Source organism: Alistipes senegalensis JC50 (genome assembly GCF_025145645.1).
GTDB lineage: Bacteria > Bacteroidota > Bacteroidia > Bacteroidales > Rikenellaceae > Alistipes > Alistipes senegalensis.
The window spans coordinates 1,902,562-1,960,232 of the sequence record NZ_CP102252.1; the positions used below are offsets into that span (position 1 = coordinate 1,902,562).

Annotated in this window: 43 protein-coding genes (2 of these 43 only partly in view); 30 read left to right on the forward strand and 13 right to left on the reverse strand. The window is 57.5% G+C overall.

The window, feature by feature from the left end; translation table 11 throughout:
- The 4 genes from recO to NQ519_RS07445 form a co-directional block, all read left to right on the forward strand.
- Positions 1 to 236, forward strand: the 3' end of a protein-coding gene (recO, locus tag NQ519_RS07430) for a DNA repair protein RecO (protein WP_019151797.1). The gene continues 490 nt to the left of window position 1, outside the view; only the last 236 of its 726 coding nucleotides appear in the window; its start codon lies off the left edge, out of view; its stop codon occupies positions 234 to 236.
- 35 nt (positions 237 to 271) lie between these two features.
- Positions 272 to 646, forward strand: a complete 375-nt coding sequence (locus tag NQ519_RS07435; protein ID WP_019151796.1) for a hypothetical protein — start codon at positions 272 to 274, stop codon at positions 644 to 646.
- 120 nt (positions 647 to 766) lie between these two features.
- Positions 767 to 1,822 (forward strand): porin, encoded by a 1,056-nt coding sequence (locus tag NQ519_RS07440; RefSeq protein WP_019151795.1) that lies wholly within the window; start codon positions 767 to 769, stop codon positions 1,820 to 1,822.
- Positions 1,823 to 1,833: 11 nt separating this feature from the next.
- A complete protein-coding gene (locus tag NQ519_RS07445; RefSeq protein WP_019151794.1) occupies positions 1,834 to 3,111 on the forward strand; it encodes a YeiH family protein in 1,278 nt (425 codons plus the stop codon).
- Between the two features lie 170 nt (positions 3,112 to 3,281).
- Here NQ519_RS07445 and NQ519_RS07450 read toward each other — a convergent pair whose 3' ends face one another.
- The 5 genes from NQ519_RS07450 to tgt are packed head-to-tail and all read right to left on the reverse strand — an operon-like array spanning position 3,282 to position 9,361.
- A complete protein-coding gene (locus tag NQ519_RS07450; protein ID WP_019151793.1) occupies positions 3,282 to 5,060 on the reverse strand; it encodes a YgiQ family radical SAM protein in 1,779 nt (592 codons plus the stop codon).
- A 14-nt stretch (positions 5,061 to 5,074) separates the two neighbouring features.
- Positions 5,075 to 6,157 carry an RluA family pseudouridine synthase gene (locus NQ519_RS07455; RefSeq protein WP_019151792.1) on the reverse strand — a complete coding sequence of 361 codons (1,083 nt, stop codon included), beginning with the start codon at positions 6,155 to 6,157 and terminating at the stop codon, positions 5,075 to 5,077.
- Positions 6,157 to 7,113, reverse strand: coding sequence for a PASTA domain-containing protein (locus NQ519_RS07460; RefSeq protein ID WP_019151791.1), 957 nt, complete (start codon positions 7,111 to 7,113; stop codon positions 6,157 to 6,159). The genes NQ519_RS07455 and NQ519_RS07460 overlap by 1 nt, the downstream gene beginning before the upstream one ends.
- 10 nt (positions 7,114 to 7,123) lie before the next feature.
- Positions 7,124 to 8,227, reverse strand: coding sequence for an LptF/LptG family permease (locus tag NQ519_RS07465; protein WP_019151790.1), 1,104 nt, complete (start codon positions 8,225 to 8,227; stop codon positions 7,124 to 7,126).
- A gap of 3 nt (positions 8,228 to 8,230) precedes the next feature.
- Positions 8,231 to 9,361, reverse strand: coding sequence for a tRNA guanosine(34) transglycosylase Tgt (tgt, locus tag NQ519_RS07470; RefSeq protein WP_019151789.1), 1,131 nt, complete (start codon positions 9,359 to 9,361; stop codon positions 8,231 to 8,233).
- A 59-nt stretch (positions 9,362 to 9,420) separates the two neighbouring features.
- Between tgt and NQ519_RS07475 the strand changes: the two genes are divergently transcribed.
- The 3 genes from NQ519_RS07475 to rsmG are packed head-to-tail and all read left to right on the forward strand — an operon-like array spanning position 9,421 to position 11,757.
- A complete protein-coding gene (locus NQ519_RS07475) occupies positions 9,421 to 10,575 on the forward strand; it encodes a glycosyltransferase family 2 protein (RefSeq protein ID WP_019151788.1) in 1,155 nt (384 codons plus the stop codon).
- On the forward strand, positions 10,566 to 11,129 hold the full coding sequence (locus NQ519_RS07480) for an RNA polymerase sigma factor (RefSeq protein WP_019151787.1): 564 nt from the start codon (positions 10,566 to 10,568) through the stop codon (positions 11,127 to 11,129). Before NQ519_RS07475 ends, NQ519_RS07480 begins: the two co-directional genes overlap by 10 nt.
- A gap of 4 nt (positions 11,130 to 11,133) precedes the next feature.
- On the forward strand, positions 11,134 to 11,757 hold the full coding sequence (rsmG, locus tag NQ519_RS07485; RefSeq protein WP_019151786.1) for a 16S rRNA (guanine(527)-N(7))-methyltransferase RsmG: 624 nt from the start codon (positions 11,134 to 11,136) through the stop codon (positions 11,755 to 11,757).
- A gap of 16 nt (positions 11,758 to 11,773) precedes the next feature.
- Here the strand turns inward: rsmG and NQ519_RS07490 are convergent, their stop codons facing one another.
- Both NQ519_RS07490 and rlmN read right to left on the reverse strand, forming a co-directional pair.
- Positions 11,774 to 12,193: a thioredoxin fold domain-containing protein gene (locus NQ519_RS07490; RefSeq protein WP_019151785.1), complete on the reverse strand. Its 420-nt coding sequence runs from the start codon at positions 12,191 to 12,193 to the stop codon at positions 11,774 to 11,776.
- Positions 12,194 to 12,270: 77 nt separating this feature from the next.
- On the reverse strand, positions 12,271 to 13,293 hold the full coding sequence (rlmN, locus tag NQ519_RS07495; RefSeq protein ID WP_019151784.1) for a 23S rRNA (adenine(2503)-C(2))-methyltransferase RlmN: 1,023 nt from the start codon (positions 13,291 to 13,293) through the stop codon (positions 12,271 to 12,273).
- A gap of 159 nt (positions 13,294 to 13,452) precedes the next feature.
- Between rlmN and NQ519_RS07500 the strand changes: the two genes are divergently transcribed.
- The 6 genes from NQ519_RS07500 to NQ519_RS07525 all read left to right on the forward strand — a co-directional run bounded on the left by NQ519_RS07500 (position 13,453) and on the right by NQ519_RS07525 (position 21,667).
- Positions 13,453 to 14,136, forward strand: a complete 684-nt coding sequence (locus NQ519_RS07500; protein WP_019151783.1) for an energy transducer TonB — start codon at positions 13,453 to 13,455, stop codon at positions 14,134 to 14,136.
- Between the two features lie 138 nt (positions 14,137 to 14,274).
- The gene (gene hflX, locus NQ519_RS07505) at positions 14,275 to 15,495 is read left to right on the forward strand and encodes a GTPase HflX (RefSeq protein WP_019151782.1); all 1,221 of its coding nucleotides are present in this window, start codon (positions 14,275 to 14,277) and stop codon (positions 15,493 to 15,495) included.
- Between the two features lie 22 nt (positions 15,496 to 15,517).
- Complete coding sequence (upp, locus tag NQ519_RS07510) at positions 15,518 to 16,174, forward strand: uracil phosphoribosyltransferase (protein WP_019151781.1); 657 nt, start codon at positions 15,518 to 15,520, stop codon at positions 16,172 to 16,174.
- A gap of 364 nt (positions 16,175 to 16,538) precedes the next feature.
- The gene (locus NQ519_RS07515) at positions 16,539 to 16,670 is read left to right on the forward strand and encodes a hypothetical protein (RefSeq protein WP_019151780.1); all 132 of its coding nucleotides are present in this window, start codon (positions 16,539 to 16,541) and stop codon (positions 16,668 to 16,670) included.
- 307 nt (positions 16,671 to 16,977) lie between these two features.
- Complete coding sequence (locus NQ519_RS07520) at positions 16,978 to 20,139, forward strand: SusC/RagA family TonB-linked outer membrane protein (protein ID WP_147513270.1); 3,162 nt, start codon at positions 16,978 to 16,980, stop codon at positions 20,137 to 20,139.
- Positions 20,140 to 20,170: 31 nt separating this feature from the next.
- Positions 20,171 to 21,667: a RagB/SusD family nutrient uptake outer membrane protein gene (locus NQ519_RS07525; protein WP_019151778.1), complete on the forward strand. Its 1,497-nt coding sequence runs from the start codon at positions 20,171 to 20,173 to the stop codon at positions 21,665 to 21,667.
- A 475-nt stretch (positions 21,668 to 22,142) separates the two neighbouring features.
- Here the strand turns inward: NQ519_RS07525 and NQ519_RS07530 are convergent, their stop codons facing one another.
- From NQ519_RS07530 to NQ519_RS07545, 4 genes are all read right to left on the reverse strand, one after another.
- Positions 22,143 to 23,474 carry a hypothetical protein gene (locus tag NQ519_RS07530; protein WP_019151777.1) on the reverse strand — a complete coding sequence of 444 codons (1,332 nt, stop codon included), beginning with the start codon at positions 23,472 to 23,474 and terminating at the stop codon, positions 22,143 to 22,145.
- An 80-nt stretch (positions 23,475 to 23,554) separates the two neighbouring features.
- Positions 23,555 to 24,772: a sialidase family protein gene (locus NQ519_RS07535; RefSeq protein WP_227900984.1), complete on the reverse strand. Its 1,218-nt coding sequence runs from the start codon at positions 24,770 to 24,772 to the stop codon at positions 23,555 to 23,557.
- Between the two features lie 36 nt (positions 24,773 to 24,808).
- The gene (locus NQ519_RS07540; RefSeq protein ID WP_019151775.1) at positions 24,809 to 25,972 is read right to left on the reverse strand and encodes a sialidase family protein; all 1,164 of its coding nucleotides are present in this window, start codon (positions 25,970 to 25,972) and stop codon (positions 24,809 to 24,811) included.
- Between the two features lie 7 nt (positions 25,973 to 25,979).
- Positions 25,980 to 26,918, reverse strand: coding sequence for a dihydrodipicolinate synthase family protein (locus NQ519_RS07545; protein WP_019151774.1), 939 nt, complete (start codon positions 26,916 to 26,918; stop codon positions 25,980 to 25,982).
- 281 nt (positions 26,919 to 27,199) lie between these two features.
- Between NQ519_RS07545 and NQ519_RS07550 the strand changes: the two genes are divergently transcribed.
- From NQ519_RS07550 to NQ519_RS07575, 6 genes are all read left to right on the forward strand, one after another.
- The gene (locus NQ519_RS07550; protein ID WP_019151773.1) at positions 27,200 to 27,925 is read left to right on the forward strand and encodes a FadR/GntR family transcriptional regulator; all 726 of its coding nucleotides are present in this window, start codon (positions 27,200 to 27,202) and stop codon (positions 27,923 to 27,925) included.
- Between the two features lie 172 nt (positions 27,926 to 28,097).
- Positions 28,098 to 30,554, forward strand: a complete 2,457-nt coding sequence (locus NQ519_RS07555) for a sodium:solute symporter family protein (RefSeq protein WP_147513235.1) — start codon at positions 28,098 to 28,100, stop codon at positions 30,552 to 30,554.
- The gene (locus NQ519_RS07560) at positions 30,554 to 31,450 is read left to right on the forward strand and encodes a glycyl-radical enzyme activating protein (protein WP_044118780.1); all 897 of its coding nucleotides are present in this window, start codon (positions 30,554 to 30,556) and stop codon (positions 31,448 to 31,450) included. The genes NQ519_RS07555 and NQ519_RS07560 overlap by 1 nt, the downstream gene beginning before the upstream one ends.
- Positions 31,447 to 33,606, forward strand: coding sequence for a pyruvate formate lyase family protein (locus tag NQ519_RS07565; RefSeq protein ID WP_019151770.1), 2,160 nt, complete (start codon positions 31,447 to 31,449; stop codon positions 33,604 to 33,606). The genes NQ519_RS07560 and NQ519_RS07565 overlap by 4 nt, the downstream gene beginning before the upstream one ends.
- A gap of 14 nt (positions 33,607 to 33,620) precedes the next feature.
- A complete protein-coding gene (locus tag NQ519_RS07570) occupies positions 33,621 to 35,096 on the forward strand; it encodes a sulfatase (RefSeq protein WP_019151769.1) in 1,476 nt (491 codons plus the stop codon).
- 31 nt (positions 35,097 to 35,127) lie between these two features.
- Positions 35,128 to 36,198 carry an SGNH/GDSL hydrolase family protein gene (locus tag NQ519_RS07575; protein ID WP_026076733.1) on the forward strand — a complete coding sequence of 357 codons (1,071 nt, stop codon included), beginning with the start codon at positions 35,128 to 35,130 and terminating at the stop codon, positions 36,196 to 36,198.
- 175 nt (positions 36,199 to 36,373) lie between these two features.
- Here NQ519_RS07575 and NQ519_RS07580 read toward each other — a convergent pair whose 3' ends face one another.
- Both NQ519_RS07580 and NQ519_RS07585 read right to left on the reverse strand, forming a co-directional pair.
- Positions 36,374 to 37,090 carry a FadR/GntR family transcriptional regulator gene (locus NQ519_RS07580; RefSeq protein ID WP_019151767.1) on the reverse strand — a complete coding sequence of 239 codons (717 nt, stop codon included), beginning with the start codon at positions 37,088 to 37,090 and terminating at the stop codon, positions 36,374 to 36,376.
- A 206-nt stretch (positions 37,091 to 37,296) separates the two neighbouring features.
- Positions 37,297 to 38,205 carry a dihydrodipicolinate synthase family protein gene (locus NQ519_RS07585; RefSeq protein ID WP_019151766.1) on the reverse strand — a complete coding sequence of 303 codons (909 nt, stop codon included), beginning with the start codon at positions 38,203 to 38,205 and terminating at the stop codon, positions 37,297 to 37,299.
- Positions 38,206 to 38,865: 660 nt separating this feature from the next.
- Here NQ519_RS07585 and NQ519_RS07590 point away from each other — a divergent pair.
- The 11 genes from NQ519_RS07590 to NQ519_RS07640 all read left to right on the forward strand — a co-directional run.
- Positions 38,866 to 41,940 (forward strand): SusC/RagA family TonB-linked outer membrane protein, encoded by a 3,075-nt coding sequence (locus tag NQ519_RS07590; RefSeq protein ID WP_026076732.1) that lies wholly within the window; start codon positions 38,866 to 38,868, stop codon positions 41,938 to 41,940.
- Between the two features lie 13 nt (positions 41,941 to 41,953).
- Positions 41,954 to 43,801: a RagB/SusD family nutrient uptake outer membrane protein gene (locus NQ519_RS07595; protein ID WP_019151764.1), complete on the forward strand. Its 1,848-nt coding sequence runs from the start codon at positions 41,954 to 41,956 to the stop codon at positions 43,799 to 43,801.
- A 48-nt stretch (positions 43,802 to 43,849) separates the two neighbouring features.
- A complete protein-coding gene (locus tag NQ519_RS07600; RefSeq protein WP_083871145.1) occupies positions 43,850 to 45,550 on the forward strand; it encodes a DUF1735 domain-containing protein in 1,701 nt (566 codons plus the stop codon).
- An 81-nt stretch (positions 45,551 to 45,631) separates the two neighbouring features.
- Positions 45,632 to 47,008, forward strand: coding sequence for a hypothetical protein (locus tag NQ519_RS07605; protein ID WP_020693878.1), 1,377 nt, complete (start codon positions 45,632 to 45,634; stop codon positions 47,006 to 47,008).
- Positions 47,009 to 47,028: 20 nt separating this feature from the next.
- A complete protein-coding gene (locus NQ519_RS07610) occupies positions 47,029 to 48,393 on the forward strand; it encodes a M60 family metallopeptidase (protein WP_026076731.1) in 1,365 nt (454 codons plus the stop codon).
- Between the two features lie 61 nt (positions 48,394 to 48,454).
- Positions 48,455 to 49,762: a M60 family metallopeptidase gene (locus NQ519_RS07615; protein ID WP_083871142.1), complete on the forward strand. Its 1,308-nt coding sequence runs from the start codon at positions 48,455 to 48,457 to the stop codon at positions 49,760 to 49,762.
- A gap of 5 nt (positions 49,763 to 49,767) precedes the next feature.
- On the forward strand, positions 49,768 to 50,796 hold the full coding sequence (locus NQ519_RS07620; RefSeq protein ID WP_227900983.1) for a hypothetical protein: 1,029 nt from the start codon (positions 49,768 to 49,770) through the stop codon (positions 50,794 to 50,796).
- A 40-nt stretch (positions 50,797 to 50,836) separates the two neighbouring features.
- Complete coding sequence (locus NQ519_RS07625) at positions 50,837 to 52,876, forward strand: hypothetical protein (RefSeq protein WP_044118778.1); 2,040 nt, start codon at positions 50,837 to 50,839, stop codon at positions 52,874 to 52,876.
- Positions 52,877 to 52,890: 14 nt separating this feature from the next.
- On the forward strand, positions 52,891 to 54,870 hold the full coding sequence (locus NQ519_RS07630) for a glycoside hydrolase family 97 protein (protein ID WP_019151756.1): 1,980 nt from the start codon (positions 52,891 to 52,893) through the stop codon (positions 54,868 to 54,870).
- 23 nt (positions 54,871 to 54,893) lie between these two features.
- Complete coding sequence (locus NQ519_RS07635; protein ID WP_019151755.1) at positions 54,894 to 56,615, forward strand: right-handed parallel beta-helix repeat-containing protein; 1,722 nt, start codon at positions 54,894 to 54,896, stop codon at positions 56,613 to 56,615.
- Between the two features lie 156 nt (positions 56,616 to 56,771).
- Positions 56,772 to 57,671, forward strand: the 5' portion of a protein-coding gene (locus NQ519_RS07640) for an alpha-1,3-galactosidase-related protein (protein WP_019151754.1). Its footprint extends 690 nt past the window's final position; 900 of the gene's 1,590 nt are visible here — the first part of the coding sequence; the start codon lies at positions 56,772 to 56,774; the stop codon falls past the right edge of the window.

Genomic DNA, 57,671 nt, shown 5'->3' on the forward strand with positions numbered 1-57,671 from the left:
ACATCCGCGAAGGATTGTACACCCCCGTGCGGCCCGCACACCCGGGGGTGATGACGCAGGAGTGCGCCGCGCTGCTCGATACGATGCTGCGCTGCGACGTGAGGCGTCTGGGCGAAGTGGCGTTGAACCGCAAACGGCGGTCGGACTTTTTGAGTGCGATGTTGTCCTATTTCGGCTATCATCTCGACGCCATCAGCGCCGTGCAGTCGGCGCGCATACTACGGGAGGTGTTTTAACGTTATTGATAGAGAGAAGATAAAAGGGGAAAACTATGAGAAAGATGTTGCTTGCGGCCGTTGCGCTCGCCGTTGCGGTGGCCGCCTCCGCCCAGGAGCCGAAATTCGATTTCAAACGCGATACGACCCGCACGTCGGGCTTCGCGCTTCCCGATTCGCTGGCGCACATGTCGCCGTGGAAACCCGATTATAAGACGATGGCGCCGGTGAAGACCAAACCCACGGTGTCGATGACTTCGGTGGTGGTGATCCAGAAGGAGAACCTGCCTTCGCGCATCACCGTCATCGACAACAACACCCTGCGTCTGGGGCCGCATTTCACCCTTTCTAACGGACAGGCGTGGAACTGGAGTCCCTATCCCGACGCCTATCTCGACGCGCGTACGCTTTCGTTCCCCATGCCGCGGTAGTGCCGCATCGGGAGCCGTTTAAGGGAGGGGCCGGAGCGATCCGGCCCTTTTTAGGTATTTTCGCGTATTGACCGGCAGCGATGAAATTCCGAATTTTGTCCCGAATTCGAATCGTTGCTTATGAGAAAGATTTTTACGGGATTGTTTTTCCTGCTTTTCCTCGGGGCCCGGGCTCAGGAGCCTGCCGCCGAGCCCTCCGTTGCGGAACTTTCGGCCGAGGTCGAGGCTCTGAAGGCCAAAACCTCGACATGGGACAGGATATTGGCCCGCCTGCCCGAGATTTCGGGATACGTGCAGACGGGTTACGAGTGGTCGGAGAGCTCTTCGACCTTTTTCATCAAGCGCGTCCGCCTGAACCTGACGGGCGCCATCGCTCCGAAACTCGACTACCGGGTGCAGATCGAGTTCGCGTCGCCGAAGATCGTCGATGCCTACGTGCGTTACCGGCCTTTCGACCAGCTGAATTTCCAGCTCGGTGAGTTCAAGCTCCCCTTTTCGGTCGAGAACACCGAGTATCCGCCTCTCAAATACGAGTTTATCGAGTACCCGCTTTCCCTGCGGCGGCTGATGGGCTTCGACGACATCTGCGGACTTTCGGCCACGGGGCGCGACATGGGCGCCATGCTCTGCGGGAGCTTCTTCAAACGCAAGGATTTCAGCATCCTGAGCTATAATTTCGGCGTCTTCAACGGTGAAGGGCTCAACATCAAGGACAAGAACAAATCGAAGGACATCGTGGCGCGGCTGACGCTGCGCCCCGTCGCGGGGTTGCAGATCGCCGGGTCCTATTATTGGGGCGAATACGGCGCCGACTACCTCAAGCGGGTCCGTTACGGTGCGGGCGCCTGCTACGACCGCGGCCCTCTGGTGGTGCGTGCCGAGTACATTTGCGGCACGACGGGGCTCTCCGGGGGCTCCGGCGAGCTGGACAGCGACGGTTGGTACGCCGTGGGCGGCTGGCGCGCGACACGGACGCTGATGCCCGTCGTGCGTTACGACACCTTCCGTGAAAATACTTCCGCAAGCGACTCCCGCCTGACCAACTATACGGCGGGTCTCCTGTGGCAGCCCGTGAAATTCCTCCGCTGCCAGCTCAACTACACTTACGAGGACTATGCGTCGCGCGCCGCGTCGAACCGCAACGTCGTGTCGCTGATGTTCACCGGGATATTTTAATTGAAATCGCTATGAAAAAACTCATCGAACAACTTCGCGTCGAGGACTGGGTGGTGGTCTGGGTCTCGATTCCGTTGCTGCTGCTTGCGGCGCTCGTCCCCGCCGACCTGCCGAGCGTCCCCTCGACCCTCGTGGGCGAGGTGGCCTGGTACAATATCCTTTACCTGTTCGCCATCGTGCTGGCAGTGCTCTATGTCGGCTGCCTGCTGTTGCGGCGCCCTCTCAAGGGGCTGTTGCCGTCGCTGGTCGTCGTCTTCGCCGTTTCGTTGCTGGCGCAGGTCGTGGCCAAGATTCCGGCCGTGTCCTACTACGGCTTCGAATCGGTCTTTTTCTCGGTGCTGTTCGGCCTCCTGATCCGCAACGTGTGGCGCGTTCCCGCGTGGATGAAGCCCGCCATTCAGGGCGAGTTCTTCATCAAGATCGGCGTGGTGTGCCTCGGCGCCACGATTCTTTTCAGCGACGTGATGAAGTCGGGCGTCTTCGGGCTCGTGCAGGCATGCCTCGTGGTGGCCGTCGTGTGGTTCTTCGCCTTCTGGCTCTCGCGCCGCATGAAGGTTGACGAACGTTCGGCGATGATCCTTTCGAGCGGCGTCTCGATCTGCGGCGTTTCGGCCTGCATCACGGCGGCGCGCGTGGCGGGCGGCGACGACAAGAAGCTCTCCTACATCGTTTCGCTGGTGTTGATCGTCGTAGTTCCGATGATCTACCTCATGCCGTGGCTGGCGAATCTGATCCTGCCGCACCTGTTCGCTCCCGAGGTGGCCGAGGAGGTCGCCGGGGCGTGGATCGGCGGTACGATCGACACCACGTCGGGCGTCGCCGCATCGAGCATGATCGTCGGCGAGGTCGCCAACCAGCATGCCGTGATCATCAAGGCGGCTCAGAACGTGCTGATCGGCGTCGTGGCGTTCTTCATCGCGCTCTACCTCTCGACCCGCGGCGAGAAGGGCGGTCAGGCCCCGTCGCTGGGCATCGTCTGGGAGAAGTTCCCCAAATTCATCATCGGTTTCGTCGCCGCGTCGCTCGTATTCAGCCTCTGCCAGTCGAACGGTCTTTTCGTTCCCGGCGCCAAGGGCAAGCTCCTCGAACCGGGCGTTGCGAAGATGTTCTCCTCGGTCTTCTTCTCGCTGGCGTTCGTCTGCATCGGCCTCGATACGCGTCTCAAAGACATCATTTCGAAGGAGAACCGCAACGTCCTCCGGGCGTTCCTCGCGGCGCAGACCTTCAACATCGTCGTGACGTTCGTGATCGCCTGCCTGCTCTTCGGACTGCTCAAACCGGCCCTTTAGCGCTTTAAGAAAGCGCGTTTAGAGGCGGTGGCGGGTGCTCTCGTTTCCGAAGCGGGTCTGCGCTGCCGGCCCTTTAAGAAAGGGCTTTTAGGGGCGATGGCGGACCGGGCCTTTTCCGATGCGGTTCTGCGCTATTTCCGTTATGATCATAAAAAAGGCTGACGTTTTCGTCAGCCTTTTTTCGTGTATTTCCGCTCCGGGCGGGCTCCCGGGCCTCCTTTCCGGAACGGTCGCTGTCCCGGGCGTCCCTTTCCGCCGAAGAAATAGGATTTCTGACGCCGCTTCTCCTCCTGCGAACGGGCTACGTAGACCTTTTCGTGCGTATAGGGATTCTCCCCCGTGTAGAACATCACCGACGAGAGGGTCATCGGTGTGGGCGTCAGGTCCTGCACTTGTTCGAGGTTGAAATGCAGTTTCCCCAACACCTTCTTCGACAGCGCCTTCATCTCCCGTTCGGTGCATCCCGGGTGCGAGGAGATGAAGTAGGGGATCAGCTGATAGGGCAACTTCTCCCGGTTGCAAATGCGGTGGAAATCCGCGTTGAGCTGTTCGAACAGCGCGAACGGCGGTTTGCGCATCAGCTTCAATACGTTCTCCTCGGTGTGTTCGGGCGCCACTTTGAGCCGGCCCGAGGTGTGGTATTTGAGCACCGTCTCCAGATAGGGCGACCGGTCGAACAGGTCGTAACGGATGCCGCTGCCGATAAAGGCTTTCTTGACGCCTTTGACGGCGCGGATTTTCTCATACAGGGCCAGCAGCGGCCGGTGGTCGTTGTCGAGGTTGGGGCACGGCTTCGGGTGGAGGCACGACGCGCGGCGGCACTTGCCGCACAGTTCGCGGTCGCGGCCGCCCATGCGGTACATGTTGGCCGAGGGGGCCCCGACATCGGAGAGATACCCCTTGAACCCCGGCATTTTCGTGATTTTCTCCACCTCGGCCAGTATCGAACGTTCGCTGCGCGAGTTGATGAACTTGCCCTGATGGGCCGAGATGGTGCAGAACGAGCAGCCTCCGAAACAGCCGCGGTGGATGTTCACCGAGTGTTTGATCATCTCCCACGCCGGGATGTCGCCCTTGCCCGCGTAGCGCGGATGCGGGGCCCGTTCGTAGGGGAGGTCGAACGAGTGGTCCAGCTCCTCGGTCGAGAGCGTCGCGTTGGCGGGGGTGACGACGACGCAGCGGCCACCGACGGCCTCCACAAGCGTCGCTTCGGGATTCATCAGGTTGCTCTGGGTCTCGATGACGGTGAAATTCTCTCCGAAGGCGGCCTTGTCGCGCACGCACTCCTCGTAGCTGTTGAGACGGATCGTCGTCGCGGGGTCCAGCCGCGAGACATAGCTTTCGTCGGAGAGGAAGGCCACTTGCCGGATTTTGCGCAGCAGTTTGGCGTTGTAGCCGTTGCGCATCGCCCGGGCCACCTCCTGCACGACCCGTTCGCCCATACCGTAGATCAGCAGGTCGGCGCCCGAATCGGCCAGGACGGAGGGTTTCAGCGCATCGCTCCAGTAGTCGTAGTGGGTCAGGCGGCGCAGCGAGGCTTCGATGCCTCCGACGACCACCGGGACGTGCGGATAGAGGCGTTTGAGTATTTGCGAGTAGACCGTCACGGCATGGTCGGGGCGGAATCCCGCTTTGCCGCCGGGGGTGTAGGCATCGTCGTGGCGCAGCCGCAGGTTGGCCGTATAGTGGTTGACCATCGAGTCCATCGCCCCGCCCGAAACTCCGAAGAAGAGCCGCGGAACGCCCAGTTTGGTGAAGTCGCGCAGGTCGTCGCGCCAGTTAGGTTGGGGAACGATCGCCACGCGATACCCTTCGGCTTCGAGCAGACGCCCCACGACGGCCGCGCCGAACGCCGGGTGGTCGATATAGGCATCGCCCGAGAAGAGGATCACATCGAGCTGGTCCCATCCGCGTTCGCGGACCTCCTTGATGGTCGTCGGCAGAAACATGGTTTCGCAATTGATTATTGTTCGGCGGTTTCCGCCGCCGAACAATAGGCGTCCCATTTCGCCAGCAGCGACTGGAAATCGGCCGGAAGCGGGCTTTCGAACAGCACGTTTTCGTGCGTCGCGGGGTGTTCGAAGCCCAGCAGACGGGCGTGCAGCGCATGGCGCGGCATCACGGCGAAACAGTTGTCGATGAACTGGCGGTATTTGGCGAATGTCGTGCCCTTGAGTATGCGGTCGCCGCCGTAGCGTTCGTCGTTGAAGAGCGGATGGCCGATCCACGCCATGTGGACACGGATCTGGTGCGTGCGCCCCGTCTCCAGACGGCATTCCACGAGGGTCACGTATCCGTAGCGTTTCAGCACCTTCCAGTGCGTCACGGCGTGTTTTCCGTCCGAGCCGTCGGCAAAGACATACATTTTCTGCCGCTCCCTGGGGCTGCGGCCGATATTGCCCGTGATGGTCCCCTCGTCCTCCTCGAAATTGCCCCACACGAGGGCCACATAGCGGCGTTGGATCGTGTGGTCGAAGAACTGCTTGGCCAGCCGCGCATGGGTCTGTTCGTCCTTGGCGATCACCAGCAGCCCCGAGGTGTTCTTGTCGATGCGGTGCACCAGCCCCGCGCGGTTCTGCTCCTCGGCCGGGATTCCCTGTTCGTTGAGGTGGTGCATCAGCGCGTTGACCAGCGTGCCGTCGTAGTTGCCCACGCCCGGATGGACGACCATCCCGGCGGGCTTGTCCACCAGCAGCAGCCATTCGTCCTCATAGGGAATGTCGAGCGGGATGTTCTCGGCCCGGAGCTCCACCTCGCGCCGCGGATAGGGCATCACGATCTGAATGCGGTCCAGCGGCTTGACCTTGTAGCTCGACTTCGCCGCCTTGCCGTTGACGAGGATGTTGCCGCTGTCGGCCGCTGCCTGAATGCGGTTGCGCGAGCAGTGTTCCATCCTCACGGTCAGAAACTTGTCCAGCCGCATGGGCGTCTGCCCCTTGTCGGCCGTGACCGCAAAGTGCTCGTAGAGGCCCGCCTCCTCTTCGTCCTCTCCGTCCGCCGGAATCACCTCCGGGTCCAGCTCTTCGATCGGTCGTTCGTCGGTCATCAGTCGAAAAATCCCTCGTTATCGTTGCCTGCGGGTTGTTCCTCGGCTGGTTCCGCAGCCTCTTCCAGCGCCGACTGCGCGAGCGAGTCGGCGAGTTGTTGTTCGGCCATCCGGCGCTCTTCGGCTGCGGCCTGCGCCTGCTTTTCGGCCTCGGCCCGGTGTTTGTCCACCTTGGCTCCGTCGAGCGTCAGCCGCAGGTCTACTTTCGAACCCAGCCCGGCGTTGCGTTCGGCGCCCGGAATCTGGACGTAAACCCGCGTGTCCTTCTGGTTGAGGAGATTGACCCCCTCGTCGAAATCCACGCGCCCGACATTGAGCCCCAGTTCCCAGAGACGGCCTTTGGCCTGCATCAGGGGCAGCCCCACCAGCCGCGGCACGACCGTCGTTCCATGGCCTCCCTCGACACCCACGTATAGCGTTACGCCGGAACCCATTTCGGCCTCCATGCGGGTCGTCGGGGTGACCTGTTTCTTGTCGCAGTACTCTTCCAGCACGTAGTTGGTGGCGATGTCGGGGCGGTAGACCAGTTCGGCGATCTCCAGTCCGGCGATCTCCAGCATGTTTTTGGCCTGCCGCAGCGAGCGTCCGGCCACATAGGGTACGGGGACCATCTTCTGACGGAAGGAGTTGATCGTGATGTAGACCGTGCGCCCGGGCTTCACCTCTACGCCTCCTTCGGGGAGTTGGTCGAGGATGATGCCGCCCTCGTAGGCGGGGACGAACAGCGAGTCGTTGATGTGCAGCCGCAGATCGTGCTTGCGGGCGATCCGTTGGGCGTCGTGCAGCGCGACGCCCGAGAAATCGGGCACGGTGCGCCGCGATCCGTGGCGGGTGCCGGCCTTCATCAGCAGGTGGGCTGCGACGGCCATTGCGAGGATCAGGGCGGCGATCAGCGTGAGGTTCCAGAGCAGCGGGTTCTGCCGGAGCCGGGAGAGGTAATCGGGACGTTTCTCCATGAGTCGGGGGTTATTTCGGCGCCTTCCGGTAGAGGTAGACGGCAATGAACAGATAGATGATGTTGGGCAGCCAGACGGCCAGTCCGGGCGGGAGGGTTCCGCTCTTGGCGAACTCTTCGAAGAAGCGGTTGAAGAGGATGTACGAGAAGCAGAGACCCGTTCCGATGCCGATGTGCAGTCCGGTTCCGCCGCGCACCTTGCGCGAGGAGAGCGAGACGCCGATCAGCGTCAGGATGAAGGTCGAGAGCGGATAGGCGTAGCGGGCGTGTCGTTCGACCTCGATGATGTTGATCGCGTCGGAGCCCTTGGCGCGCTGCTGGTCGAGGAAATCGTTGAGCTCCGTGATGTTCATGGTCTGGATCAGGTCGTTGATCTCGCCCAGTTCCGCGACATCGAGGTTGATGAGCGTGTCGAGGTTGCGGAACTGTTCGAAGGTCTCCATGCCCAGCGAGTCGAATTCGCGTTTGGTATAGCGCGGTGCGGTCCAGCGTTTGGTCTCGGGGTTGAATTTCACGTCGGAGGCTTCGAGCGAATGGGTCATCGTGCCGCTGTAATAGCGTTCCAGGGCGAAGAACGACGCCTGGCGGGCTCCGTCGTTGTAGCCGCGGATGTAGGCGAATATTCCGGGTTCGATCTGGCGGTAGATGTGGCGGTTGAACTTGGTGTTCTGCTTGCGCTTGATGTACTGTTGTTCGAAACTGACGATGTGGCGCTGCGAGATGGGAATCAGCCAGAGATTGAGCGTCAGCGACAGCGAGGCGATGATGAACGCCCCGAGGAAATAGGGCCACATCAGCCTTCGGAACGACATGCCGCCCGAGAGCATGGCCACGATCTCGGTCTGATAGGCCATCTTCGAGGTGAAGAAGATGCAGGCGATGAAGGTGAACAGGCCGCTGAACTGGTTGATGAAGTAGGGGATGAAGTTGAGGTAGTACTCCAGAATGACCGATTTCAGGGGCGCGTGCAGCTCCGTGAAGTCGTCGATCTTCTCCACATAGTCGAAGACCACCACGATGACGATGATCATGGCGATCGAGAAGAAGTAGGTCGTGAGGAACTTCCCCAGTATGTAACGGTCCAAGATCTTGAACCCCGGAAAACGCATTTTCATCGGTCAGAGCCTTTTTTGCAGTTTGGCGACCATCCCTTCCTTCCACGCCGCGAAATCCCCGGCGAGGATGTGTTCGCGGGCCGCCCCGACCAGCCGCAGGTAGAAGGCGATGTTGTGCAGCGAGGCGATCTGCGCCGCGAGCATCTCGCCGCAGACCGTCAGGTGGTGGAGATAGGCTTTCGAGTAGAGCGTGTCTACGAACGCCGTTCCCGCGGGGTCTATCGGCGAGAAGTCGTCCTCCCACTTCTTGTTGCGGATGTTGATGACCCCTTCGGCCGTGAACAGCTGTCCGTTGCGGCCGTTGCGCGTCGGCATCACGCAGTCGAACATATCGACGCCGCGGGCGATTCCTTCGAGGATGTTCACCGGCGTGCCGACTCCCATCAGATAGCGGGGGCGGTCCTCCGGCAGGATGGCATCGACCACTTCGATCATCTCGTACATCACCTCGGTCGGTTCTCCGACGGCCAGTCCGCCGATGGCATAGCCGTCCGCGTCGTATCGCTTCACGTTCTCGGCGGCTCGGGCCCGCAGGTCGGGATAGGTGCATCCCTGTACGATGGGGAACAGCGCCTGATAGTGTCCGTATTTCGGCGCGGTGCGGTGGTATTGGTTGAAGCATCTGTCGAGCCACCGCTCCGTGAGGTCCAGCGACTTGGCGGCGTATTCGCGTGGGGCGTCGCCCGGGGGGCATTCGTCGAAGGCCATCATGATGTCGGCGCCGATCGTCCGCTCGGTGTCGATCACGCTCTCGGGCGTGAAGAGGTGCTTCGAGCCGTCGATATGCGAACGGAAATGGCATCCCTCCTCTTTCAGCTTGCGGCACGCCGCGAGCGAGAAGACCTGAAATCCGCCGCTGTCGGTGAGCATCGGGCCCTCCCAGGTCGAGAAGCGGTGTACGCCGCCGGCCTTCTCGATGATCTCCATGCCGGGACGCAGGTAGAGGTGGTAGGTGTTGGCCAGAATGATCTGGGCCCGCGCCTCGTCGCGCACGTCGCGGTGGAAGATGCCTTTGACCGTGGCCGCCGTGCCTACGGGCATGAAGATCGGGGTGCGGATCGTGCCGTGGTCGGTCTCGAGTTCGCCCGCACGGGCGCGGGACGACGGGTCTTTATGTTGCAGGGTAAATTTCATACTCAACTATTCGGCAAAAATACACAAAATATTTCTATCTTTGCGCATATTTCGCCAATATGCAGTTCTTCGATGATTTTCTGGCATGCTACGGCTGGGAAGGGGCGGCCCTCGCGGGGTCGATGCTCCTTCTGTTGTGCGTGCAGTTCCATTACTATATTTTCGCCTACGGCCGCATTCCCGGTTACAAGAACAGCCGGCGGGCTGCGGAGCTGGATTCCGAGCCGCCCGTGTCGGTGGTCGTGCCGCTCTTTTCCGAGGACTATTCGTTCGTCGAGGAGCGCCTGCCGCTGATCCTGGCCCAGAACTACCCCGATTTCGAGGTGGTGATCGTCTACGTGGGCCACGACGCGGATTTTTACGAGGACCTCGCGCGGCTCAAACAGTCGTTTCCGCAGATCGCCACGACGAAGATCCAGCTCGACCCGCGTTTCCCGATTTCGCGCAAGATGGCGCTCAACGTGGGCATCAAGTCGGCGCATTACGAGTGCATGGTCTTCACCTCGACCGACGCCGTGCCGCAGACCGACCGCTGGCTGTCGTTGATGGCCAAGGGTTTCATGCGCGGGGAGATCGTCGTGGGGTATTGCGGCGTGGAGCGCAGGAAGGGATTTGCGAACTACATGATGCGCACCTGGCGGATGATGCACTCCGCCAACTGGATCGCCCGGGCCGTGCGGCGCCGCGCCTACCGGGGTACGCTGCACAACTACGGCTTCACCAAACGCATCTACTTCGGCGCCAACGGATTCAGCCATCTCAACATGAACATCGGCGAAGACGACCTGTTCATGCAGCAGGTTATGACCCGCGACAACGTGAGCGTCATCCTCTCGCCGCGCGCCACGCTGCGCGAAAAGACATGGGGCGGCATGGGTTGGTGGATGAGCCAGTTGCGTTATTACGGTTCGGCCTTCCGCTTTTACCCGCAGGCGGTGCGCACCTACGTCGGCTGGGAGCTCTGGTCGCGGGTGCTCTTCTTCGCCACGGCGGCCTGCGCCCTGGCGGTGATGCCCCTGGAATATAAGATCGCGGCGCTGGCGTTGGTGATCGTCCGTTACGTCGTCGTGGCTCTCGAAGTGCGGCGCGTCGCCCGGCGGCTGGGCGAGTCCGGAATCATGGGCCGCTATTTCATCTACGACCTGTTGAGCCCGCTGTGGGCCGCGGCGCTGTGGGTCATGCTGCTCCGCCGTGACGACCGCGTATGGAGATAGCCGACTATATCGTAGCCGAGGACCGGGAGTTGGTCGATCGGGTGCTCGAAGGGGACAATACCGCTTTCGAGTACCTCTTCAACCGTTACCGCGACGCGATCCACCGTCTGTTCGTGCAGCGGTTGGGCGGTGCGAACGACGCCGACGATCTGTTGCAGGAGACCTTTATCAAGGTCTATATCAACATTCACCGTTACAGCGCCGATTACACCTTCGGACAGTGGGTCTACACCATCGCCCGCAACACCTTCATCGACTTCGTGCGGCGGCGTCAGGACGACCTGTCGATCGACGACCGCTTCTATGCCCCTGCGTCGAGCGCCCCGACCCCCGAGGAGAGCGTCATCAACCTCCAGCAGCGGTCGCAGATCGAGCAGTACCTCGACCGGCTGGCGCCCCGTTACAGGCAGCTGATCCTGATGCGCTTCTTCGAGGAGTACTCCTACGAGGAGATCGCCGCGAAGCTGGCCCTGCCGCTGGGGACGGTCAAAACCCAGATACACCGCGCCCGGGAGCAGATGTGCCGGCTGATCGCCGCGGGCGAAAACAAATGATCCGATGGAGACGATTCTCAAATATTTTCCGGACCTTACCGATGTGCAGCGCGAGCGGTTCGCGGCTCTGTACGGCCTTTACGCCGACTGGAACGCGAAGATCAACGTCGTTTCGCGCAAGGATTTCGACCAGCTCTACCTGCGCCACGTGCTGCACTCGCTGGCCATCGCCAAGGTCTGTACGTTCGGCGACGGCGCACGCATCCTCGACGTGGGGTGCGGCGGGGGATTCCCTTCGGTGCCGCTGGCGATTCTCTTTCCCGGGGTGCGTTTCACCGCTGCGGACTCCATCCGCAAGAAGATAACCGTGGTCGAGGGCGTCGCGTCGAGCCTCGGGTTGGAGAACCTCACGCCCCGCTGCGTGCGGGTCGAGACCTTGAAAGAGCGTTTCGACTACGTCGTTTCGCGGGCCGTGACGGCCATGCCGGAGTTCGTGAAATGGGTCTGGCCCCTGATCGAACGCGGGGAGCGGGGTTCGCTGCCGAACGGCATCCTCTACCTCAAAGGCGGGGACCTGGCCGAGGAGCTCGCCTTGACGGGCAAACGGTGGTATATCTACGACATTCCGCGCTTCTTCGAAGAGGATTTTTTCGAGACCAAAAAGGTGGTCTATACTCCCAAGAAATAGGACGCCCTGCGGCTTCCTATTTTTTTTGTGCCTGCCGGGCGACGATCGTGCGGAGATTGTCCATGAAGGTCTCGGCATCTGCGGCGCCCGTGATGCGGCCCAGCAGTTCGCCTTCGGTGTCGAACACGAGGTAGAGCGGGATCGAGCCGCTGCCGTATTTCTTCATCAGTTCGCGGCCCGTGGGCTTGTCTGTGCTGTATTTGGCGGCCACGAACCGCTGGTCCATGAATTCGCCCACGTCCTTGCGCGAGAACACCTCCCGTTCCATCATCCGGCACGGGGGACACCAGTCGGCATAGAGGTCTATGAAAACCAGTTTGCCTTGCCGGACGGCCATTTCGCGCACGGCGTCGGTCGATTTGGTTTCGAATTTCACCTGGGCCTGCACGGCGCCCGCACAGAGCGAGAGCATCAACAGAAAAATCAGTTTTTTCATACTGTCGTTTTTTCGCATATCGCTGCAAATTTTGCTCCGCAGGCAATTTTTAATTCTTAATTTTTCATTTTTAATCGTTATTGAGCGCCTTTGGCGCTCAATAACCCGCATGCGGCCTGAATGTCCTCGCCCCGCGAGGCCCGGATCGTGGTCTGAATGCCCCGGGCCGTCAGCGCATCGCGGAAACGGATCATCGCCGCATCGTCCGGCGAGAAGTAGGGCGAATCGGGAATCTTGTGAAACCGGATCAGGTTGATGCGGCATTTGATGCCGTTCAGCAGCCGCGTCAGCTCCCGGATGTGGCGCGGCGAGTCGTTCAGCCCGCTCATCACGATGTATTCGAACGACACCCGCCGCTGGTGGGTGAAGTCGTATTCGCGCAGGATGGCGGCGACTTCGGCGACGGGCCACGCCCGTTCGACGGGCATGATCTCCGCACGCTCCTCGTGGAAGGGGTTGTGGAGGCTCACCGCGAGATGAACCTTCGTGGCGTCGAGGAACCGCCGCAACTCGGGCACGACGCCCGCCGTGGAGAGGGTGATGCGCGTCGGCGACCAGCCGAAACCCCATTCTGCGGTGAGGATTTCGAGGGCCCGCAGCACTTCGCCGGTGTTGTCGAGCGGCTCTCCCATGCCCATGAAAACGATGTTGGTGAGTTTGTCGCGTTCGGGCAGCGAGACGATCTGGTTGAGGATCTCTGCCGCCGTGAGCGACCGTTGGAGCCCCTGCCGCCCCGTGGCGCAGAATTTACACCCCATGCGGCACCCGGCCTGCGACGAGACGCAGAGCGTGGCCCGTTCTCCGTCGGGGATGTAGGCCGATTCGACGGCGTGGCCGCCCGGGATGCAGAACAGGTATTTTTTCGTTCCGTCGGCCGACTCCGTGACCCGCTCCGGGGCGTTGAACGCCGGGGCAAACCGTTCGGCGAGCCGCTGGCGGTGCACCGCGGCGATGTCGGTCATCAGCAGCGGGTCTTCCGTGTGGCGGACGTAGAGCCAGCGGGCGATCTGCCGCGCGGCGAAACGCGGCATGCCCATCCCGCCGCACAGGGCGGCGAGTTCTTCGGGCGTTTTGCCGTACAATGTTTCGCGGTCAGCCATTTTTTTGTCGTTTTCGAAGCGCTTTTACCCCACAAAAGTAGGCAAAAAACGAAGATTTTTGCACCCGGCCGTGCATTTTTGAATTTTTATCCATATATTTGTGGTGCATAGCGTGTCCATGCGCGCTTATACCCGAACAATTAAAAATTTTTATAATAGATGGAAATCAAGAAATCACCCAAAGCGGACCTTCAAAACAAGCGGGGTCTTCTGCTCGAAATCGGTCTTATCGTCGCGCTCTGCCTTGTGATCGCGGCGTTCGCCTATACGCCGAAGGAGCACCGAATTGAAAAAGTTGATTTGCAGACGGCTATCGTCGAGGAGGAGATCACCGAGATCACCCGCCAGGACCAGAAGCCGCCCGAGGCTCCCCGGAAGGTGGAGCTGAAGGTGATCACCGACCTGTTGCAGGTCGTGACCAACGACACGAAGATCACCACCGAGGTCGATTTCGCCGAGTTCGACGAGAATACCGAGGTGATCCAGCAGGTTGAGGTGGCCGAGGAGGTTGTCGAGGACGACCAGCCGTTCCTGATCGCCGAGACCATGCCTTCGTTCCAGGGCGGTGACCTCAATACGTTCCGCAACTGGGTGCAGCAGAACGTGAAGTTCCCGCAGATCGCCCTCGAAAACGGCATCCAGGGCCGCGTGGTTCTGTCGTTCGTGATCGAGAAGGACGGCCGTCTGACCAACATCCAGGTGTTGCAGACTCCCGACCGTTCGCTCTCCGAGGAGGCTATCCGCGTGCTGAGCAAGTCTCCGAAGTGGAGCCCCGGCAAGCAGCGCAACCAGGTGGTGCGTGTCAAGTACACCCTCCCGGTAGACTTCCGCGTACAGAACTGATCCCATTCTGCCGGTCGATTTCCGCATGGCAGCATTGAGACGTATGGCTCAACTTTTTGAGGGTATCCTGCTTTCGGGCGGATACCCTTATTCGTAGCATCGTGTTTGCAACATGAACGTTTGATGGCAAAGACAATTTTGGAAGAGAACAAGAACAATCCCGCGGCTGACGCTTCCCTTTCGACCGACGGCCGCGAGCGCGCCGTGCTGGTCTCCGTCATCCGGGACAATCAGGACCCGCGGCAGGCCGAGGAGTTCCTCGACGAACTGGAATTTCTGGCCGAGACGGCCGACATCCGCTCGGTGAAGCGCTTCACCCAGCGCCTGCCACAGCCCTCGTCGCGCATCTATGTCGGGCCGGGCAAATTGGAGGAGATCGCCGGATATTGCAAGGAGAACGGGATCGACGTGGTGATCTTCGACGACGAGTTGTCCCCTTCGCAGACGCGCAACATCGAGAAGGAGATGCCCTGCCGCCTGCTGGACCGCACGCGCCTGATCCTCGACATCTTCATGTCCCGGGCCCAGACGGCCTATGCCAAGACGCAGGTGCAGCTGGCCAATTACGAATACCTGCTGCCCCGGTTGTCGGGTATGTGGACCCACCTCGAACGCCAGCGGGGCGGCACGGGAACCCGCGGCGGCGCCGGCGAGCGCGAGATCGAGACCGACCGGCGCATCATCCGCAACCGTATCGCCAAACTGAAAGAGGACTTGAAAAAGATCGACCGCCAGATGGCCGTGCAGCGTTCGAACCGCGGTGCGATGGTCCGCGTGGCGCTGGTGGGTTATACCAACGTGGGGAAATCGACGCTGATGAACCTCATCTCCAAGAGCGAGGTCTTCGCCGAGAACAAGCTCTTCGCCACGCTGGACACCACGGTCCGCAAGGTGGTGTTCGACAATTTACCTTTCCTGCTCTCTGATACCGTAGGGTTTATTAGAAAACTTCCCACCGAGTTGATCGAGTCGTTCAAATCGACGTTGGACGAGGTCCGCGAAGCCGATCTGCTGGTGCACGTGGTGGACATCTCGCACCCGCAGTTCGAGGAGCAGATCGACGTGGTGAAACAGACCTTGCAGGAGATCGGCGCGGGCGACAAGCCCGTCTACCTGGTCTTCAACAAGGTCGATGCCTATACGTATGTCGAAAAGGACGAGGACGACCTGACGCCTCCGACGCGCGAGAACCGTTCGCTGGACGAGTTGAAGCAGAGTTGGATCGCACGGGCCAACACGCCCTGCATCTTCCTTTCGGCGCGGACGAAGGCCAACCTCGAAAAATTCCGTTCGGACCTCTACGGCATGGTGCGCGAGATCCATGCCGGGCGTTATCCGTTCAACAATTTCCTCTATTGACAACCAAATCTACACCCGATTTATGACGTTGCATATCCTTTCCGAGCAGAACACGGTTCTCAACAAATTCATCGCTCAGATCCGTGACAAGCGGATTCAGAAGGACTCGATGCGTTTCCGCCGCAACATGGAGCGCATCGGCGAGATCACGGCCTACGAGATTTCGAAGGCGCTCAACTACAAACCGTGTGTCGTCGAGACGCCGTTGGGCGAAGCCACCGTCGAGATGATCGACGACCAGCTCGTCGTGGCGACGATCCTCCGCGCGGGGCTTCCCTACCATCAGGGGTTCCTGAATTACTTCGACGACGCTCAGAACGCCTTCGTGTCGGCTTATCGCAAGAGTACCAAGGACGGCAAGTTCACCGTGAAGGTCGAGTACATCTCGTGCGGCAGTCTGGAGGGCAAGACGCTGTTGCTGGTCGATCCGATGCTGGCCACGGGGTCGTCGCTCGTGCTGACCTACAACGCCTTGTGCGAGAAGGGCGGCACTCCCGCCTATACCCACGTCGCGGCGGTCGTCGCCAGCGAGCAGGGTCTCGACTATGCGATGAAGAACATGCCGCGCAAAACCACGACCATCTGGACGGCGGTCGTTGACGAGGAGCTGACTTCTCGGTCCTACATCGTTCCCGGCATCGGTGACGCCGGAGACCTGGCCTACGGCGAAAAAATATAGTTTTTCGATTTTATAGAGTTGCTTTCGCATATCCCTCGCCGCGGGGCGAACATTCAAGTATAATAGGGTAATTCCAGACGAGGTTACGGTTTTTGGATCGTAACCTCGTCTGTTTTGCTGTGTCTTGCATAGAAATGTGCTGGCCATCGTGTAACGACTTGGTCATTCGGGTCGTTACATTGTTATTCCACTCTTCAGGTTTTGCAAGGGCCTTCCACTCTGAATGAGCATTCGACATCATGTTTTCGTCGGTCGAGTCGTGCACTTCAGGCCAATGGAAGAGCGGGGAGACCTGTATGTGTCGCTTATCGCGCTAAAATGATTAAGGATATGCAATAGAGCGTCGCTAATTATATTATACGCCTTGGTTAAGATCAACTCGTTCGTCGTCTGCGTGGAGTACGAGGATGTAATCGCGGCGTTGACGGTAGTGCTGGAGATCGTGGTGGGTACGGAACCGTCTCCAACCTCAAGGTTGCAGGTTTATATAAGGTAAGCCGATCGGATTTTTAACGTATTCGTCTCGTCATTGTGAATGCGGTGGGTGTGTGGACCGTCCGTTGTCTGATAGACGGGCGTTGCGAACCGTAGAAACAAATAAATATTATATAAAATAATATAAAAAGGCGATTAATGTCTTTTTTCTCAAAAAATATTGTTATATTGCGTCATTAAATAATACTTAATAAATCTTGACAGTATACCGAATTCATTATTAACCTAACTATTAATCTAAAACTTAAAGTATGCTTGAAGCTTTCTCAATGAACAGAAACAGAAGCAGAGCCGGCCTCATGGCGCGCATGCTGCTTTCCGTACTGGGAATTTTCCTGTGTGCAGGTGCTTTAGCGCAGAATGTAGCCCTGAAGGGTGTGGTAAAGGACAATACGGGTGAAAAATTGACGGGCGTGTCGATTATTGTCGAGAATACCTCGACAGGTACGACGACCAACAGCGACGGCGAATATTCGATCGAAGCTCCGAAGGGATCAACGCTCGTGTTTTTCTTCCTCGGTTTTGAATCCCAGCGTGTCGAGGTGGGCAGCAGGACCGTCGTGGATGTCGTTATGACGCAGGCCGCGGTGGGTATGGATGAAGTGGTCGTGGTGGGTTACGGTACGCAGTCGCGCCGTACGATCACTTCGGCTGTGACCAAAATCGACGGTAATCTGGTGAAAGGTACACCGGTCAATACACTCGGCGAGGCGCTGAAAGGCAAGATCGCCGGTGCGCGTGTTTACAGTAGCAACAATACGCCGGGCGCCGACCCCGTGATCCGCATCCGCGGCGGCTCGTCGATCGACGGCAATAACGACCCGCTGATTTTGGTGGATGGCGTGGAACGTGCTTTTTCGGGAATCAACCCCAACGATATCGAGTCGATGGAGGTGCTCAAGGATGCTGCCTCGACGGCCGTTTACGGTTCGCGTGGTTCGAACGGCGTAGTGCTGATTACGACTAAGTCGGGCAAGCGCAATACGGGTCCCCGCGTGACATTCGACGCCAATGTCGGTTTCCAGCAGGCAGAACGTCGTTTCGACTTGCTCGGCGCCGAGGATTATATCCGTATCGTGCGTACCTCGATTGCTGAAGGCACGAGTCCCATGAACAACTTTACTTCCGGATTCTCGGCAAGTTCGATCAACGATGCCAATTCAGTCTACTCGACCCGCTGGCTCGAAGAGGGCGAAGCTCTGCCGGCGGGCTACAAGAAGATGCGTGACCCGCTGGACAATACCAAGTGGTTGATTTTCCAGGATAACGACTGGCAGGACGTACTCTTCCGCGACAATTGGTGGCAGAATTACTACGTGGGTATCGACGGCGGTACGGAGAAGACCTCTTATGCGGCCAGCGTGGGCTATACCAAGGACGATGGCGTGGCACTGGGCACGGGTTACGACCGTCTCAACGCACGTATCAGCTTGAATTCCAATGTTACGAAACGTCTTCGGGTGCGTGCTACGGTCGATTATTCGGATGCCCGGAGCGAAGAGTTCGATAACCAGATGAATGCTATCTCGCGCGCCCTCTCGGCTGCGCCGACCATGAAGCGTTACATGGCGGACGGTGTGACACCGGCGTACGGTTACAACGCTACGTCGCTGAATCCCGAATATTATGCCTATATCTATGACTTCGACAACCGCAATAAGCGGCTTTCGATCGTCGGCGGATTGGATTGGGAGATCATCGACGGACTGAAAGCTACGGTGGACGCTTCGACCTACAACCATGTGACTCGCAAGAGTTCGTTCCGTAAACGCGGCTATTTCTCGAATTTGACTCCGACTACGGAGAGCTTCAACGAGTTGACGCGCACTAAACTGGACGCTTATGTGAATTATTCCCGCACCTTCGCCGGGAAGCATAGTTTTTCGGCCATGGCCGGTTATTCCTATTCGCGTGATAAAACCAATGCATTCGCTGCTTCCGCTGAGGGCGGAGGGTCGGATTTGACGCCTACGCTGACGGCGCAGCCCGACCGTACATCGAGTACGAGCAGCTTTTCCGAAATCGTGATGCTCAGCTATTTCGGTCGTATCAATTACGACTATAAGAAAAAATATATGCTTACCGCGACGTTCCGCGCCGACGGATCGTCAAAGTTCCTCAAAGGCAATCAGTGGGGGTATTTTCCGGCCATGTCCGCCGGCTGGATGATCTCGGAAGAGAACTTCATGGAGTCTACCCGCCGGGTTGTGGACGACCTGAAACTTCGCGTGAGCTACGGTCAGACCGGTAACAACTACATTTCGGTCAATGACGCGCGCGGCAAGTACAACGTGAACTTCTACAACGGTAATCCGGGACTCCACCCCGCCGTGATGCCGAATCAGGATTTGCAGTGGGAGGTGACTACGCAGCTGGATGCCGGTTTCGACTTGTCGATGTTCGGCAGCCGTTTGATGGTGACAGCCGACTATTTTAATCGTCTGACCGACAATCTGATCTATTCGAAAGATATGCCCAATACGACCGGTTTTTCGAGCGTGAAGACGAATATCGGCAAGGTGCGCTTCTATGGTTTCGACCTTGAGATCAGCAGCCGCAATATCGTGAAGAAGAATTTTTCGTGGGAGTCGAAATTCACGTGGAGCTACGTGAAGAACAAGGTGGTGAAGCTGCCTGACAACGGCCTGCCGCAGAATCGTGTGGATGGTATTCGCGTGGGTAACACCAACGAGTATTTCGGCGGTATCGCTGAGGGCGAGCCGCTCTATCAGGTGGTGGCCTTCAAGATGAAGCATATCATCCGTACGCCTGAACAACTTGCCGCGGCGCTCTACGACAGCTATTCGAAAGGTTACAATCCTGATGATGGCACGACCGTGAAGGGCCGTAAGAATATGGGCGACTACGAATGGGTTAACCGTCCCGGTACGACCAAGGCCGTGGTGAACGGTGAGGAGGTGGAGCAGATTAATTCCGAGGACAAGTTTGTGATTGGTTACAGTGTGCCTCACTCGACGGGCGGTCTCAGCAATACGTTCCGTTACAAGGGCCTTTCACTAAACGTTTACCTCGACTGGGCTATCGGGCACACCATCCGCCATGCACAGATGGCCCGTCAGTTCATCAATACCTTTACGGGGAATACGGCCTTGAACGCCGGCGTGCTCGACACGTGGTCGCCTCAGAATCCGGATGCCAAGTACGCTCGCTTCTATTCGGGCGGTGAGAGTGTTTCGGCCAATTTCAAGAACGACTCCGATGTCTTTGCGTTCAAGGGCGACTACCTCTGTGTCCGAGAGCTGAGTCTTGCGTGGGACCTGCCCAAGAAGTTCGTTTCGAAGTTGGGCATGCAGGGCGCTTCCATCACTTTGGCAGGAAACAACCTGCACTATTTTACCGCAGTCCCGGGCGTATCGCCTGAGGTGGGTACGATGAGTACGAACGCCGCAGGCTATAACAACTATCCTCCGATCCGTCGTATTTCGCTCGGAATCAAGGTGATTTTCTAAATATTGCAGAAATTAAGTTAAATATACGATTATGAAAAAGATATTCGGAATATTGTGCCTGATTACCCTCTCGCTGGCCGGAGTCTCCTGTCACGGCGATCTGGACATCGCGCAGAAGGGGCAGGTTACGGGCGGCGATGCGTGGGGCAGCCAGTCCAATGCGTTGGCCAACATGTACGGCATGATGAGTACTTTCCGCGCGGCATTCGCCACGGACTATATGTATTGGGGTGAGTACCGCACACAGATCTGGGGCAAGGGAAACGAAACGCAGCCTTCGCGTGATTTCGTATATACCAACAACATCGCTTCGACGCATGCCCAGGCGGACTGGACGAGTCTCTATACGACGATCAATCATGCTAACCTGATTCTCAAATACGTGCCGGGAATCGGCTTTACGGACGAGGGGCAGAAGAATCAGATCTTGGGTGCCGCCCATTTCGTTCGCGCTTTCTGCTACTATTGGATCGGCCGTGTCTGGGGCGACGCTCCGGTGCTGACGGCCGGTTTCGAGTCGGACGGGCAGGAGGGGCTGTTCCCTTCGCGCGATCCTGCGGACGATGTATTCCGGCAGGTCGGTGACGACATCGTGGCGGCAGTGGATTACCTTAAGAATGCTTCGGTATCGAGTGCTGACATTCCGACGCTCGCTGCTGCGTATACCATGCAGACGGACTATTACTTGTGGATGGCGAAGGTGCGCAAGGACGCTACGGCACTCGCCGATGCCCGGACGGCATGCGACAATGCATTGGCTGCTGCTGCGGCTTCCGGCAAGCAGCTTCTCGGTAAATTCGCCGACATATTCTCGGTGACCAACAAGCTCAATTCCGAAGTGCTCTTCGCTTGGAGCATGAAAAAGGACGAAAAAGAGGGTGGTTTCCAGTCCGACTGGCTCTGCGCCATTCAGTATGTTTCGGAGAAATACGTCGAGAATCCCGTGAAGGTGGGCAGCCATCAGCAGTGGGCGATGTTCACCGAGGCTTTTCGAGAGGTGATCGACGAGACGACCGTGAACGGCGTCAGCGTGGAGGATTCCCGTGCGCGCGTGAGCTACGATTTTTTCCTCGACGTGGAGAAGAACAACACGACGCATCGCTGGATCAACAAATATGCCGGTACGTGGACCGAGGGAGCGCGGATTTTCGATTCGGACATCATCGTTTACCGTTATGCGGATTTGCTGATGTTCGATGCCGAGATCAAGAACGACCAGAACCAGAAGGATGCTGCGGTCGATGCGATCAACCAAGTAGCGCAGCGCGCTTACGGCCGCACCAATTTCTATCCTAAGACACTTTCGAAAGAGGAGGTCGATGCCGTGCTTCTGCGTGAACGCGAGAAGGAGTTTTGCGCCGAAGGCAAACTTTGGTGGGATTTTATTCGTCTCGGTGTGGTCTTCAACGAGGTGCCGAGTCTTGTCGGCCGGGAGAACGAGAAGAACATTCTGCTGTGGCCGATCAGCAATACGGCGATGAACAAGAACCCGAACCTGATTCAGACCGAGATAGGTACGATCGAGTAAATGTCTGTAAATAGTTCGGAACGGAGTCGGCACAACCGGCTCCGTTTTTTTGTGTTTTGGGGTTTCAGGGCATTGGGATGTCGAAAGTATTCGGGATCTCAGGGAGAGTCGGAGCGGCGATACAGACGAATGTTTGTCGGCGTCGGAAGACGGGGATTTGTGAAGTTTGTCGGGTGATTGCGGGTACTCTGGGTGGGGAATTGTCGGAAATTGTCGAAGGGACGGATTGTCTGGTGCATTGGGGCGGGTTGTTCGGGAGAGGGGCGCGGAGCAGGTTAGAGAAGGCTTGCTTGGCGGTGTCTTTGGGGTGGCAGGTTATCGGCTGTCCGGGAATCGGTGAAGCCAAGCGGGCTGGCTCTTGTCGGAGAAGTCGAGGTCGGAGAGCGGGTGTATGAAAGGCGGGAAAGGGGTGGTAATATAAAGAAGAACGGGGATTTCATACGAAATCCCCGTTCTCTCGGCTGATGCTGATTATCTAAAGAACCTCTTTGATTACGAAGTTGTCAACCATAAAGCGGGCAGGTTTATCGGGTTCGTTGGGCGTGCCGATTACGATCTGCGTATTGGCATCGGCTCCGTAAACCGTGACTGAAAGGTTGTTCCATCGGTCTACCGGCCAGCCGCCTTCGAGGCCGCTGGGGTTGTCGAGAAGCACTTCGCTCACGGCTTCGCCCTCTTTGAAGGAGCCTGCGCCGGACAGCGTGATCTTTAGTTTCAGGGCATTTTTGCTGTCAGGAATGCTCCATGCGCCGCCGCTCACGGTGTGCAGCGGATTGGCGTCGAAAGTAAAGAGAATCGTCGAGTTGGCTGCCAAACCGGCGATTTTCGGTGTGCCGAGGGCGCCGCTGCGTTTGGTCGTGCCGAACTTGATGATGCCCGTGCGGAAGAATATAAAGCGGGCAGTGCCGGTAGGCTGGAATGTTCCGGGTGTCAGGTAGCCTTTCGAATCGCGGATGGCGATGTGCTCCTGATTGGTGAGGTTGGTCCATTGTTGCTCGCGCTGTGCGGCGGAGTTTGCGGCGGGCGGATCGACGCTCGCATACCACGGCATGATCTCGGCCAGCTGCCCGTCGATCATCTGTTCACCCCAATCGGCCCTGACCCAGCTGAAGTCATCCCAAAAAAGCACTGGCAGTACGTCGATTTCGCCCGTGTTGGGCATGTCGCGCTTGATCACGAAGTCGGCCGTCGTGGCAGTCATCTCCGGCAGGGAGTCGTCGAACCGGCAAGTGATGCGGTAAAGACCTGAGAGCAGTTCGCCCGTCCATTTGCCGTCGGTATTGGTGGTATAGGTGCCTATGTGAGTCGCAGCGCCGGCGGCTACGGAGTAGAGTTTGAACTCCTTTTGTGCCCAGACGCTGCCCGTTTTGGCGTTCCGGACCGTGACGACGGATTGATGTGGGTAGATATCGGGATTCGGGTCCTTGAGGTGCATCGTCGATTTGAGCAGGTGGTTGGCGATCTCGAACTTATGGGTGACATCCTTCTTTCCGCCTGGTTCGAAAGCCGCTTCGGCGACGTAATAACCCGAACGTACGTTCATTGAAATCACGCCGTTGGCGTCGGTGGCGTAATCCGTCGAAGAGTGTACGACGTCGCCCGCCTTGTTGGTGCGTTTGATCGTGACGGATTCATCGGCGCGTGGCTGGCCGGTGGTGTCGTCCACGACCGTCAGGATGTACTCGAAGAGCGTGGGATTTTCGGGTTCGCTTTCGTCGATGGGCGGTTTCGAATCCTCGCATCCCGCGAGCAGCGTTGTCCCGAAGAGGAACAGGACCGGCATGAAGAGTTTCAAGATGGTTTTCATAATGTGTTTAAGGTTATAGTTGATGATCGTTTCAGGTTCTACGTGATTTTGAGCCTATTTTTCTTTTGATAGATTTATTATTAGAGCGCTGCGACGATCTCTGCAAATTCGAAGCTGCGGAAATAGATGCCTTTGCTGTTGTTGTGTCCGTGTTCGAACAGCACGCCTACCTTCTTGTTTGCCAATACGGTGAGGTCGGAATAGGCGGAGTAGAAGTCGTTTTCCGGAACGTATTTGAAAGTGCGTGACCAAGAACGGCCGTCGTTGCTGCTGAACTTGATGCTGCCATTGCGGCGGCTCGATTCGTGATTGGGATTTGAGAAAAGCAGATTGGCCTTGCCTGCCGAATTGATCGAATAGCGCAGGATACTGCCCTGACAACCGTTGTTGTTGGGTTCGATCAGCGTGGTTACCTGCGACGGTTCGTAGGTGAGTCCTCCATCGCGGCTGACGGCCTGCCAGCGGTAACCCAGCGAATTAGGTTCGTAATTGCGCATGTTGGTCATCAGACTGCCGTCGCCCAGTTCGACAACAGTGCTTTCGTTGCCGTAGGGGTGGTCGGTGACGGCTCCCAAATGCCATGTCTCGCCCTGATCGTCGGAATAGATCAGGTGGGCGTGGCGTTCGCTTTTGGGGTTGGTGCCGGGTTTGTTGTGGTTGCAAGGGACGACGATGCGGCCTTTGTTCGGCGCGAGCGTCTTGACAATGGCGTGGCAGGGTCCCGTCGCATACCATGTGTAGCCTGCGATGGAGATCTGGTCGTGAATATCCTCAGGGATGCTCCATGTTTTGCCGTCGTCGTCCGAATAGGTTTTCATCACCCGGCGCGGATGACCGCTGCTGCCCGAACCGTTGGCACTGCCGGGCGTACGTTCATTCCAGCAGAACAGCAGCAGGATGCGGCCGTTGTCGAGTACGACGGGAGCGGGGTTTTGGCAGCGATTCTCGCCGTCGTCGTAGACCTTGATCGGGGAGCTCCATGTTTTGCCGTTATCCTTGGAGCGTTTTACCAGCAGGTCGATGTTGCCGTCGTCTGCCGTGCCGTCCACGCGGCCTTCGGTGAAAGCCAGCACGGTGCCGGCTTTCGATACGACAATGGCCGGAATGCGGAACGCTGCATAACTGTTCTCGCCCGGTGCGTATACCTGCGAGGTGGCGTTGGCTTCGGGCTGAGGTTCGCCGCCAGTACCTTCGTTGTTGCCTGGATTGCTTGGCTCGTCACCGCTGCTGCTGCATGCCGCAGCAAGAAACAGCACGGCAAATATCCAATATCCGAGTCGTTTTTTTATTTTTTTCATGGTTGTCGTTTTTATGGCTTGAGTCGGAAAACCGTCCTATTTGAACAGCTTCGCGGGAAGGATGGTGAACTCGATGCGCTCGTAGCAGGAGTCCACGCCGGTTTCGTACATTATGCCCAGATCGCCGTTCGGAAACACGACCATGTCGGAGTAGGCGGCTGCGATGTCGCTGAGCTGGTAGGCCGTCTGCCAGTTTTTGCCGCTGTCCCGGCTGATCTTTACGGTCATGTTCTTGCGCTTGGTCGGGTGGTTGGGATTTGAGAAGAGCAGCGTTTCGGTCAGTTTACCCTTGGGGGCGTAGTTGATGATACTGCCATTGCAGACGGGTTCGGTCAGTGCGCGGTCGTAATATTGGGGTTCGAGCGTAAGCCCCTGATCATGGCTGAGGGCTACCAGACGGCAGGAACCGTTGTCCGCACGGTTCTTGTGGCGGGGCCCCCGCATGTTGAGCATCAGGTCGCCGTTTTTGAGTTCCGTGACGGTGCTTTCGTTTCCGTCGCGCTCTCCTTCTCCGCCGATGGCCCACGTCTGGCCGTGGTCGTCGGAGTAGATCAGGTGCGAATAGGAGCCCGAACTTTTGCTGTCTTTGAAGAGTCCGTGGTTGCAGGAGACTACGATGCGGCCCTTGTGCTTGCCCTTTTGAAGCTGGATGGCGTGACAGGGGCCTGTGGCGTACCACGTCCAGTCTTTGCGTTTGACGGATGGGGTGATCTCGCGGGGAGAGGACCAAGTCAGTCCGTCGTTGTCGGAGTAAAGCACGAAAACGCGGCGGGTGTCCTTGGCCGTGCGGGCGTGGATGTCTTTTTCGTGGTCCGTACCGTCATTCCATGTGGAGAGCAGCAGGATGCGGCCCGTTTCACGGTCTACGATCGGTGCGGGGTTGCCGCAGACGTTGCCCGCATCATCCCATACGGTGATGATGTCGCTCCATGTGCGGCCGCCGTCGGTCGAGCGGCGCAGTACGAGGTCGATGTCGCCCGTGTCGCTACGGCTGTGCTTGCGGGCTTCGGCGAAGGCCAGCACGGTTCCCTTCTTGGTCCGGATCGTCGCCGGAATGCGGTAGGTGTCGAAGCCATTGTCGCCCTTCTTGTAGATCGTCGTCGTGTGGACGGGTTTCGCATTTTGCGGAGTTGTTTGCTGTCCTGAGGCGTATGGGGCGGCAAGGAGCAGCATGGCTGTGATGATGTTGGTCAGTTTCATGGTATTTTTATAGGTTGAGAAATTCGGGAATGATTTGCCGGGCCTGCTGCCGAACCTCTTCGACATGGGAGTCGGGAATCGAGTCGTAGGGCCACCGCAGTGTGCTGCCTACGTTGGCCCATCCGCCGACGAGAGCCATGAAGCGGTCGCAGGCGTGGTTGGGGTATTTCATCCGGACGATGAACGGCGTGATGCACCGCTCCATGAATTGCTGAATTCGGCCTTCCAGTTCAAGCGCGGCCGCCATGTCGGTAAGCATCAGTTCGTACCAGCGTTGCGCCGCAAAGGGGTTGAGGCAAGCGACGTTGGAATAAGCACCTGCGGCTCCGAGTCTGACGCCGGTAGCCAAGTGGTGGCCGGGGACGAAAACGGCCAGCCCTGTAGTGTGGGATGCGACTTGTTCGTACCACTCCGGCGAGGAGTTCTTGTCGTTGGTTTTCACGCCGATCAGACCGGGAACGTGACGCTTGAGCATCGCCCATTCGGCGGGTGTCAGTTCGCGTTTGGCGTGCGGCGGGTTGTAGAGTACGAGGGGGATTCCGTCCGCTTCTTCAGCCATTGTCGTGAGGAACCGAACGGCTTCGCGGTCATTGACGGGGAACCAGTCGGGGAGGATGACCTGTATGGCTCCGGGTTTCAGATCGCGGACGAGCTCCAGGCGCGCGAGCGACTCCTGAGCGCAGGGATGACTGGCGCCGATTTGGAATGCCGTGCCTGCCGCTTCGCATTTCTCGGCCAGTAACTGGCTGATGCGTATGAATTCGTCGCGGTTCTGGCTATAAAACTCGCCGGCCGTGCCATTGGAGTAGATGCCGTTGGGTTTCGAGGCGATCAAAATGTCTATTTCGTCGCTTTGCCGGGAGAAGTCGATCTTTCCCTGCTTGTCGGTGGCGAGCAGCAGCGTCGCCCAGTTGCCGCGCAGCGTGTCGTGTGATAGAGGTTTCATAGTCGGAAATTTCGGTTGTCATTCGTAGTGCCGAGCGGTCTGTCGGGACTCAGCGGTTGCGGCTTCCCTGGGGATTTTTCGGCTATTGGTAGGACAAATATACTGAATGCTTTTTAATATGCAATACATAATCGGCCTATTTTTACGGGAATTTATGAAAAATCGGATTTTATACACCATAAAATAATAATAAATGCAAAAAGGATGATTTGTTATTTGTATTATATAATATTTATTGTTATGTTTGCATAGCTTAAACTTATTTAACTTGACAGAACCTCATGAAAGACGATGTTTCTCTGGTTGAACAGACACAACGGGATATACTCGAATATATCTCCAAAAACAATTCGAATGCGCAGCTGCCTAAAGAACAGGAATTCGTAGGCCTGCTGGGTGTGAGCCGCGTCGTCGTGCGCGAAGCGCTGAGCCGCCTGCGCGCGCTCGGTATTATCGAAACCAAGCGTAAGAAAGGAACGGTGGTCGTGGTGCCCGAGATATTTGGCGGGCTCAAGGCGATTGTCATGTCGGGGCTGCTCGACCGCGATACGCTGCGTGACCTTTATCAGCTTCGTCTGATGCTGGAAATCGGCATGGCCGATTTCGTCTTCCGGAACAAAAACGAAGAGATAATCCGGAAACTGGAGGAGATCGTCGCTTGCGAGGTGGAGCTCGAAAGACAGCTGATCCGCACCGAAGACGACGACGAGGCGCGCGAGATCGCTGAAAAATTGCGCGATGTGGATATTCGGTTCCATAGCACGCTTTTCGAGACGACGGCGAACAAGAGCCTGATGGATTTTCAATACCTGCTGCGGCACCTCTTTTCGTTGTATGCTCCCCGTGTGAAGAAAGATTTCCATTCGCATACGATCGTTACCCATGTGGGGCTTTTCAACCTGTTGCGCAACGGTACGGCCGACGCTTTCCGCATGGCGATGCGCTTGCATTTGAAAACACAGTTCGAAAATATGGAAGTCCTTGTAGATAAAGCCGTGACCAAATAAAACTAACCCAGAATACGAAACTTTACATGAACCGGATTACAAAACTTTGTTTATTGTTGTCGGCACTGCTGGTCGGTAGTTTGTGCTTCCCGGCAGCGGCATCCGATTTTACGGTGCGTACTGTCGGGACTTTACCCCCCCCTCCATTCCAGACGGTGCTAAAAATCCCGGCGTGGCGGGCGCTTTCATCGGCGGGATCGGCGACCGGATCGTTTTGGCCGGCGGCTCGAACTTCGCTCAGGGCGCGCCCTGGAACGGCGATGCGAAGCAATTCGAAGATGCGATTTACTTGCTTACTCCCTCCGGAGGTACTTATAAATGCGAATTGGTTGCCGATGCGAAATTGCCCGCAGGCATTGCCCACGGTTGTGCCGCGGTGGCTGGCCGTAGCCTCTACTGTTTTGGTGGGCTGACTGCCGAAGGGGAGTCGCGCGCGGTCTATGTGCTGACGCTTGCCGGAAATTCGGTGTGTGTCGCTGCGGCGGGAGTGTTGCCGGAGGATTTCCGACCTGCGGCTGCGCTGGCTTATAAGGATGAGATTTACATTCATGGTGTGAAAGACGGTGCCAACGCTTTCTGGCGGTTCTCGCCCGTGAGCGGGAAATGGACCGAACTCGCGGCGTGTCCCGGTGCGGTTCGTTCGGCAGGTCCTGCTTTTGTGGACCAGCACAACGGACGCGAAAATGCCATGTACTTGATCGGCGGTCGTCACGAAAAGGGCGGGGAATTGCAGTTGTATTCCGACGTTTGGGAGTATTTGCCGGTGCATGACAGGTGGCAGGCCAAGGGTGACGTGACGATCGGCGGCAAGCCGGTGGTGGTGATGTATGCCGCTGCGGTGCCTTACGGATCGGGTCATGTGCTGGTGTTCGGCGGTGACGACGGCCGGGAGTTGCAGCACCGTGCTGCGCTTGAACGGGCGATCGGCGGGGCGGCGACGTCTCAGGAAGCGGATAGTCTGCGCGGACAGCTGCGTGAAGCGTTCATGGGGCATGAAGGGTTTTCGAAAGAATTGCTGGCTTATCACGCCATTACCAATACATGGGTGTCGCTCGGTGAGGCTCAAACGGGCTTTCCGGCCGTATCGACGGCTGTGATTGCGGGCGGCGGAATCGTTATTCCGTCGGGCGAGATACGTCCCGGCGTGCGTACGCCCGACGTACAGATCGTGACGATTCACGAGCCGGTGGAGTTCGGCTGGGGCAACTATTCCGTAATTATTGCCTATCTGCTGGTTATGATGGGTATCGGCGTCTATTTCGTCCGCAAGAACAATACGACTGACCAGTTCTTCAAGGGCGGAGCGAAAATACCTTGGTGGGCGGCTGGTATCAGCATCTTTGCGACGGCACTTAGTGCGATCACTTTCATCTCGATCCCTGCGAAGGCCTACGGCGCCGACTGGGGCATGTTCATGTTCAACATGACCATCCTGATGATCGTGCCGATCGTCATCCACTACTATCTGCCTTTCTTTCGTAAACTCAACGTGGCTTCGGCCTATCAGTATCTGGAGCAGCGGTTCAGTTCGTCGGTACGCTATCTGGCTTCGGTGTTCTTTTGTTTCTTCATGTTTGCCCGAATAGCTATCGTGCTCTTCCTGCCGTCGCTGGCGCTGAATGCGGTGACTGGAATTGACGTTTATGTCTGCATCTTGCTGATGGGGCTGGTGACCATCGCTTATTGTACGATGGGAGGCATCGAAGCAGTTGTCTGGGCCGATGTTGTGCAGAGTGTGATTCTCGTAGGCGGTGCGCTTGTGTCGCTTGTATTCCTGATCAGTGGCATAGAGGGCGGATTCTCAGGCATGATCGATGTTGCCATGACCGACGACAAGTTCAATATTCTGAACTTCGCTTTCGACTTGACGCAGCCGGTCTTTTGGGTGACGTTGGTGGGTGGTCTGGCTAATCAGCTGTTGGCCTACACAAGCGATCAATCGGTGATCCAGCGCTACATTACGGTCAAGGATACGGCCGGAACGAAAAAGGGGTTGTGGCTCAACGGATTCCTGAGTATCCCGATTGCCGTGATCTTCTTCATGATCGGTACGGCGCTTTATGTTTTCTTCAAGCAGCAGCCCGAATTGCTAAGCATTGGGATGTCCAATACGGACTCGATTTTCCCGCATTTCATCATGTGCCGTCTGCCGGTAGGTATTGCGGGGCTGCTGATTGCTGCGATCTTCTCGGCAGCTATGTCCACCCTTTCGGCTAATATCAACTCTACAGCGACGGTGCTGACAGAGGATTTCTACCGCCGCTTCCGAAAAGGTGCGACGGACAAACAGGCGATGGGCTTCGCTCGATTGTCGGGTATCGTCGTGGGTGGCTTGGGGTTGCTGATGGCCATCCTGCTCGCTACGTTCGACATTGCGTCGTTGTGGGATCAGTTCAACTTTTTTCTTGGCCTGCTGACCAGCGGTTTGGGCGGCTTGTTCATGATGGGTATCTTCACCGAGCGGATCGGCACGCGGAGCGCCTTTGCTGGATTTATCGGCAGTATCGTCATACTGCTGATCATCAATAGCTATTCGACTGTTTCGTTCCTGCTCTACGGATTTATCGGGTTGGCTTCGTGTTTCCTGATCGGTTATCTTTCAAGTTTTGTTTTCGGGCGCGGCAAATAATGGAAGGAACGATCACGACTATTCAGCGGATGTCCGTACACGATGGTACAGGTATTCGTTCCACACTCTTTTTGAAGGGGTGCGGTATGCGTTGCCGCTGGTGTCATAATCCGGAGACGTGGAGTGGCGGCGTGCAGTTGCAGCAGACGGCTGGGCGGTGTATCGGGTGCGGTTCGTGTCTGGAAGTGTGCTCATCGTCGGCTCTTAGCCTGACGGTGGAGGGTATCCGGATCGATCGCAGGAGCTGTACGGTTTGCGGCGATTGTGTCGGGGCTTGTCCTTCTGGGGCGTTGTCACTGGTCGGGGAGCGTATTGAAGCGCGCGAAGCTCTGCGGCGCGTGGCGCACGACTTGCCTTTCTTCCGACAGACGGGTGGTGGCGTGACGGTTTCAGGCGGTGAGCCGCTGTTGCAACCGGAATTCGTGGCTGAGTTTTTTGCCTTGTGCCGGGAAGCGGGGATTTCGACGGCTGTCGAGAGCAATTTGCAGGTCGAATGGAAATGTGTGGAACAGTTGCTTCCGTTGGTAGACGAGTGGATGTGCGATTTCAAAATCTTTGATGGGGTGCTTCACCGCGAGATGACCGGTGTCGGTAATGAGCGAGTGCGGGAGAATCTTGACCGACTGATCGGGAGCGGTGCGAAAGTGGTCGTCCGCACGCCGGTCATACCCGGAGTGAACGACAACGAGACTGAGATCGGAAATATCTGCCGCATGCTGCTGCCCTTCGAGGATCGGCTGCTGGGGTACGAATTGCTGCGTTTTCATACGCTAGGATTCGACAAATTTGCGGCGTGCGGTATGAAAAATCCTTTGGCTGGGGCGCGCGAACTTTCGAAAGAGCGATTCGAGACACTACGGAGTTTTGCAAAATCAATACTTAAGATAACGAAATGATGCTTATGGAAGCGCATGCGAATTACGACGGCGAACTTGCTCGGCTGAAAACGAGAAAGTTGCAGCAGACCCGGGAAAAGATTGAAAAAGAGGGCATTCTGGATGAGGATGACTACGGCAGGATCGTTCCGCAGGAAGGGGTGTGGCAGATTATTCCGAACCATGCGGACGGTTCATTCTACGGGTTCGATGCATGGACCGAGAATTTTTGCAGCCTGATGGATGTCCATCAGGTCTACGTCGATCCCGACGATGCGCTGGCGGGACGCTGGTGTTACTTCATGTCGAAGATGCGCCCTAACAAGTGGAATCCGGACTATCCCTACGATCATCTGCACGAGCGGATCGAACGTTATGACATCATACACGGTATCGGCGACGACGCTCACTTTGCTCCCGATTACGAGATGGGGCTTCGGTTGGGCTGGGGCGGATTGCTCGATAAGATCGCCCGCTATCGGGCGGATAACGGCGCACCGGAACAACAGCACTTCTACGACCTGCACGAGCGGGCGATCCGGAGCATTCAGGGGTGGATACGCCGCCATATCGACGAAGCCCGGCGGCTGGCTGCCGAAGAGCGCGACGAACGCCGCCGGCAAAACCTGTTGGAAATGGCCCGGACCAATGAAAACATCGTCGAGAGGGCGCCGCAGACTTTGCGGGAAGCCTGTCAGTGGATCGTGTGGTTCCATTTGGCGTCGCGGACTTACAATCGGGACGGTGCCGGTGGACAGATCGACGCCCTGCTGCGGCCGTTTTACGAGCGGGATATTGCGGAGGGGCGCATCACCGACGCCGAGGCAGTCTACTATCTGGCCTGCTTGCTGATAAACGACCCTGTCTATTGGCAGCTGGGAGGACCCGATGCCGACGGGAAGGATCAGACTTCGGCGATCTCGTTTCTGATTCTGGACGCGGCCTGCAAGGTCGATTCATCACTCAATATCACGATCCGCGTGCATGACGGTCTTGATCCGAAGTTGTTGCGTTATGGTGTCGAGTGTTTGGTGAAGTATCGCAACGGTTGGCCTCGTTTTTCGGGTGATAAGGCGTTGGTGGCCGGATTCATGCGCAACGGATTCGACGAACGGCTTGCGCGCCGGCGTATCGCCGTGGGGTGCAACTGGATGTCGCTGCCGGGACTGGAGTATACGATGAATGACTTGGTGAAAGTGAATCTGGCCAAAGTTTTTGAAGTGGCTTACGGCGAGTTGAAGGGAGATATCGGGCGGACTACGGAGAGGTTGTGGTATTCGTTCGCGTCGCATCTTCGGGAAGCGGTGCGGACGGCGGCCGAGGGAATTCGCCATCACCTGAAATATCAGAAATTCAACGAGCCGGAGTTGTTGTTGAACCTGTTGAGCCACGGCCCGATCGAGAAAGGCTGCGATGTCTCGGACGGCGGTGCGGAATATTACAACCTTGCGATTGACGGCGCCGGACTGGCCGTGGTGGCCGATTCGTTCGCCGCGCTGGAACAACGTATCGAGCGGGAAGACAGGCTGACGTGGCAGGAGATGGACCGGCTGCTCGACAGCGACTTCCAGTGTGAGGAGGGGCTGAAATACCGGACGTTGCTCGGTCGCAGCCAGCGTTACGGGCAGGCCGATTCGTTGGGCCGCAAGTGGGCGCTTGCCGTCCGCGACGAGTTCACGGCGGCTGTGCGGGGCGAGACCTCAGCCGATGGGCGTTACAAGTTCATTCCCGGCTTTTTTTCTTGGGCCAACACCGTTGGGTTCGGACTCCATGTGGGGGCGACTCCTAACGGCCGGCGGGCAGGAACGCCCATTTCGCACGGTGCTAACCCTTGTGCGGGTTTCGCGGTGGACGATGCGTCGCTTTCGCTGGCGACGGCTGTAGCCGAGATACAGCCCGGTTACGGAAATACAGCGCCGATGCAGTGGGAGCTTGATCCGTCTTTGGCCGGCGCGGGGTGTGTCGCATTGATCGAAGGGATCATCAAGGCGCATTTCGAGATGGGCGGCACGCTCATCAACGCCAATATTATGGACCGCGAGACGATTCTCGCAGCGCATGCTGATCCGTCGAAGTATCCCGATCTGGTGGTGCGTGTAACGGGATTTACGGCCTATTTCGCCATGCTGTCGCCCGAATTCCGGCAGCTGGTGGTGGACCGCGTACTGGAAAACTGAATTTCGGAACGATTATGAAGCGGAAATACGGTTTGCTGGGCTTGCTGTTCGTATCGGGAGCCGACGTTGCAGCACGGAACAAGGTGTGTCCCAAAAACGTGTTGTTCATCGCCGTGGATGATATGAAGCCTGTATTGGGCTGTTACGGCGATTCGGTGGTGCGGACGCCTCATATCGACGCGTTGGCGGCTGACGGGACAGTTTTCCGGCGTGCTTACTGCCAGCAGGCAGTAAGTGGCCCGACACGCGCGTCGCTGCTGACAGGGTTGCGACCCGAAGAGGTGGGTGTGACAGAACTCAATACATGGATGCGTGCTAAGCATCCGGATGTGGTGACTTTGCCGCAGGCTTTCCGCGAGGTGGGCTATGAAACGCAGGGTGTGGGTAAAATTTTCCATGGCACGAAAAACAGTCTGGACGAACGTTCGTGGAGCGAACGTCCGTCGTTGTACGAGTATTCGCGTAACGAGGAGTATCAGCTGGCGATCAATAAAACGGGAAAGAAAGCGCGGGCCGTGGAGTTTGCGGATGTGCCGGACAGTCTCTATTTCGACGTGAAGATCCGTAACGAGGCGCTCGTCCGGCTCGAAGAACTGAGCCGTTCGGACAAGCCGTTTTTCCTTGCTGTGGGTTTTTTGAAGCCTCATCTGCCCTTTTGCGCTCCCGAAAGATACCGGGAACTCTATGCCGGCCGGGATTTCGCTTTGGCGGACACACTTCGGGCGCGTCCCGAAAATGCGCCTGAGATCGCCTACCACAACAGCGAGGAATTGCGCGGATATACCGACATTCCGGACCTTATGCCGCTTTCTGCGGAACAGGAGGCGGAACTGCGCCGAGCCTATTACGCCTGCGTTTCGTTTACCGACGACAATATCGGGGCGATCTTGGATCGGCTGAAGGAGCTGGGGCTTTACGACGATACGCTGATCGTTCTCTGGGGCGATCACGGCTATCATCTGGGTGAACGGGAATTATGGTGCAAATCGACCGTTTATGAAGCTGCATGCCGCGCGCCGCTGGTGATAAAGCCATCGGGACAGCCGCATCACCGGGAGGTGGAAGAGGTCGTGGAGTTTTTGGACGTCTATCCCACGCTGCTCGACTTATGTGGCATCAAGGACCGTTACGGTGTTTCGGGGCGAAGCCTGCGGCCGCTGCTCGAAGGGCGGAGCGTGCGCAAACGCTATGCCGTCAGTCAGTTTCAGCGTCCTTATCCGGCGCTCACGAGCCTTAAAAAGCGGCGTTACATGGGCTATACCGTTCGTGACCGAAGATGGACCTATACGGAGTGGGTCGATTTGAAGGGGTGCGTGGTGGAGTGTGAGCTATACGACATGTCTTCGGGCGGATTGGAACGGCGGAATCTGGTCGGAGAACCTCGGCTCGGCTCCGTCGAACGGCGGATGTCACGGGCGCTGCACCGGGTGCTCAGGGTCCAGAAGGGGGTGACGGGCATTGCGGCCGGAGATTTCGGGAAGCAGAATTGATTAGATCGAATTTTTTTAATGGAGGATTTTTATGAAGCGTTTTGTTTTTTCTTTGTTGGTGCTGCTTTTTTCTGTTGCAGGTACTTCGGCGCAGTTGAAATTCGTGGATGCCGAGCAGCTTGGGCTGGTCAATAAGCTCGGTCCGACGAAGAACCGCTACCATCGGGTCGATACGGATAAGTACGACCTTACGCAAACCGAAGCGAATCTGTTGCGCATGCCGGCTGGTATGGCGCTGGTGTTCCGCACCAATTCATCGCAGATCGTCGTGCGGACGCACTATCTGAATTACAGTATGGTCCGCTATAGTACGACGGGGGTTTCCCAGACCGGTTACGACCTCTATATTCGCAAGGACGGTGAATGGATGTATGCTGGGTCGAACGCGCCGAAGAATGAGGATGCGGAACTGGTGCTGGTGCGCAATATGGACGACAGCGAGAAGGAGTGCCTGCTCTATTTACCGCTTTTCAGCGAGTTGAAGCGTATTGAAATAGGAATCGACGAGGGTGCGGAGATAGAGGCTTCGGCCGATCCTTTCCGTCATCGGATCGTTATTTTCGGGTCGAGTTTCACACACGGCACGAGTACCGGGCGTCCGGGCATGTCTTATCCGATGATCATGCAGCGCAATACGGGGTTGCAGTTTATCAGTCTCGGTGTCTCCGGAAATTCGAAGCTCCAGCAATCCTTTGCCGCAATCATCGGCGACAGCGCTTGCGATGCGATCGTCGTGGATGCCTTCTCGAATCCGGGACCGGAGATGATCCGCGAACGGTTTCTGCCGTTCGTCGCGGCGATCCGGAAAGCGCATCCTGCCGTTCCGCTGATCTTCCTGCAAACGATTTACCGCGAACGGGCCAATTTCGATCTCAAGGAACGGGCGCGTGAGGAAGAGAAGCGCCGGGCGGCCCGGGAGGTCTTCGAAAAGGCGGCCGAGATCTATGACGACATCTATTTTGTCGATGAACCGGATCTGACAGGAACCGATCATATCACCTCGCTTGACGGCACGCATCCCGATGATTTGGGATACTGGCGTTGGGCCAATGCCATTCAGCCGCGGATCGTGAAGATTCTGAAGAAATACGGGATTCGGTAACGGTTGGCCCTGTTTTGCGGAGTGTCTGCGAACGGGCGGTCCGCAATTCCAATGTAGCGCCGGGAGCGGATTCATGCGCCAGAGGATGGTGCCGGCAAGTTGGACGGATGAAAAAAGCGAACCTTCGTGCAGGTTCGCTTTTTTATTGGGGCTGTGCCGGCCGCGGGGCCGGGATTTATCGCTTATGGCGTTCGAGGTAGATCGTGTAGAGTCTGAAATGTTCGACGATAGCGTGTTTGTAACCCTCCAAATCGCCTCGCTTGATGAATTCCAACAGGTGTCGGTGGGTTACCAGTTCGCTGTTTTCACTCAGTTCCCGCTCGATCGGCTCGAAAAAATCGCGGGACTGTTCCTTGACGAAATCCAGCACTGGGTAGATGATGTCCTGAAACTCCGAGATGATGCGGTTGCCCGTGATTTCATAGAGCTTCGTATGGAAACGGTGCTCGCTGATGGGGGCGTATTTGTTGTTGCCGATCACCTGGCTCATCTCGACGATCTGTTCCAACTCTTCGATGTCCTGCGGGGTGAGATTGCTGAAAATGTTGTTGCTGATGCCGATTTCGAGCGCGATGCGGAATTCCAGAATGTCCCGCAGCGTCGATTCGTTCATCAACAGCGGATTGATGCAGCGCTTCATGCCGCCGAGCAGCGACGGTTCGCCCAGAATCATGCCTTTCTTGGTGCGTGAAACGATCATGCCGGTCATCTTGAAACGGCTCAGCGCTTCGCGCAGGACCGGACGCCCGACGCCCAGCGATGCTGCTAGTTCGATTTCGTTGGGAATGCTGCTGCCCGGGCGCAGGCCCTTCTCCTTGAAAAAACGGATCAGGCTCTCTTCGACGCTATCGACGAGCGTGGTGTTGCGGTTGTTCAGTTTCGGTCCTTCCATCTGTATGTGGTTGTCATAAACATAATACGAATGTCATTGTTTTTTGCCGGGACGTTGGGTGTCCTACTGAAACAATTGCAGTTGTATGTTTTTATACGGAGCGGATGGGTATATTTTATTCCGTTCCGGACCGACCGGAAGGATCGGCCGCCGGAACGGAATCTGCCGAGGAGTCATGGGCGTTGAATGCCGGCTCTGTATGCCGGCTACTTTTGGACTCCGTTGAACCCGATCTCCCGGAGCTCTTCGTCCAGCCGGGCTATTTCGGCTTCGGTATAGGGGGCAAGGGGCAGACGGCAGTCGCCGCAGTCGATGCCGACGAGTTTCATGATGGCTTTGCCGCCGCGGATGCCGCCGCCGTGATTGATGATCACGTGTACGATGTCCACCGATTCCTGCTGCGCTGCGCGGGCCTGTTCGAGGTCGCCGGCCATGAAGGCGTCGTAGATTTTTTGGTAGGTGCGGAGCGAGTAGTTGTAGGTGCTGCCTACGCCGCCGCGTGCGCCGACGGCCATCCCGCAGAGCAACATTTCGTCGAAACCGTTGAGAATGTCGAAGCGGCCGCCGTCGAAGCGGATGCATTCGATCATCTCCATGAAGTTATTCGATGTAAACTTGATGCCGTTCAAGTTGGGGATCTCTTTCGAGCCTTTCTTTAGGAATTCGATCATCGGCAGGTTGATGCCCGTCATCGAGGGAATGTGGTAGGCGTAAAACGGCAGCGGGGCGCATGCGGCGGCGATGGGTTTGTAGAAGGCCACCAGTTCTTCGACCGAGCCGGGTTTGAGATAGAATGGGGCGACGGCGCCTATGGCGTTTACCCCCAGTTCGGTGGCGTGACGGGCCAGTTCGATGCAGTCGGCCTGACAGGTGCCGCCTACATGGGCGATGACGAGGATGCGGCCTGCCACGGCTTTGACCCATGCTTCGAGCACGCTCTTGCGCTCGGCGACGGTCATCGAGGTGCATTCGCCCGTCGAGCCGCAGACGAAGACGCCGTAGGCTCCTTCAGCGATGAGTTTGTCGGCGTAAGGTTGGATTTGCGAAAAATTGATTGCGCCTGTTTTGTCGAACGGCGTGAAGACGGCGGGAATGAGTCCGGATAGTTTGAACATGATTATTGAGTATTAGACAGTCCTGTCGGTAATGAATGGGTAAGTGTCGAATAGAATGATCTTATTTGTAGGACAAATATAGGGCAAGGAAATGAAAAAACAAAAAAATCGGCACATTTTTCTATTTTTTCAATGAATATTTCGATGGGCGGATGACGGTGCGAGGGGGCGATACGGGAAGGAATAGGAAGGCCCGGGAGAGAATGGGATTGAGGTGCGGGATGGGGTGGATGGGATGTAGAGTAGCATGAAGCGAGAGCAAGTTGTCGCTTGGCTGAATAAAACGGCAATCACGAATCTTTCGCAGCCCGGATTCCCGGATATAATCTGCTGCCCTCCATGAAAGAGACAGCGGGAAGCGGCATGTCTTCACGCCTATCCCTCTTTTGCCCGGAAACACTTCCCTCTGGTTCCGATACAGGGGTGCCTCCTGAAAAAATCCAGGATAAAATCGTACATAATAGGCAAAAATCGTAATTCGGGACGGCCGCTGTCGTTCGGCGGACATTTATTTCGGACGGCCGTTCTAAATTCGTTATGGAGGAGCGGCCATATCTGCTGCCGTCTCCCCGGACACCCAACTAAACCTATTACTAACCTTAAATTAGTGTGTGTATGAGTCCATCTACTAACTTTTTTCTCAGGAAAGCGCTATTGCTCGTGACAGCCCTATTCTCCGCGTCATTGCTGTGGGCGCAGGCTTCCGGCATCTCCGGCCGCGTGCTTGATGAGCAGGGGGCGCCTATCATCGGTGCGACGGTCATGGTCAAAGGTACCACGATCGCTACGGCTACCAATGTCGATGGTAGCTTCGAACTGAAGAATGCAAGCCGCAACGTCACGCTGGTCGTATCGTACGTCGGATATGAAACGCAGCAGGTCTCGTCGCAGGGCAAGGCCTCCGTGACGATTACCCTCAAACCCGAAGCGATCGGCGTGGAGAGTGTCGAGATCGTCTCCGTGGGTTACGGTACGCAAAAGCGCGAATCGATCGTAGGGGCCATCTCCACGATTCGCCCCGAGGAGTTGCGTGTGCCCGTGCGTTCGCTGAGTCAGACGCTGGCTGGTAACCTGGCGGGCGTCGTCGCATTGCAAACCTCTGGCGAGCCGGGCAAGGACGATGCCCAGTTTTGGATTCGTGGTATCGCTACTTTTACGGGCAGTCCCGATCCGCTGATTCTGGTCGATGGTATCGAACGCCCGCTCAACGATGTTGATCCGCTCGAAATCGAGTCGTTCAGCGTCCTGAAAGATGCCAGCGCCACGGCTGTGTACGGCGTACGTGGCGCTAACGGCGTTATTCTCGTCAATACGCGCCGCGGTTTCGACGGTCCGGCCCGCATCGACTTGCGTTATGAGCAGGGTTTCTCGTTTGCGAGCAAGCGTCTGTCGTTCGTTGATGCCGCCACCCGCTCCGAAATGTTCAATGAAGCGGTGGATGCCGTCGGGGCCTCTGCGGCCCTGAAGTACGGCTCCGATGAAATCACGGCGATGCGCATGCAGAGCGATCCGGAGCTCTATCCCGATGTCGATTGGCAGAAACTGCTCATGCGCAAGGTGTCGCTTTCGGAAAAAGTGAGCGCCAACATCTCGGGCGGCGGTAAGTTCGCCCGCTATTTCACGGCCCTCTCTTTTTATAATCAGGACGGACAGTATGCCGTGCAGCCGGGCAAGTATTCGTGGGTGGGCGACCGCATCGGCCGCTACGGCGAGAACGTCAACTACAAACGCTATAATTTCCGCACCAATGTCGATATGGACATTACCAAAACCACGGTGGTGAACCTGGGCGTGCAGGGCAATGTGACGGAGAACATGGAACCCGTCGAGGGTTCTGCGGCCATCTATCGCGACATTATCAACGCGGCGCCGAATGCCTTTCCCGTCCGTTTCAAGGACGGCGAGCTGGCTGGCCGCGACGGTCTGAACAACCCTTATAACATGCTTACGCAGCGCGGTTGGAAGAAGACCACCGGCAATACGTTGCGCGCCAACCTGACGATCAATCAGGATTTCTCGTTCATTACTCCCGGCCTTTCGGCCAAAGTGAGCTATGCTTACGATGCCGTGAATTATTCGGTGGAGAGCCGTTCGCGCAATATCAATTACTTCGAAGCCACGGGCCGCGATCAGGACGGCGAGCTTATCCGCACCGAATGGCAGGCCGACCAGAAGCAGGAGTACCTGGATTACAAACAGTCCGGCAACGGCACCCGCACGCAGTATGTCGAGGCGGCTGTCAATTACAGCCGGACGTTCGGCGAAAAACATGAAGTCGGCGGTCTGCTGCTCGGCTTTGCCAAAGACTATCGTGTGCAGGAGGCTACGAGCGACTATCTCAAGTCGCTGCCCAACCGCTCGCTGGGTCTTGCCGGCCGTCTTACCTATGCTTTCGACAAACGCTACCTGATCGAGGCTAATATCGGTTTCAACGGTTCGGAGAACTTCGCCAAGGGCAAGCGTATGGGCGTGTTCCCTGCCGTGGCTGTCGGCTGGGTGGCTTCCGAGGAGAGCTTCCTGCGCAACAGCGAGGTGCTGACGTGGCTCAAAGTCCGTGCGTCGGTGGGGCAGGTCGGCAACGACCAGATTCCGAGTACCCGCTTTATCTACCTCGCTACGATTAACAACGGTGCCTCGGGCTATGGAAACATCGGCGTCAACTTCGACCAGGGTGCCGGAGGTATCGGCGAGGGGCGCATGTCCAACGAGGACGTGACGTGGGAGGTGTCTACCAAATACAACCTCGGTATCGAAACCGGATTTTTCAACGAGCTGAAAGTCAATGCGGACATCTTCTTCGAACGGCGTGAGAACATTTTCCTCGCACCGCAGTTCTCGGAGATTTCGGGTCTTCCCAAGGATTATACCAACTACGCCAACATGGGTCTGATGGAGAACCGCGGCTTCGAGATCTCCGCCGAATACGTCAAGCGTTTCAACAAAGACCTCACCGTTTCCGTGCGCGGAAACTTCACTTTCGCTCGCAATGAAGTGATCGACGACGGCAAATACTATGCTTATCCTTGGCAGGATCAGCGCGGCGTGCGTTACGGTCTGACCCTGGGATACCGCGCCATGCACCTCTTCTCGCAGGAGGAACTGGACAACATGCCCGAATACTATACGCAGTTCGGCCTCGACAAGGAGCAGCTGCGCGCGGGCGACATCCGCTACGAAGACCTGAACGACGACGGTAAAATCACCGAGGCCGACATGACATGGATCGGGAATCCCAGTATGCCGGAGATCGTCTACGGTTTCGGTGCATCGCTCAACTACAAGGGTTTCGATTTCTCGTTCCTGTTCCAAGGCGGTGCGAACCGTTCGTCCTACTTGAGCGGCGGCTGGTATTTCTATCCGTTCCAGGCAGACCGCGGCCCCAAGTTCATGGGTAACGTGATGACGATATTCAAAGATCGCTGGACGGAGGATAACCCCAATCCCCACGCATTCTCGCCCCGTCTGTCGTACGGCGCCGACGCCAACAACTACAAGACCTCGACTTGGTGGCAGCGCGACAGCGATTATCTGCGCCTGAAGAACGTCGAGATCGGCTATACGCTGCCGTCGGCATGGGCCAATAAACTGCGGTGCAGTTCGCTGCGCGTCTACGCTACGGGCGTGAACCTCTTTACGATCAGCAAGTTTATCTCCGACTTCTGGGACCCCGAAACCGGAGCTGCCGCCTATCCCATGCAGCGTCAGGTTTTCGTCGGTGTGAATTTAACTTTCTAACACAGCCTAACGTATGAAAAAGAATATCGTATATTTACTGCTGGCGTCTGTCCTGCTGCTGACCGGTTGCGCCAACTATCTGGACCAGGACCCCGAAGACCTGAACTCGATGGATAAGATTTTCTCTTCGAAAATCGAAACCACCAAGTGGTACAACCGCATCTACAGCGACGATTTCATGGTTCAGGAGATGCATTACAGCGGCCAGCTCCCTTATTTCTGGTGCACCGACGAGTCGGCTTATATCATGGAGTCGTTCGTCCGCAACATTGCCGAGGGTAAGATGAGTCCCGACAACTACTACGGCTATACGGGCTATAATCTTTATTTCTTCGTCCGCTACTACCAGGCCATCCGCCACTGCAACGTCTTCCTCGAGAACGTGGACCAGTGTGCCGAACTGGGCGAGATAGACCGCCGCACGATGAAAGCCGAGGCCCGTTTCATGCGCGCCTATTACCACTACCTGCTGCTGCGTCTCTACGGTCCGATACCCATTGCCGAGACCAGCCGCACGGCCGACCAGATTGCCACGGCACAGGCTCGCAATACGCTCACGGAGTGCGTGAACTGGATTAACAAAGAAATCGACTGGGTCTGCGAGAACGGCATGCCCGCTGCCCGCGACGAGAAATTCACGCTGGGACTTCCCACCATCGGCGCAGCCCGTGCAATCCAGTCGCGCATGGCGCTGATGGTCGCCAGCCCGTTGTTCAACGGCAATACGGCTTACAAGAACTGGAAGAATAACGACGGTACGGTGCTTATGCCGCAGACTTACGACAAGGAGTTGTGGAAAACGGCCGCTGACGCCGCCAAGACGGTGATCGACATGCCGGAATACAAACTGCTCAAACCGGCGGCGGACGCCACTTTCGACGAGATCGTGGACAACTATCGCGCCGTGACAACGACATGGGGCGCCGACAAAAACACCGAGATCATCTGGGGGCATCCCAATTCTGTGCAATGGTACGGCATGTGCGCCCTGCCTGCACGGTGGTACGGCTGGAACGGCCGTTATTCGCTCGCCATCGGTATGGTCAACGATTTCTTCATGGCCGACGGAAGCGTGAGCCGCCCGCTCGAAGAGTGGTTCTCGTCCAAGAAATTTTCAACCGAGCCCGGTGACGGTACGATCGCCAATACATTTTGGATGTTCGTCGGGCGCGAACCGCGTTTCTACGCTTCGGTGCATTTCCCCAACCAGCGCCTTTCCTATGCCTACGAGAACAAGACGGACAGCTATCAGGATTCCGACGGCTACGGCGTGGTCGATTTCTGGTACTCGGGGTTGAGCGGCAACGGCAACACTCCGGGCGACAAGAACACCTCGGGATTCTCTGTGCGCAAGAACATTCCGTTGGACTACCGCAGCAACAAGCAGACCGGCGAGGCCACAAGGATGCTGAACGTGCCGTTCCCTATCATCCGGCTGGGTGAGGTTTACCTCAATTACGCCGAGGCGATGAATGAATATTACGGGGAGACAGAGCAGGACGAGGTGCTCTATTATCTCAATGAAATTCGCACGCGCGCCGGTCTTCCGGCTTACGAGGGCACCTATTCGCAGGAAGATATGCGCGAGATGATCCGCCATGAGCGCAAGATCGAGCTGGCGTGGGAGTGCAACCGTTATTTCGATGTCCGCCGCTGGTTTACGGCTCACGGCCCCAACGGCGAGTTCAACCACGACGAATACGGTCTGGACATGTCGCGCGGAACGAGTGCTACCGATCCGTCGTTCTTCACCCTCACGAAAGTCGCCAACAAGCGCTTCGACATCCAGCACTACTTCCTGCCCATCAAATCTTCGGAAGTCATGCTCAACACGCAGTTGGTACAGGCGCCCTACTATTAGCAGCTGGGGCCTTACCGACATGTTAAACTTAAAAATGGAAAATCAGCTATGAAACAGTTTTTTAAGATACTGATACTTGCGGCCTTGGCGCTGCCATTCAGCGGCTGCGACGTGGAATACGATCCCATCGTCATCCTGCCGGACGTGGTGCTCGAAGACTCGGGCATGACGACCGTTCCGACCGTTTCCATCTATCAGAACGATGCATATACCGTTACGCTCACCCGCACCGAGGGGTTGAGCAAGGCTGCCGAGTTCGACATCGTGATTGACCAGACGCTGCTCGATGACTATAATGAACTGAACGGTGCTTCGTTCGGGATGATGCCGGTCTCGGGATATACGATGGGTGCTGCATCCGTCATTTTTCCCGAGAAAGCCAAGACAGCGACCTTTACGATTCAGTTCAAGCCCGAGGCGATCGTGACTGCGGCCGGATCGCCCCGGCAGGCCGAGAACTATGTGATTCCCTTTGCCTGCGTGCCCAAAACCTCGGTCAATTCCGATTCGCAGCGGCTGAGCGCCCTCGTGCGTTTTTCGTTCAGCGAACCTACGGTGACCGTCGATGCACCCGTCACCCCCGAGGAACTGACGTTTATCTCCGGCGTGTCTGTGCCGCGCAGACTGGAGTTGTCATGCCGTGCCAACTTTACGACCCTGCAACCCTCCAAACTGGCCTTTGCTGCTACGCAGGAGATGGTCGCTGCCTACAACGAGGCCAACCAGGCGGATTATCTGCTGCTTCCTTCTTCCTGTTACTCGATCGATGCCGGGACGTTCGATGCCGAGGCCTTTTCGCTGGTCTACAGCATTACGCTCGACGCTTCGGCGCTCGATCCCGACTATGTGTATCTGCTTCCCCTGAAAATGGTCAGCAGCGATTATACGGTTTTGCAGGACAATATCTACTATGTAAAGGTGACCATTCAGGAGATTCAGTTCTCGGTGAGCAATACCGACCGCTATGAAGCCGCAACGCGCCTCTCGCACGAGATTAAGCTCGATGTGGTGCTGAACGGTGCGCTGGCGGACGACGTGCCTGTCGAATTTGTCTACGATGCGTCGAAGGTTGACGCTTATAACACTTCGAAGGGCAAGAACTACGAGACGCTCGACGCTTCGAAGATTGCCGTCACGAACGCCACGATAGCGGCCGGTGCGGTGAAGACCTCCGCGACCGTTACCGTGGATATGGCGGATGTCGCTTTCGACGACGGCAAGGAGTACGTGCTGCCTTTCGCTTTGGATAAGACCAAACTGCCTCAGGGCAGCGTCATGAAGAGCGGCGATGTGGTATACGTTCGGTTGAAGCGCACGCTTTACGGTTCATGGAGCAACCGCGATTCCAACGACAACACTCAGAAGACGACCACGCCGGGCTGGACCAACAATAACTACATGAAAGCCACGACCAAACCGATCGATACGAATGTCAACGGCGTGGCCTATCCCTATGTGAACTGCTATTACAGCTGGTCTACCGGTTACCATTGGTACGTCGCCTGGAACGAGATCTACAATAATGATCAGAACAAGCGTGTCGTGCATGTCTTTTCGAAAGTTACCAGCGGTTACAGCGAGAGTCAGCAGGTGGAGCAGACCATGGATCACGGAAGTTATTTCGACATGGAAACCGGTACCGTCTTCTTCGATTTCCAGTATTATTGGAATGATGACGACAAGAGTCAGGACAAACGTCAGACCATCAAGTGCTATTTGGAGAGTCCGCTTACGGTCGAAGAATTTTAGTATTTTGAATCGTTGACCCGATTTGCATATCCCGGGCAGGAGAACCTGCCCGGGTATGTGGCAGGTTGAAAAATTTCGTCTATGAATTGCCTGAAATATTGCGCTGTCGTGTTCGCATCGCTGTTCTTGTCACTAGCCTGCGGGAACGACGGCGGGACGGCCGTCTCCGAACCTGAAGATCCGGAACAACCCGAAACACCCGGCCAGTCCGAGGAGTCCGAGGGGCTCGTCGTGGAGATTCCGAATTCCGGATTCGAGCAGGAAGTGGATTTTACGGGAACTGCCGGAGTCTGGAAAAAGACGGACGCATGGCAGACCGATCGTGCCGTATTCACTTATGAGCCGCAGGGCGGTTTCAATGGCTCGGCAGGTATACGTATCGCCTGTACCGAGAGTGATTATACGACCGATGCCGTGGTAACGCAATCCGTTTCGGGACTGATTCCCGGCAAACTCTACGAACTTTCGGCTATGGTACGCACCTCCGGTGTCGCAGGCGGCCGGGGCGGCAATGTCTGCCTGTTCGGGCAGGGTGTCTGGACTGGATCGGAGCCTTTTACCGGGACCAATGGTTGGACACGCCGCAGCGTGCAGTTCATTGCCGAAGAGAGCACGGCTGTCATCGGCTGCCGGCTGGGATTCTGGGCCGGGGATTCGCGCGGAACCGTCTGGTTTGACGATGTCGCGCTCCGTACGCCCGAGGGAATGTACTACCGCGAAAGCGAGCATCTCGAAATGTACCTCGAAAAGGCGCTGGTACGGGTGTCGGATGGCGTGATGGACGGCTGGCTGGCAAAACTGGACAAGGTTTACGACGCCTATACCGAATTGTTCGACTTTTTCGTGCCGTTCGGCGGACGGAAGATGATCGTCCTTTCGAAAATGATTGACGCTTGGGCTTATGCAGGATATCCGATTCAATGGAACCGCGATTACGTTGCATCGACACTCGACGAGGTGGCGCGCTACGACAATGCCGTATTCGGCATCATGCACGAGATGGGACACAATTTCGCTCCCGGAAATTACGTGACGGGTGCCTATGACCACGGCAATGGCGAATGGAACTGGAACGAGGAGCTTTTCGCCAATTTCCGCATGTATTACGCGCTTTGCAGGACGGGATATAGTGTCTATCTGAACAACACGGTTTATACCGGGGCGCAGATCAGCGACATGTATCGCAAGTCGTACGAAGAAACGCTGGCCCGGGGGATTGCCGCCGACGGCGACGGGCTTATGTACGTTATGACGCGCATGGCCGATACCGAAGGGTGGGAGCCTTTCCGCAAGACCTTCCGGGAGTTGTACGACCTTGCTCCGCAGACGTCGTGTGGTACGACCAAGTGGGAGAAAATCGACTATTTCTTTTCGGTGCTGTCGCGCCATGCCGGTAAAGACTTGATGCAGGAGTACTTTACGCAATCAGAGATAAACGCCTTGAAAACTTTGCGATAATTGCATTCAAATATATGATTATGAAAAATTTACGATTCTTTCTTTTAGCCCTGATGTCGGCAGCGCTCCTGTGGGCGTGCGGCGGCGACGAGGGCGGTGAACCTGCGCCCGAGCCTCCCGGTCCGGGGGTGGACCCCAATGCCGTGGAGATTACGAACGGTTCGTTCGAAGATGGACTGGCAGGCTGGACGCGCGTTGACTTCTACAACGGCGGTAAGGTCGCCGTCGAGGTGGCCGAGGGTGACGGCGTGAACGGCGGACGCTGCATCAAGATACAGCAGTTCCCCGAGAATGGCAAATGCGGTGTGGGCATCAAACAGAAACTCACGGGACTGGAGCCCGACCAGCTGTACCGCGTGTACGCCAAGGTCAAATACTCGGATATTCCGCAAGACGAAGGCCGTGGCGCCATTCTGTTCGACATGTCGCAAAAGCAGTATTGGGGCGCCTCGAAGTTCCTTTATGGCACCAACCTCAAAAACTGGACTTCGCTCTATGCCGATTTCCTTTCGCAGGACGACGGCACGGCCGAAATCGTCTGTGCGCTGGGATTCCGCTACGGCGGCACGACCAACGGCGGTTATTCGACCGGTACGGTCTATTTCGACAACGTAAGCGTGGTGAAAGTGACCGACGAACTTTTTATGCAGGAGGGCGAACACGTTCGCCTGTTCATCGAACCGTCGCAGGTTTATGCTTCCGCGAAACAAATTACCGAATGGCTCGCCAATCTCGACAAAATGTATCTGTCTTATGCTGAACTGATGGGCGCGACCCCGCATGAGGGGCGTAAACTGGCAATCCTCTCTTCGCGCGGGCTCGAAAGCAGCTATTGGGCGCTGGCGGGTTATCCGATTCTGTGGAGCAGCAACTATTCAGCCGTGACCTCCACTTTCGAGGAGCTGGCCAAGCATGGTACGTGGAGTTTCGGCCTGATGCACGAACTGGGACACGTCTTCAACCTTGGCAATTCGAGCTGGAACTGGAACGACGAGATGTTCGCCAATTTCCGGATGCAGTACGGCCTTGAGCAGAACCAGGGCAAGGTCTGGATGGACGAACGGGTATATACTGGACGCGAGATACTCGAAATGTACAAGAAGGATTACGACCAAACGGTCTATACGCAGGTCAACGACAACGGCATCCACTACATGCTGGGACGGTTGGCGGATGCGAACGGCATCGGTTGGGAGCCGTTCAAGGCGGCTTTCCGCGAGCTGACGACCAAGGGCGGCGCGCCCTCGGGCAAATACGAGAAGTTCGAATACCTGCTTTCACTGCTCTCCAAGTACGCGAGCGAGCAGACGGGCCGCGACGTAGATGTCAAGTCGCAATATTTCAATGAAACGGAGCTTGCCTCGATACGTAAACAGTTGCAATAACCTTTGCCGTTTTTGTGCGGGTTCGGACCCGTGCAGCGGAGGAAAAAACGAAATGAATAAAATGAAAAGAGTAGTAGTTATACTCACAGCCATTGCGGCGTGTGTGCTGTGTCTGTATGCTTTCGGAGCCAAAGCAAAGATCTTTGCCGACAATTTCGACAAGCCCAACCGCTTTGCTCGCACCTGGACGTGGAGTACCGACATGCCCGGTACGGTCGAATACCTGCCCGACGGAGGCGTGGATGGCAGCGGATGTGTAAAGATCTCCAGCTCCGCGAAGACTGCGCTGGCTGTCAAACACAAATTGAAAGGGCTCCATCCCGGTAAACTCTACCGCGTGAGTGCCCGGATGAAATGCGACAGCGTACAGGACGGCCGGGGCGCTGTATTATACCTCGATCCCGAAGGACTGGATCAGTCGTGGAATGCTTCCGAGTTCGCTTACGGCACGAATGATTGGGCCGAGGTCTACATGGATTTCGTTCCCGATCGCAACGGAGAAGCCGTAATCTGCTGCGGACTGGGTTTTCCGTGGGGAACTTACAACGGCGGCAAAGCTTCGGGTACGGTGTGGTACGATGACGTAAAGGTTGTGCCGACACCCGAGGAGGCGATTTATTCCCGTGAGAGCGAGCACATCGTGTTAAGGCTCGACCGCGACAAGGTGACCATCTCCGACGCCGAGGTTGACGCATGGCTCGCAATGCTCGATTGTACTTACGAAGCGTATTGCGAACTGATCGGCGAAGTGCCGTTCGACGGACGCAAAATCATGATTCTCAATACGCCGGGTATTGAGCCGGGCTATTGGGCGCTGGCCGGTAATCCCATTCTGTGGAACAGCCATGTCGCTGTGTCGAAACTGCTTGACCGCACCGTTGAGTTCGGCGACTGGGGCTTCGGCATCATCCACGAAATCGGTCATGTATTCTCCCAGGGCAATATCAAAGGCTCGGGACGCTGGAACTGGAACGATGAGATTTTCGCCAATTTTCGCATGTCCTATGCGCTCGAAGCATGCGACGGAATCATGTCGCAGCGCGACATCTGTTATCGGGGAGCCGATGTAATCAACTACTACAAGATTTTCTACGACGAAACCATCGGCGCGGGAATCCCCAAGAACAACGGCGATGCGCTCCACTATACATTCCTGCGCATCAAGGAGCGTTACGGCTGGGATGTCTATAAAAAGGCGTTCCGGGAATTGTATGCGCTGGGCGATTCGGGGCAGGAGGGACTGAATACGCCCTATGACAAATTCCTTTTCTTCCTCTCTTATGTTTCGCGGGCGGCGGGCGAGGATGTGGTGGCGGCGACCTACACTCCTGAAGAGTTGGCGCTGATCGAAGAATCGCTTAAAAACTGACGTTTGTGAGGACTTTGCGTACAACCTTGCTGGCCGCGATGGTGGCTTTTGCTGGGTATGCGGCCGCACAGCCGGTGTGCACGTTTCGGGTCAAGGTCGGCATCGACCGCGAGTCGGTCGATTCGCTCGGCGGCCGCGAGCGTGTCGTGCGGCTGATCGAGGATATGTTCCTCCGGATCAACCGGGCCTTCAACTACGATGGGAGCCTGCGCGCTGTCTATGATTTCAGGGTTGACTGGGACGCTTTTTACATCTACGACGGCGTATCGGCCGACGAGGTCCGGAAGCCCCATCCCGACCATGACTACCTCGTGGTGATGGACGGCTACAAGTCCGACCCCCGTGAGGTGGGCGGTGGCTGGTATGGCGACGGAATTCAGACCATCTATCATTCGCGTACGCACGACGACCGGTTCAACAGCCCGTTCGAAAAAAATGCCATCGACGGCATCATTCACGAGTTCGGCCATGCCCGGGGAGTTCCGGACATCTATGCCATGAAAGTCGATGCGGACAAGAATCCCGTGAACGGCGAGGCGTTTCTCGGCGTGCGCTGCATCATGAATTATCCCTATGGCGAGGAGCATTGGAGCGACTATGCGGTCAACATGATGAACCTGGCCGGCGACCGCAACATCGATATCGACGATCTGGTGGCGGGCGTGCTGCCAGACCGTATCCGGGTCGGAGTGGCGGAGGCCGACGGAAGCCCGGTGCGGGGCGCCGCCGTGCGGTTTTATCCCGTGCGCTGGTATGCCTATGCCGTGATTCCCGAACCGCAGGCTGAGGCCACGACCGACCGCCGCGGATATTGCGCAATTCCCGTTGCACGGGTCTTCGAGCCCGAGGAGGAGTTCGGTGTGCGTTACTGCAATTGTCTGGTCGAGGCGGAGTACGACGGAGTGAAAGCCTACGGCTGGCTGCCGCTCTACTTGTTGCAAAACACGCGTTTCGCCGGGGAGCGGGAATGTACGCTCGAATTGCGTCTGAAACGCAACCGTGAACTGTTCCGGACGATAACAATTGACGAATAATCACTATCTTTAAGTTTTTGAGCCCTGAAACGAAAACCTTATGATTCGAAGAACCTTACTGACCTGCATGCTCCTGCTGTTTGCCGCCGCCGCGTGGAGCCAGCGGTGGGAGATACGTCCCGGCGGACGGGATATCGTGTGGAAGGTTGGTAGCGACATTCCGCATGACGACCACATCGAGATGAGCGGCGAGCGGATGGCATTCGTGCTTCGCTGGGGCATCGACCCGAACGGCGCGTTCCGGCAGGAGCGTTCGCTCGTCTTCCCGCTGCTGCGCACCGTGCCCAACGACACCCACGCCAGCCTGATGTACCGCATGGCGACGGATATTCCCTCGCTGCTGGGCGTCAACGGCCTTGCCTTGCAGGCCGAGCGTGTGGAACAGGTGTCCGTCGATGGTGCGCTGACGGTGCGGAGCCTCTGGGGAGTCGGTAAGATGAACGTGGGCTCGGCCCGGGATACGAAACCCGTACCTGTCGTGGAGATGACGCGTGCGATCTTTCCGTCGCGTAGCCTGCCGTTGATGTGCGAACATTATGTCCTGCGCAATGTTGGCAGGAAGCCGCTGGCGGTTTATATACCCGAATTCTCGCAGGTCGTGACCACTGATCCGGCGAAAGGCGTTGCGGGCAGCTATGTGGTGCGGGGTGACCTTGCGGGAAGCGGCACCTTTATGCTCGTCCCGGCCGATTCGCTTGCATTCGACGCCGTGTTCCAGGCATACCGTAGCGGCGAGGAGCCCCTGAGGCCCGACGTGGCGGCGGAGTATGCCGCACGGATGGAGTTCGTGCACGGATGTATCGATGCCAACCTCGTGCTCGAAACTCCCGATCCGGTCATCGACACCGAATTCCGTTACGCCAAGCTCCGCGCGGCCGAAAGTATTATCGAAACCCGTGGCGGCTACATGCACGCTCCCGGCGGCGAGTCCTATTATGCGGCCGTCTGGGCCAATGATCAGGCTGAATACGTTAATCCGTTCTTTCCTTTCCTGGGCTATGGAACGGGCAACGAGTCGGCGCTCAACTCCTTCCGCCACTTCGCCCGCTTCATGAATCCCGGATACGAACCGCTACCCAGTTCGATTATCGCCGAGGGCGACGACATCTGGAACGGCGCCGGCGACCGCGGCGATGCGGCGATGATTGCCTGCGGGGCTGCCCGCTACGCGCTGGCCCGGGGCAGCCGCGCCGAGGCCGAAGAGTTGTGGCCGCTGATAGAATGGTGTCTCGAATACTGCCGGCGCAAACTTACGGCGGACGGCGTCGTCGCCTCCGATACCGACGAACTGGAGGGACGTTTCCCGACCGGCGAGGCCAACCTTTGCACCTCGACGCTCTATTACGACGCACTGCTGTCGGCCGTACCGCTCGGCCGCGAGCTCGGTGTGAGGCCTGCCGTGACCGCTCGTTATGCCGCTGAGGCCGGGGCATTGGCCAAAGCCATCGACGCGCACTTCGGCGGCGAGGTTGGCGGCTATGATACATATCGCTATTACGACGGCAATACGCTGTTGCGCTCGTGGATATGCATGCCGCTTATCGTAGGGCTTCGGGAACGCTGCGAAGGTACTGTCCGGGCACTGCTCAGTCCCGAGTTGCTGACCGACGACGGCCTGCTGACCGAGCAGGGCGGCGCTACGTTCTGGGACCGCTCTACCCTTTACGCCCTGCGCGGTATCTATAACGCAGGGTATGCCGACCGGGCGACCGAGATGCTGCATCGCTATTCGCAGCGTCGTTTGTTGGGCGACCATGTGCCGTATCCCATCGAAGCGTGGCCCGAGGGCTCGCAGCGCCATCTCTCGGCGGAAAGTGGCCTCTATTGCCGGATTGTGACCGAAGGGCTGTTCGGTATCCGTCCCGCGGGACTGCGGTCGTTCGACCTGACGCCGGGCATGCCTTCGGCGTGGGAGCGCATGTCCTTGCGCCGTATCCGGGCTTTCGACGCCGATTTCGACATTTCGGTCGGACGTGAAGTGGGCGGCAAACTCCGTATTACGGTAATGCAGGCAGGCAAAAAACCGAAAATCTATCGCGCAGCACCCGGCGCGACAATCCGGGTGAAACTAACCGACTAATACCCGAATTCCGTATGAACTTTTTCCGCAGTTTCGTTTTTTCGCTCGTATTGTCCCTTGCGTATGCCTGTACCTCCGGGCACGGGACCGATTTCAGGGTCGTTTCGCCCGACGGAACGCTGGCCGTCGATGTCCGGACCGGCGATTCGCTGACCTATGCCGTCACCCGCCACGGTGCGCCCGTGCTGCTTCCGTCGGCCATTGCCTTGCAGTTCGATGACGGTACGGCACCCGGGCGCGTCGCAAGAGTGTCCGATGTACACCGTTCCGCGGTGGAGCGGGAAATCGAGGCGCCGTTCCACCGGCAGGCCCGGTTCACCGAACATTACAATCAGCTGCGGCTTGATTTCGAGGGCGGATACTCCGTGACCTTCCGCGTATTCGACGAGGGCTGCGCCTACCGTTTCGAAACGGCGCTGACGGGCGGGCGTACCGTGGCGGACGAAGTTGCCGAGTTCAACTTCGCAGGCGATCCCGAGCTTTTCGTCGCCTATTCCGACGGATTGTGCAATGCTTACCAGAGCCAGTATGTAAAGTGCCGTTTGAGTGAACTCGGTACCGAAAAACCTGTTCTGCTGCCGCTGGCAGCCGACTGCGGCCCGGCGGGCCGGGTGCTGGTCTGCGAGTCCGATTTGGAGTCCTACCCCGGCATGTTTCTGATGCCGTCTTCGGGCGGCTTGCGCGGACTTTTCGCACAGGTGCCCGACAGTTGCTATCTCCACGAGCGCCGTTGTCAGGAGAAGGTGGCTACCCGGCACGGGTATATTGCCCGTGTGCAGGGTGCGCGCACCTATCCGTGGCGGATTCTCGCCGTAGCTGACGAAGATCGCGAACTGCCGACCAACAACCTCGTCTATGCCCTCGCAGCCGAAAACCGCATCGGCGACTGCTCGTGGGTGAAGCCCGGCAAGGTCGCTTGGGAGTGGTGGAACGACTGGGGCCTGACAGGCGTCGGATTCAAGCCGGGAATCGATACCCGCACCTATAAGGCCTATATCGATTTTGCGGCCGACTATGGTCTCGAATATGTCGTGCTGGACGAAGGGTGGTCCGATCCGAAAGCGGGCGACGTGATGTCCGTGGTGGCGGAAATCGACCTCCCGGAGCTGGTTCGCTATGCCGCCTCCAAGGGCGTAGGACTGATGCTGTGGGCCGTAGGTAACGTCCTCGACGCCAAACTGGAGGAGGCATGCGCCTATTATGCCGGGCTGGGGGTTCGCGGCTTCAAGATTGATTTCATCGACCGCGACGACCAGAAAGCCGTTGAGTTGGTCTACCGTATTTCCGAAGCCGCCGCCGCACATAAACTGATGCTCGACATCCACGGTATCTACAAGCCTACGGGGTTGAACCGCACCTTTCCCAATATCGTCAATTTCGAGAGTGTCTTCGGGTTGGAGGAGTTGAAATGGAGCAATCCCGACATGCCCCTTTACGACGTGACCTTCCCGTTCATCCGCATGGTGCAGGGGCCTGTGGATTATACGCCCGGAGCCTACCGCAACGCTACGCGCGACGGCTTTAAGATCGACTACCGCAATCCGATGAGCCAGGGCACGCGGGCGCATCAGGTGGCGACGTACGTGGTCTTCGATGCGCCGCTGGTGATGCTGTGTGACTCCCCGACGCGCTATATGGCCGACGATGCCTGCACGCGCTTCATCGCTTCGCTGCCCGTCGTGTTCGATACGACGCAGGTGCTTGCAGGCCGAATCGGCGAATACATCGTTACGGCCCGCAGGGCTGGGGAAAAGTGGTATGTAGGCGGCCTGACCGACTGGACGCCCCGCACGCTCGAAGCCGACTTGTCGTTCCTCGTCCCCGGCCGGGAGTATACGGCTACGCTGCTCTGCGACGACGAGCGTTCGGACATCGAACCCGAAAGACACACGATTGCCTCGCAGAAGGTGACCTCCGCGACGCGCCTGCAAATTCCCGTGGCGCCCGGCGGTGGCTTCGCCCTGAAAATTGAACCTGTTGAAACCGACGAATAACCTGAAACCGATTTTATATCCCTATGAAACGTATCTTACGTAGCTGCTGTGCAGCTTTACTGACCTGTCTGACGATAAATGCGGCTTCCGCCGTCGAAAAAGTCGTCTACCTGAAAGATTTTCTTACGCCCGGCGCGGCCGAGACCGATGCCGTGCCTGCCGTGCGGGCAGCATTGGAGCATTGTGCAGCGACTGGTGCCCGGAAACTCGTCCTGCCCGGCGGCCGCCTCTGCATGCGGCCCGATCAGGCGGTTGAGAAGTATCAGTTCATCAGTAACAACGACGAGAGCCTCAAGCGCATTGCGTTCGATCTTGCGGGCATGCGCGATTTCGAAATCGACGGCGGAGGCACCGAGCTGCTCTTCACGGGCTTCATTTCGCCGTTCAGTCTCGAAGACTGCGAGAACATTACGATCAGCGACCTGACGATCGATTTCACCCGAACGTTTCACTCCGAGGGTGTTGTCGAGGCGGCGGGCGACGGCTGGCTGGAGATCCGCTTTCCGGAGGATTACCTGTGCGACATCGTTAACGGCTGTCTCCGCTTCCGCGACACGGAGGGGACGGTCTATCCCTTTTCCAACCTACTGGAATTCGATGCCGTGCGGCGGGAACCCGCCTTCCGCGCTACGGACTACTGGCTGTCGAACCGGACGATTCCGGCCGAGAAATGCGAGAACGGCAATTTCCGCATCCTGCGTAAAGACTTGAAGGCCTCGGTGGGCAACGTGATGGTATTCGGGGCGGCGGCGCGCTACAATCCCGGTTTTACGCTCGCCGACTGCCGGGGAGTCGAGATTCGCAACGTCAACCTCTACCATTGCGGCGGCATGGGCGTGATTGCCCAGCGCAGCCGCGACATCGAACTCCGCAAGCTGGTGATTGTTCCGTCACCCGGCAAAGGGCGCATGATAAGCATTACGGCCGATGCCACGCACTATGTCAACTGCGGCGGTTATATTCGCATGATCGACTGCGTCTTCGAGAACCAGAAAGACGATGCGACGAACATTCACGGGCTGTATATGGCCGTCGAGCGGGTCGCCGGGCCCAACAAACTGCTGCTGCGTTGGCGTAATTCGGGTCAGTACGGTGTGGATTTCATCACTCCCGGCATGCACCTCGAATTGGTGGACAACGACAATGTCGAAACCTATGCCCGCCGCAGCGTGAAATCCGTCAGGCGGCTCAATAAGATTTACACCGAAGTAACCTTCACCGAACCCCTGCCCGATGGGGTGAAGCCTTTGCATGTGGTGGCTGCCGACGACGATTATCCCGAGGTGCTGATCAAAGGGTGCCGTATGCGCGGCAACCGGGCCCGGGGTCTGTTGTTGGGCTCGCGCGGCCGGACTGTCGTCGAGGATAACCATTTCCACATCGCGGGCGCGGCCATCCTCATCGAGGGCGACGCCAACTACTGGTACGAACAGTCAGGCGTGCGCGATGTCGTGATCCGCGGCAATGTCTTCGAAAACGGCAACTACGGCAGTCCGGGCTGGGGTTCGGCCTGCATCGCCGTCGGCAGCGGCATCCCCGACCGTGAAACCAGCCGCTATCACCGCAATATCCGGGTCGAGGGCAATACGTTCCGGGTGTTCGATCCCCGCATCGTCAACCTCTACTGCGTCGATGGATTCCTTTTCCGCAGGAATAAGATAGAATTCACGTCGGACTATCCTGTCGTTGACGGCCAGGCAGAGCGGTTCGTTACGAGAAATTGCGATAATGTCGTGATTGAATAGACGGCTATGATTCCGGTTCGATTATGGTTTGCGGCTGCGATATTTTGTACAGCCTGCGCAGGCGGTTGCGGAGCACCCGCGGAATCGGTATCACTCGCTGATTTCATCGAGGAGAACCGTATTGGGAATGACGCGACCCTTGCATTCCGCCGTGCCGTGGAGTATTGCCGGCAGCACCGGGTCCGGGAACTGGTCGTGCCGGCAGGCACCTACGATATTTATCCCGACCTGGCTTTTGAAAAATACGAGTATGTCACCAACAACAGCGCCGGGCTGAAACGGCTGCTTTTCGATTTGGATGGAATCGAAGATTTCACTCTGCGCGGCGAGGGGGCGCACCTCGTGCTCCACGGTTATGTTTCGGCTTTTTCCGTCGTCCATTGCACGAATGTTACGATCCGCGGCTTTACGGTCGATTATGCACGTACGTTCCATTCGGAGGGTACCATCACCGGCGTAGGGGAGAATTATCTCGACCTGCGTTTTTCCGGGGCGTATCCTTACCGGATCGTCAACGGAGACCTGCATTTCTACGATGAGGCCGGTGCGGAATATCCGGTCTCCCACCTGCTCGAATTCGATGTCGTGCGCCGCGAGCCCGCATTCCATGCCCGGGACTATTGGCTGCGAAATAAAACGGTTCCCGCAGAACAGCTTCCGAACGGCGACGTACGGATCTTTCACCCCGGACTGACCGGCAAGGCGGGGAATATTCTGGTGCTGGGACCCGCTCACCGTATGTGTCCCGGCGTGGCCATCGACCGTTCACGGAGCATACTGATCGAGGATTTGACTCTGCATCACTGCGGCGGAATGGGCGTGGTGGCGCAGATGAGCAGCGACATCGAACTCGACGGCGTTCGTATCGTGACCGCCCCCGAATCGGACAGGGTCATCAGCATTACGGCAGACGCCACGCACTTTACCCATTGCGACGGTTATGTGCGGATGATCGGCTGCGAGTTCTTCAACCAGATCGACGATGCGACGAATATTCATGGCATGTACGGTATCGTGAAACAGGTGACAGGACCTTCGCGCCTGCGCGTTTTCTTC

Excerpts from the sequence above, each read along its gene's own strand:
- NQ519_RS07435 (WP_019151796.1), top strand. The coding sequence starts at position 272 with ATGAGAAAGATGTTGCTTGCGGCCGTTGCGCTCGCCGTTGCGGTGGCC.
- NQ519_RS07440 (WP_019151795.1), top strand. The coding sequence starts at position 767 with ATGAGAAAGATTTTTACGGGATTGTTTTTCCTGCTTTTCCTCGGGGCC.
- NQ519_RS07445 (WP_019151794.1), top strand. The coding sequence starts at position 1,834 with ATGAAAAAACTCATCGAACAACTTCGCGTCGAGGACTGGGTGGTGGTC.
- NQ519_RS07450 (WP_019151793.1), bottom strand. The coding sequence starts at position 5,060 with ATGTTTCTGCCGACGACCATCAAGGAGGTCCGCGAACGCGGATGGGAC.
- NQ519_RS07455 (WP_019151792.1), bottom strand. The coding sequence starts at position 6,157 with ATGACCGACGAACGACCGATCGAAGAGCTGGACCCGGAGGTGATTCCG.
- NQ519_RS07460 (WP_019151791.1), bottom strand. The coding sequence starts at position 7,113 with ATGGAGAAACGTCCCGATTACCTCTCCCGGCTCCGGCAGAACCCGCTG.
- NQ519_RS07465 (WP_019151790.1), bottom strand. The coding sequence starts at position 8,227 with ATGAAAATGCGTTTTCCGGGGTTCAAGATCTTGGACCGTTACATACTG.
- tgt (WP_019151789.1), bottom strand. The coding sequence starts at position 9,361 with ATGAAATTTACCCTGCAACATAAAGACCCGTCGTCCCGCGCCCGTGCG.
- NQ519_RS07475 (WP_019151788.1), top strand. The coding sequence starts at position 9,421 with ATGCAGTTCTTCGATGATTTTCTGGCATGCTACGGCTGGGAAGGGGCG.
- NQ519_RS07480 (WP_019151787.1), top strand. The coding sequence starts at position 10,566 with ATGGAGATAGCCGACTATATCGTAGCCGAGGACCGGGAGTTGGTCGAT.
- rsmG (WP_019151786.1), top strand. The coding sequence starts at position 11,134 with ATGGAGACGATTCTCAAATATTTTCCGGACCTTACCGATGTGCAGCGC.
- NQ519_RS07490 (WP_019151785.1), bottom strand. The coding sequence starts at position 12,193 with ATGAAAAAACTGATTTTTCTGTTGATGCTCTCGCTCTGTGCGGGCGCC.
- rlmN (WP_019151784.1), bottom strand. The coding sequence starts at position 13,293 with ATGGCTGACCGCGAAACATTGTACGGCAAAACGCCCGAAGAACTCGCC.
- NQ519_RS07500 (WP_019151783.1), top strand. The coding sequence starts at position 13,453 with ATGGAAATCAAGAAATCACCCAAAGCGGACCTTCAAAACAAGCGGGGT.
- upp (WP_019151781.1), top strand. The coding sequence starts at position 15,518 with ATGACGTTGCATATCCTTTCCGAGCAGAACACGGTTCTCAACAAATTC.
- NQ519_RS07520 (WP_147513270.1), top strand. The coding sequence starts at position 16,978 with ATGCTGCTTTCCGTACTGGGAATTTTCCTGTGTGCAGGTGCTTTAGCG.
- NQ519_RS07525 (WP_019151778.1), top strand. The coding sequence starts at position 20,171 with ATGAAAAAGATATTCGGAATATTGTGCCTGATTACCCTCTCGCTGGCC.
- NQ519_RS07530 (WP_019151777.1), bottom strand. The coding sequence starts at position 23,474 with ATGAAAACCATCTTGAAACTCTTCATGCCGGTCCTGTTCCTCTTCGGG.
- NQ519_RS07535 (WP_227900984.1), bottom strand. The coding sequence starts at position 24,772 with ATGAAAAAAATAAAAAAACGACTCGGATATTGGATATTTGCCGTGCTG.
- NQ519_RS07540 (WP_019151775.1), bottom strand. The coding sequence starts at position 25,972 with ATGAAACTGACCAACATCATCACAGCCATGCTGCTCCTTGCCGCCCCA.
- NQ519_RS07545 (WP_019151774.1), bottom strand. The coding sequence starts at position 26,918 with ATGAAACCTCTATCACACGACACGCTGCGCGGCAACTGGGCGACGCTG.
- NQ519_RS07550 (WP_019151773.1), top strand. The coding sequence starts at position 27,200 with ATGAAAGACGATGTTTCTCTGGTTGAACAGACACAACGGGATATACTC.
- NQ519_RS07560 (WP_044118780.1), top strand. The coding sequence starts at position 30,554 with ATGGAAGGAACGATCACGACTATTCAGCGGATGTCCGTACACGATGGT.
- NQ519_RS07565 (WP_019151770.1), top strand. The coding sequence starts at position 31,447 with ATGATGCTTATGGAAGCGCATGCGAATTACGACGGCGAACTTGCTCGG.
- NQ519_RS07570 (WP_019151769.1), top strand. The coding sequence starts at position 33,621 with ATGAAGCGGAAATACGGTTTGCTGGGCTTGCTGTTCGTATCGGGAGCC.
- NQ519_RS07575 (WP_026076733.1), top strand. The coding sequence starts at position 35,128 with ATGAAGCGTTTTGTTTTTTCTTTGTTGGTGCTGCTTTTTTCTGTTGCA.
- NQ519_RS07580 (WP_019151767.1), bottom strand. The coding sequence starts at position 37,090 with ATGGAAGGACCGAAACTGAACAACCGCAACACCACGCTCGTCGATAGC.
- NQ519_RS07585 (WP_019151766.1), bottom strand. The coding sequence starts at position 38,205 with ATGTTCAAACTATCCGGACTCATTCCCGCCGTCTTCACGCCGTTCGAC.
- NQ519_RS07595 (WP_019151764.1), top strand. The coding sequence starts at position 41,954 with ATGAAAAAGAATATCGTATATTTACTGCTGGCGTCTGTCCTGCTGCTG.
- NQ519_RS07600 (WP_083871145.1), top strand. The coding sequence starts at position 43,850 with ATGAAACAGTTTTTTAAGATACTGATACTTGCGGCCTTGGCGCTGCCA.
- NQ519_RS07605 (WP_020693878.1), top strand. The coding sequence starts at position 45,632 with ATGAATTGCCTGAAATATTGCGCTGTCGTGTTCGCATCGCTGTTCTTG.
- NQ519_RS07610 (WP_026076731.1), top strand. The coding sequence starts at position 47,029 with ATGAAAAATTTACGATTCTTTCTTTTAGCCCTGATGTCGGCAGCGCTC.
- NQ519_RS07615 (WP_083871142.1), top strand. The coding sequence starts at position 48,455 with ATGAAAAGAGTAGTAGTTATACTCACAGCCATTGCGGCGTGTGTGCTG.
- NQ519_RS07625 (WP_044118778.1), top strand. The coding sequence starts at position 50,837 with ATGATTCGAAGAACCTTACTGACCTGCATGCTCCTGCTGTTTGCCGCC.
- NQ519_RS07630 (WP_019151756.1), top strand. The coding sequence starts at position 52,891 with ATGAACTTTTTCCGCAGTTTCGTTTTTTCGCTCGTATTGTCCCTTGCG.
- NQ519_RS07635 (WP_019151755.1), top strand. The coding sequence starts at position 54,894 with ATGAAACGTATCTTACGTAGCTGCTGTGCAGCTTTACTGACCTGTCTG.